Origin of the sequence: Flintibacter hominis, assembly GCF_014287965.1 — a bacterium.
GTDB classification, from domain to species: Bacteria; Bacillota; Clostridia; order Oscillospirales; family Oscillospiraceae; genus Lawsonibacter; species Lawsonibacter aceti.
In genome coordinates this window covers 282,813-338,254 of record NZ_JACOPO010000003.1, presented here as the reverse complement: position 1 = coordinate 338,254, position 55,442 = coordinate 282,813, and the positions used below count along the sequence as shown (strand labels likewise).

Here is a 55,442-nt window from a genome sequence, read left to right as displayed (position 1 = left end):
AATACTGTGTGACCGCCGATTTGGATGAGAGAGGGGAGGGAACTAATGTCGCGGCCTTCCTCTTGAATCTGGGTGATCTGTAGCGAGAGGAGAAGGATGAAGGGCAGCTTGACGATCTCGTTTGGCTGAATATCCACCGGAAAACCGGGGATAGACAGCCAGTTTACATTTCCCATTCCATGGTCTGTCCCGAGGGGAGTGAGGAGCAGGAGGATAAACAGGACATTGAAGGCCAACAGCAGCCGCCAGTTTTTTTCGGTGAACAGCCGGAAATCCACAAGGGTTAGCAGCATATAGGCCACCACGCCCAGAAAAATAGCAGCTGTCTGCACCAGCATGAACCGTATAAACCGGTCATTGTCCAGATATTGAGTAGCTGAGTAGATCAGCAGCAGACCGTATCCGCTGGCTAAAAGGGCGAAAAACAGGAGCATCCGGTCTCCCTTTTTAAAAAATTCTCGAATAGGGGAAAAGAGAAGGGACAATGCCTCACCTCCTGCCAAATAATGTGACAATATATTCTAGCACATTTTAGTGGAAACGCAAACCATATCATGGTATAATCTTTTTTGTATGTGAAAATTTTTTGTGAACAGGGAGAGGTAAGCAATGGCAGAGCAGTTCGTGTCCAATTCAGAGGAGGAAACCGAGGCCCTGGGCCGTCGGCTGGGCGAGATACTGGACCAGAGCACTGTGGTGGCGTTTACCGGTGACCTGGGCGCGGGAAAGACCGCGTTTACAAGAGGGCTGGCCAAAGGACTTGACATTCCGGACCGAGTGACCAGTCCTACCTTTACCATCGTAAACGAGTACGAGGGGGGGCGCCTTCCGTTGTTTCATTTTGATATGTACCGGTTGTCCTCTGCCGACGAGCTGTTCGACATCGGTTGGGAGGACTACCTGGCCCGAGGCGGCGTGTGTGCCGTGGAGTGGAGCGAGAATGTAAGAGAGGCTCTGGATCGTCACACCATCTGGGTCGAGATCCGCCGGGGAGAGAGCCAGGACCAGCGTGTCATCCAGATCAAGGGGGTGGACCTTTGAATATCTTAGCGTTGGAATCCTCTGCCACGGCCTGTTCGGTGGCCCTGTGCAGAGATGGTGAGCTGGTGGCCCAGTCCTTCCAGAATAGCGGCCTCACCCACAGCAGGACGCTGCTGCCAATGGTACACGATCTGCTGAAGAACTGTGGAGAGAGTTTGGACAAGGTTGATGTGATTGCCGTAGCGGCCGGGCCTGGTTCATTCACGGGGCTTCGCATTGGGGTGGCTACGGCCAAAGGACTAGCCTGGGGCGAGGACAAGGACTGCGCTCCCTGCTCTACCCTGGAGTCTATGGCCTGGCCGCTGGCCCATATGGAGGGCGAGCTTATCGTCTGTGCCATGGATGCCCGGCGTGATCAGGTATACAACGCCCTATTTTTGGCGGAGGGAGACAAGCTGAGGCGGCTGTCTCCGGACCGGGCCATCTCCTTGGAGGAACTGGGAGAAGAACTGAAAAATTACAACAATTCGAAAATTGTCGTTGGAGATGGAGCCAAACTGTGCTATAATATCTTGACGGAAGCTGGTCTGACATTAAAATTGGCACCCCGGTATCTGAGAATGCAGTGCGCCTGGGGTGTGGCACGAGCGGCGGAGGAGTTAGCGGCTCAGGGCGCCCTGGTCAAGGGGCGGGAACTAGAGCCGGTATACCACCGACTTTCCCAAGCGGAACGGGAGCGTTTAGAGCGGGAACGTCAGACCAAAAAATAAAATGAAGGGGATCCTGCCAATGTTTAATGAGAAAGTACATATTCTAGACCACCCTCTGCTGCAGCACAAGGTAGCTATTCTCCGGGACGAAAATACCGGCGTTAAGGAGTTCAGAGAGATCGTATCCGAGATCGCGGCTCTGGAATGCTACGAGGCCACAAGAGACCTGCCCCTGGAGGACGTGGAGATCAAGACGCCCATCGCTACCGGCACCTTTAAGCAACTGGCCGGGAAGAAGCTGGCCATCGTGCCTATTCTGCGGGCCGGTCTTGGAATGGTGGATGGTATCCTGGATTTGATCCCCTCCGCCAAGGTGGGCCACATCGGCCTGTACCGTGACCCTGAAACCCATCAGCCTGTGGAGTATTACTGCAAGATGCCCTCTGACATCGCGGAGCGTGACGTGATCATTCTCGACCCCATGCTGGCTACCGGCGGCTCTGCCTCTGCGGCGATCACATTTATCAAGGGATACGGCTGTAAGCATATCAAGCTAATGAACATTATCGCGGCGCCCGAGGGTATTGCGGTCATTCAGAAGGATCACCCTGACGTGGAAATCTATGTGGCCGCGGTAGACGAGAAGCTAAATGACCACGCCTATATCGTGCCAGGACTGGGCGACGCCGGCGACCGTATTTTTGGAACAAAATAAAGATAGTCCGTTAGATTCAGAATGAATTGGGATAACGGATATTTAACGGCTGATAAACAAGGCTTGACCTTGCTAAATTGCCGGAAACAGTAAGATCAACAAAGGACGCAAGCGGTGTTTCCGTTTGCGTCCTTTTGTCCCTCTATAAAGACAGATGGAAAAGAAACTTTGGAGAGAGAAGCGCAATATATGATCCTTTTCGCCAAGAGATACCACGCTTTTTTCAAGGCCTGTCTTGTGTATTTGGTCCAGGTGTGCTAAAATAATCCATTAGTGTATAAAATGTCATAAGTATGTCTACTGACCAAATGAGGTGTTTGATATGAAGATCGTGGTACTGGCCGGCGGCCTGAGTCCGGAGCGGAACGTATCCCTGTCCTCCGGTTCCAAGGTGTGCCAGGCCCTGCGGGACCGGGGACATCAGGTGGCCCTGGTGGACCTGTTTTTTGGGCTGGAGGATTGGAGCGGCAGTGAAGAAGAGCTGTACTCAGCCCCGATCCCGGAGAAATTCAAGAGGGTAGCTCGGCAGGCCCCTGACCTGAACCAGGTGCGGGCCAGCAGAAAGGATCAGGGCCCCTCCGCGATTGGCCGAGGTGTGCTGGAGCTATGCGCCCATGCGGATGTGGTCTATCTGGCCCTCCACGGGACCTGTGGCGAGGATGGTCGGATCCAGGCCGCTCTGGATCTGCTGGGAGTCCCCTATACCGGCTCCGGCTGTCTGGGCTCGGCTATTGCGATGGATAAGGATCTGACCAAGCGGCTGGTAGCCGATAGGGTAACCACGCCCAGTTGGAGGACCGTCACGGTCACGAAAGAGAATATTGGGGCACTGGTTGAGGAGACTTGCCTGCCTGTGGTGGTCAAACCCATCGCCAGCGGTTCCTCCATTGGCGTCTATATTGCCCATGACAGGGAAGAACTGGAGAAGGCGCTGTATGACAGCCTGAAACTGGGCGGCCGAACAGTTTTGGAACAGTACATTCAAGGCCGTGAGATCCAGGTGGCAGTATTGGATGGAAAGGCCCTGCCCTCCATTGAGATCATTCCCAAAGAAGGCTTTTACGACTATGAGAACAAATACCAGCCTGGTGCGGCAGAGGAGATCTGCCCCGCCCATATTCCAGAGGAGTGGGAGAAAAAAGTAGGAGAGGCGGCCCTGGCTGTGTTCCAGACTATCGGGCTGGCGGTATATGCTAGAGCCGATTTTATTGTCACGGAGGACGGTACTCCCTATTTTCTGGAGATCAATACACTTCCTGGCATGACGCCAACCAGTCTGGTCCCCCAGGAGGCGGCCGCTGTGGGGATCGATTATCCCTCATTGTGTGAGATCATTATCCAGAGATCTCTGGAAGCCAGAAAGGAAGGAATGTGATGGAAACCATCACTTTGGGCCAGCTGCTGGAGGCAGTGGGTGGAACGTTGCTGGGTGAATTTCAGGACCGGGAGGCCCTGATCCAACGTGTAGATACAGACAGCCGGAATATCCATGAGGGAGCCCTGTTTATCCCGCTGATTGGCGAGCGATTTGATGGGCACGCCTACATTAATGCCGCGCTGGAGGGAGGGGCAGTGGGCTGTATTACAGCCCGGGAACGAGAGAATTATCTGCCTGGAAAGTTCTATGTCAAGGTTTCCAATACCCAGAAGGCCCTGCGTGATCTGGCGGCATGGTACAAGGGAAGATTTGATATCCCATTTGTAGCCATTACCGGCAGTGTTGGCAAGACAACCGCAAAGGATATGGTGGCCGCTGTATTGGGTACAAAGTATAAGGTGCTGAAGACTGAAGGGAACTTCAACAACAATGTGGGACTGCCCCTTACCCTGTTGCGGCTCACCGGGGAGCATCAGATTTGTGTCCTGGAAATGGGCATGGACAAGGCCGGGGAGATTGACTATTTGGCAGAGATTGTCAAGCCGGACGTGGGAATCATCACCAATATCGGAGATGCCCACATTGAGCGCCTGGGCAGCCGGGAAAATATTTTTAAGGCAAAGTGTGAGCTTCTGCCCCATGTAAAGGGAAATGGTCTGCTGGTATTGAACGGAGATGATGAGCTGTTGTCCACTCTCCGGGGGCACACTACTGTGCCGGCGGTCTTTTACGGCAAAGAGGAGGGACTGGAATATCAGGCCCATATCACAGGAGGCGACAGCGTCAGCCATATTCTCTGTCGGCTGACCACGCCGGCTATGGACCGGGAAGTCCGCATCCCAGCACTGGGAGAACATATGATTTATCCCACGCTGGCCGCCACCGCTGTGGCAGAGCGATTTGGGCTGACTGCCGACGAGATCGAGCAGGGGCTGACCCAGTTTGTACCGACCCGCATGCGGATGAATGTCCTGCGCCGGGGAGAAGGAATTACCATTTTGGACGACACCTATAATGCCAATCCCCAGTCCATGCGGGCGGCTGTCAGCGTGCTGGCGGACAGTCTGGGGGAGTGGAAGGTGGCTGTGCTGGGTGATATGCTGGAGCTGGGCCCCTTTTCCCCCGCCCTCCACAGCGGCGTAGGCGAGTGTCTGGGCCGGGCTGGGATCCAATGCCTTGTGGCGGTGGGAGAGGAATCGGAGCATATCGCCCAGGGCGCCAGGGACTCTGGAGTTCCTCTGGTGTATCACTGCGCGGACAAAGAGGCGGCGAAAGTGGTGCTAGAGGAGCTGATCCGTCCCAACAGCACCTTCCTGGTCAAAGCGTCCAGGGGGATGAAGCTGGAGGACCTGACAGCCTTCCTGTTGGAGCATACCAAAGAAGCGTAGCATAGAGTTCTACCAAACCGAATCGGTCTGGTGGAGCGGAAATAGATAAACTAAGAGGATGTTATGATCGACATTTCGGTATCTAACCTGGTCAAGGAGTTTGAGGTTGGAAAGAAAATTTTAGATGGGCTCACCTTTCAGGTGGACTCAGGAGAGCGGGTAGGCCTGCTGGGCCCAAATGGGTGCGGCAAGACTACCCTGCTCCGCATCCTGACAGGCGTGGTAGACTGCGACGAGGGAGAGGTGGTCACTGCCCCTGGGAAGCGGATAGGGCTCATCTCCCAAATTCCGGTCTATCCAGTGGGATACCGGGTGGAGGATGTGCTAGACACCGCGTTTCAATCTCTGCGCGACATGGAGGAGGAGATGGCTTCCATCGCCCAAAGAATGGCGGCCGGAGACCATGATCCTGCCCTGCTGGCCCGCTATGACAGGTTGAGCGCCTCGTTTCAGACAGGCGGCGGCTATGAGATGGATACCGCAAAAAATAAGGTGTGTAACGGCCTATCTATTCCACGGGCGATGCGGGAGCAGCCCTTTGACAAGCTGTCTGGAGGGGAAAAGACCAGGGTAAACCTGGCCAGACTGATTCTGGAGGATACAGACATCCTCCTGTTGGATGAGCCCACCAACCACCTTGACCTACGGGCCACCGAGTGGTTGGAGGAGTACCTGGAAAAATTCAAGGGTACGGTCCTGGCTGTATCTCATGACCGCTATTTTCTGGATTCCGTGGTGGACCGGGTCATCGAGATCAAAGAGGGAAAGGCGGAGTTTTATTCTGGAAACTATTCCTTCTACGCGGTGGAAAAGGAGCGGCGCTATGAGGAGCAGCTCAGGCAGTATGAGAAGGAGCAGGCCAAAATCGAGCAGTTGGAGAAGGCTGCCCAGCAGTTGCGTATCTGGGCCTATTCGGGCAACGACAAGATATTCAAACGGGCCCAGTCCATGGAGAAGCGCATCGAGCGGATGCGTACCACCGACCGCCCCAAGAAGGAGCGGAAAATGGAGGTCCGCTTTGGGGAACGGGAGTTTCGAGGGGATGAGGTGCTGTCCATCAAAGGGCTGGAAAAGTCCTTTGGGGAGCGAAGGCTGTTTTCTGATGTAAATCTGGAAGTGGAGGGCGGCGAGCGCGTTGCTCTGCTGGGGGACAATGGAACCGGAAAATCTACCCTCATTAAAATTTTAATGGGGGAGGAGACGCCCGACGGCGGAAAGTTCCGCCTGGGCCCCACGGTACGGATTGGCTACCTTCCCCAGATCATCCATTTCAGCCACCCGGAGCGCAACCTGGTGGATACCATGATTTACGATTTGGACTGTACTGCTCAGACCGCCCGGAATCGATTGGCCGCCTTCAAATTCCGAGGGGAGGACGTGTTCAAGCCCGTGTCCGCCCTGTCCGGCGGGGAACAGTCACGGCTGCGGCTGTGCATGCTGATGGACTCCAAGATTAATCTGCTGATCCTGGACGAGCCCACCAACCATCTGGATATCCAGAGCCGGGAGTGGATCGAGGAGGCGGTGGAGGAATACGAGGGAAATCTTCTTTTTGTGTCCCACGACCGCTATTTTATCGACCGATTTGCCACCCGTATCTGGATGCTGGAGGGCGGCCGCATTACCGATTTTAAGGGCAGCTATCAGGAATTCCAGGCCGTCAGGCAGCGGCAGAAGCAGTCTGGTCAGGCAGCCCCGCACCATGCTCCAGTTCCAGAGGAGGGGGCAAAAGAGGAGAAACCCAAGCGGACAGGGGGCACCAAGGAACTGGAAAAGCAGGTCAACGCCGCGGAGCGTGCCGTAGCCAAGGCTGAGGAGAGGATGTACGACCTGTCCATTCAGATCGAGGAGGCCGCCGCCGACTATTTGAAGCTCCAGGAGCTGTATGAACAGCGGGAGGCCTTGGAAGAGGAGATCTTGAAGCTATACGGGACCTGGGAAGGTCTGTCCGCACAGCTGGAGGAGGCCAGGGGATGAGGGCGAGAAGGTCCAAAATAGAGGTAGCCAGTTACAAGGGCAAGCGTTTTGGTCCTGCCCTCAAAGTGATATTGGCTCTGATGCTGGCCGGAGCGCTCACCTTTGCCGCTCTGTTGGGGGCGGTTCTCTCCGGGGCCTATGACCACATCAGCGGCGAACCACAGGTGATGATCGTCCTGGGCTGCCAGGTGAAGGAGGACGGGCCCTCCATTCTTCTCCGAGATCGGTTGGATGAGGCCCTGAACTATTTGGAGGACCACCCCGATCTGACGGTGGTAGTTTCCGGCGGCCAGGGTCCAGACGAGCCTACAAGCGAGGCCCAGGCGATGGCGGACTATCTGATCGCCAATGGAGTGGACGGGGAAAAGGTTCTGTTGGAAACGGCTTCTCATAATACGGCCCAAAACTTTGCTTATTCCAAAAAGCAAATGGATGAGGCCCAGATAGATTACTCTGACGGGATTTTGGTCGTATCCAATGGGTTCCACCTGACACGGGCCAGAATGCTGGCCCAGCGAGCGGGTTTTGGGGAGGTATATACTTTGGCCGCGCCTACCAGCCATCTGCCTTCTAGGCTGCATATGTATATCCGGGAGCCTCTGGCCCTTGTAAAGTCTTTTGTGTTTGACCGATAAGGAGTGACCTCATGCTGGACAAGCTTACCGCCATTGAGGCGAAATACAGCCAGATCGAGGCGCGGCTGGCCGCGCCGGAAACCTATGACGATCCGGCCCAGGTGGCGAAACTGAATAAGGAGCAGTCGGAGCTCCAGCCTCTGGTGGAGACCTTCCGTACCTATCGGCGGACCCTAGAGGCCCGGGACCAGGCTCGAGAACTGATGTCGGATTCTGAGATGAAGGAACTGGCCCAGGAGGAATATTCTCAGGCGATGGAGGACATCCCAAAGCTGGAAAGGGAGCTGCAGATATTGCTCCTCCCAAAGGATCCCAACGATGACAAAAACGTTATTGTGGAAATACGGGCCGGGGTAGGCGGAGAGGAGGCCGCCCTCTTTGCCCACTCCCTCTATCGGATGTACTCCATGTATGCCGAGAGCCAGCGATGGCACTGTGAGGTGGACTCGGCCAGTGAGACAGAGCTTGGAGGCATAAAGGAAATAACCTTTACGATTGAGGGGACAGGCGCTTTTTCCCGCCTGAAGTTCGAGAGTGGCGTTCACCGGGTCCAGCGGGTGCCCGAGACCGAGTCTGGAGGACGGGTCCATACCTCCACGGTGACAGTAGCGGTCCTGCCGGAGATGGAAAGTGCGGATGTTCGACTGAATCCGGCGGACATCGAAATGCAGGTTTTCCGCTCCTCCGGGGCCGGGGGCCAGCATGTGAACAAGACCTCCTCCGCTGTCCGCCTGATTCACAAGCCGACGGGGACCGTGGTGGAGTGTCAGCAGGAGCGCAGCCAGTTCCAAAATCGGGACAAGGCCATGCGTATCCTGGCTTCCCGACTGTATGAGGCCGAGCAAGAGAAGATATCCTCCGAATATACGGCACAGCGGCGCAGCCAGGTGGGCTCCGGCATGCGGAACGAGCGCATCCGTACCTACAATTTTCCCCAGGGCCGTGTTACGGACCACCGCATTGGGCTGACCCTCTATAAGATAGACAGCGTGATGGACGGCGGCCTGGACGAGCTGATCGATGCGCTGGCCGCCGCGGACCAGGCAGAAAAATTGAAACAACAAGAGTAGAAAGCAGGAGAGAGGACTATGGAACTGTATATTCACTATACCAGCCTTCCCCAGGATAAGGAGCTGCCCGATGTGGTGGAGGAACTAAACGAGGTGCTAGAGGAGGGCGGCGTCGTGTGCGGAGGGGAAGACGGCCGCATCGATCTGGAACTGGAGGATGAGAGGCACAACCCTAAATATGCCCAGATGGCGGTGAAGGCCTATCTCCAGCGGGCCGCGTTTGATAAAAATACCACCGTGGAGATCGGCGGCATGGAAATCGGCATTTACGAATGAGGAGCGAGCCATGTTTCACAATGTGATCTTTGATCTGGATGGTACGTTGCTGGATACTATTGACGACCTGGCTGACGCGGGCAACTACGTCTGCCGCCTCCATGGCTGGCCCACCTATACAGTGGAGGAGTACAAGCGGTTCGTGGGAAACGGGATGGCCAAACTGGTGTTCCGTTTTGTTCCGGAGGAGTGGCGCACGCCGGAGGGGGTGGCGGCTATCCTGGAGGAGTTTATGCCCTACTACGATGCCCATAAGGAGGACAAGACCGCGCCCTATACCGGACTTCCAGAGGTGGTCCGGAAGCTGAAGGAGGCGGGCGTTTCTATGTCCGTACTGACCAACAAGGCGGACGAACTGGCAGGACCTGTGGTGGAAAGCTACTATCCGGGTGTCTTTTCTATCGTCCAGGGAGCCATTCCCGGTTATGAGCCCAAGCCGGACCCTGCCCTGCTCCAAAGGCTTATGGAGCGGATGGGAGCAGAGAGGGGAAATACCCTGTTCGTTGGGGACAGCAACGTGGATATCCGTACCGCGAAAAACGGTGGCCTGACCAGTTGTGGTGTCCTGTGGGGATTCCGTGGACGGGAGGAGCTGGAGAAAGAAGGAGCAGATCAGTTGGTTGAGGAACCTCAGGAGTTACTGGAAGTGATTCTCGGCCATGGATAAAACGATTTTGGAGACAGAGCGGCTCCTCCTCCGGGAGATGGGGGACAAAGACTTCCCGGCGCTGTGCCGGATGCTCCAGGACCCAGCGGTGATGTATGCCTACGAGCACGCCTTTTCAGATGAGGAGGCCTGGGAGTGGTTGCGCCGCCAGCAAGAGCGTTATGCTAGAGATGGGATTGGCCTGTGGGCGGCGGTGGAAAAGTCCAGTGGTAAAATGGTGGGCCAGTGTGGCCTGACTTGGCAGGACCGAGGCCAGGGAGACTTGGTAATGGAGGTTGGCTATCTATTGGAAAAAGCCGTCTGGCACAGGGGATATGCCACGGAGGCGGCCCAGGCGTGCCGGAACTATGCCTTCCAGAAGTTGGGCCAGAGAGAGGTTTTTTCCATCATCCGGGACAATAACTTGCCTTCTCAGGAGGTAGCCAGACGAAATGGTATGGAGATCCGGGGACAGTTTATCAAGCATTACTACGGAATAGACATGCCGCATCTGATCTTTTCGGTCAGACGGAAGGCTGAGGATGAGGAGTTTTTGCATTGAACACCCAACTTTTAAACGAGAAGGATATCCAACAGGCCGCCGCTATCCTTCGGGATGGGGGATTGGTTGGGATTCCCACAGAGACCGTATATGGCCTGGGCGCCAATGGACTGAATCCCCAGGCAGTGGCCCGTATTTTTCAGGCCAAGGGGCGGCCCCAGGATAATCCTCTGATTTTACATATTCCATCGATAGACCATCTGGACCGGTATTGCAAGGGGATTCCCCTTACAGCCTATCGGTTAGCAGAACGTTTCTGGCCAGGCCCGCTGACCATGATTCTCGCCCGGCGGGATGTAGTGCCGGATGTGGTCACCGCCGGCCTGGACACGGTGGGAATGCGTTGCCCCGCTCACGCTCTATGCCGGGCTATCCTCAGAGATGCGGATGTCCCCGTGGCCGCACCCTCAGGGAATACCTCTGGGCGGCCCAGTCCCACCTCCGCCGCCCATATGTGGGAGGATATGGATGGAAAGATTGATGCCATTGTAGACGGCGGTCCCTGTGCTGTGGGGGTGGAGTCCACCATTGTGGACTTGTCCTGTGACTCGCCCCGGCTGCTGCGGCCGGGGGGCGTCACCCTGGAGCAACTTGAGGCTGTCCTGGGGGATGTGGAAGTAGACCCTGCGGTGACCCGCTTGATGGGGGCGGGGGAGAAACCCCGCGCCCCCGGCATGAAGTACCGCCACTACGCCCCTAAGGCACCAGTGACGGTAGTGGCGGGGGAGCCGTCCAAAAGTGCTGGGTACATACTGGACCATGCCGCCCCGGAAGACGGGATTATCTGTTTTGACGAGTTTGTGCCCCTGTTCACGAAACGGCACGAGATGAGGCCTGTCATGAACCTGGGCCCCTCTGCGGATAAGGCGGAGCAGGCCCGGCACATCTTCGACGCCCTGCGTTCCTTTGACCATACAGCGGTGAAGGCCATCTGGGCCCAATGCCCTGACGCTGCGGGCATCGGACTGGCTATCGCCAACCGTCTGAACAAGGCGGCCGGCTTCCATATCATTGAAGTGTAAGAGAAAGGTAACTTTATTTTATGCAATCTCAAATCATCAACAAAATTCCCATACTACGGAGCCTTGAGAGTCACATTACCAGCGGCCCCGCAGCCATGGATGTGATTGCGTCCCTGCGCTATGAAACGGGGGCCAGCGCTGTTGTGTTATACAAGGACTGTCTGGACGAGTCCTTCTTCCGCCTGTCCTCCAAGCTGGCTGGGGAGGTCTTACAGAAATTTGTCAATTACAAAATGCGTCTGGCCATTGTAGGCGATTTCTCCCATTACACCAGCAAGCCGTTGCGGGATTTCATTTGTGAAAGCAACAAGGGCAGTCAGGTAGGCTTCTGGCCTACTGAGGAGGAGGCCCTGGCATGGTTAAACAGATGACCGTTCTAGGCATCACCGGCCCCACTGGAGCGGGTAAGACAACCCTTCTGAAAGAGGTGGAGAAGCTAGGCGGTGCGGTCATTGACTGCGATGCCGTGTACCACGATCTGCTGGAAAGGGATGGTGCCTTACAGCATAGCTTGGAGAAAACCTTTGGGCCGCTCCGGGATGAGCGTGGAGCAATCGACCGAAAGAAGCTGGGTACCATCGTCTTTGGCGACCCGGAGAAGCTGCGACAGCTCAATATCATTGCTCAAACCGCCACAGTTAGGCGCACCCAGGAATTGCTGGAGGGATACCGCGGCAAGGGGATAGCTCTGGCCGCCATCGATGCCATCGCCCTGCTGGAGAGTCCGCTGGCCAAGCTCTGTGACGTTACCCTGGCGGTGGTCGCACCTGCGGAGATACGGGTAAAACGGATTATGGATCGGGAGGGCATCACGGAGGAGTACGCCTGGTTACGGGTAAAGGCCCAGAAGAGTGACGAATATTTTGTGAAAGGGTGCGACCGCACCTTGGTGAACGACTGTGACCAGGTGGAGGAATTTGCCCTCCAGGCCAAGGCGTTGGTAGAATCGATTTTACAGGAACACATACAATAGAGGTACAAAGGAGGTTTTCCCAATGGATGAAAAAAAAGAACTGACACGGGGCGAGCAGCTGCGCCGGGCCCTGACCTATCAGAAGAAAAACGGCTATGACCGGTTACAGACCGGTGAGCTGGAGGCCATAGAGGCTTACTGTTCCGGATACAAGCAGTTTCTGGACGGAGGCAAGACCGAGCGGGAGTGTGTGGACCGTACCATTGCACTGGCGGAGACCGCCGGCTTCCGTCCCTATGTCCGTGGCATGGAGCTCAAGCCTGGGGACAAGGTGTACCAGTCCAACCGGGGCAAGGCTGTTATGCTGGCCGTTATCGGCCGAAAAGATCTGGACCAGGGCGTCAACATCGGTGCGGCTCATATCGACTCCCCCCGGCTGGATCTGAAGCAGAACCCTGTGTATGAGGCGGAGGAGCTGGCCTTTTTCAAGACCCACTACTACGGCGGCATCCGCAAGTACCAGTGGGTGACCATTCCTCTGGAGCTCCATGGGGTGGTGGCCTTGAAGGGCGGTAATGTGGTCCGGGTATCCGTAGGAAACGGAGAGGGCGACCCCCTGTTTACCATTGATGACCTGCTTCCCCACTTGGGGGCAGAGCAATCTAAAAAGCCCCTGGGGGAGGCCATTCCCGGTGAGAGCCTGAATATTCTGATAGGCAGCCGCCCCCTGGCTGATGACGAGGGCAGTGACCGGGTGAAGGTGGCTGTGCTGGAGCTGCTCAACCGGAAGTACGGCATCGTTGAGGAGGATTTTATTTCCGCCGAACTGTGCGCTGTCCCTGCCTTCCGGGCCTCTGATATCGGCTTTGACCGCTCCATGATCGGAGCCTACGGCCACGACGACCGGGTGTGCGCCTATGCGGCCCTGGCCGCCCTGCTCCAGTTGGATACCCCGGAGCGTACAGCGGTCTGTATGCTGGCTGACAAGGAAGAAATAGGCTCTGAAGGAGTTACGGGCATGAAGTCTGCCTCCTTTGACACCTTTATGGCGGACCTGTGCGCCGCCCAGGGGGTGCTGCCCAGAGCCTGCTATGAAAAATCCTTCTGCCTGTCCGCCGATGTGACGGCGGCCTATGACCCCAACTTTGCCGATGTATATGAAAAGCGCAACAGCGCCTTTGTGAACTACGGTATGGGGCTCTGCAAGTATACCGGAGCCCGAGGCAAGTCCGGCGCCTCTGACGCCTCCGCCGAGCTGGTGGCTTATGTCCGAAAGGTGTTGGACGGCGCCGGTGTGGCTTGGCAGATGGCCGAGCTGGGCAAGGTGGATGCCGGCGGCGGTGGGACCGTGGCCGCCTATATGGCCGAGCGGAACATCGACACCCTAGATGCCGGGGTTCCTGTCTTGTCCATGCACTCTCCCTTTGAAACGGTTGGCAAGCTGGACTGTTATATGACCTATAAGGGCATGAAGGCCGTCTTCGAGGCCTGTTAGCCCCAAAAGCAGATGAAAAAGACAGGGACCGCCAGAGGGCGGTCCCTGTCCTGTCCTAAGGAGGTATCTATGAAATTGGATGAAAAAGCCTGGATGGCCCAATTTTGCCAAGCGGTGAAAGACGAGTTTGGAGGCCGGATCGTCTGTATCGGACTGCAAGGCAGCCGTGGGCGAGGTGAGGAGAGGGAAGACAGCGATATCGACATGGTAGTCGTACTGGACCGGGTGGAGCTGGAGGACTTGGACAGGTATCGCCGGGTAGTGGCTAACCTGCCCTGCCGGGAGCTGCTTTGTGGCTTCGTATCTGGAAAGGAAGAGCTGCTGGCCTGGGAACCGGGCGACCTGTTCCAGTTTTATCACGACACAGCCCCTGTTGTGGGAGATTTGGAATTTTTACGGGGGACATTCGCCAGAGAGGACACCAGTCGGGCAGTCCATACTGGCCTGTGCAATTTATACCACGGCTGTGTCCATAATTATCTTCACGAGCGAGATGAGGCGCTGCTGGCCGCGCTTTATAAATCCGCCGCTTTCACCCTTCAGGCGATATATTGGCTGAAAACCGGGGTGTACGTCAAAAAACATCGAGAGCTGTGGCTGGAGCTAACTGGAGAGGAGCGGTCGGTGCTGGAGCGGGTTCTGGCGTTCCGGGCCGGAGAGGGGCCTGATCTGGAAAAAGACAGCGCCCTCCTGCTTCAATGGGCGGGAGCAACATTGCGAGAGGGCGTGAAGCAGTACTAGACAGCCCTAAAAATGGACCTGCTCATTACGAGTGAACTGTGTTGCCTTCGTGCCTGGGTTGTTTTGCCTGGTCTGGCAGTTATCAAAAAGGACAAGTCTCCTATTCCGGAAGGGAGATAGCAAGGTTAAGTGAGCTGCCTGAAGCGGCAACGCTGAGGGAAACCTCCCCATTATAAAAGAGCTCTCCAAGCGCAACCGCATTTTCCATGGCAATACCAAGGGTATCATGTACGCTCTGAAACCCGGCTTCCTGGACCGCTTGGAGGTAGGCGTCAACCTCGGCCTCACCAATATCATCCAGATAGACGGCAAAGATTTGATAGCCGGCTGAGTTGCCCTCGGAGACGGCGGTCACGGTGCCAGAGGAAGGTTTGGGTATGGATTGGGTAAAGCGGTTGTCCGGCCATTGATCGGCGGGAGTCAAGGTGGGAGGGGAAGTGGCGCTGCCAACAGTCTGTTGACCACAGGCGGCCAGCAACAGGATGGCCAGCGTCGATAAGGGGACAAGTATGGCTCGTATCCAATTTCTCATTTCAATTTCCTTTCTAATTTCCAGACTCGGAAGGCCAGAATAATACAGAGGACCAGAAGCAAAGTGGGCAGCCCGATGGACAGCCAGGTGGGAAGGGGTGCGGAGGACACAAAAATAGAGGTGGGGCCATCCACCCCGCCGATGTGTCCCATGTGGGAAGTCCCTGTGGCAAAAAGCTTAGATCCCGTGAAGAATAACTCCAAGGCAAGCGCCAGTTGAGTCAGAGGGCCGACAGCGCATATTGCCGCGATGGAGGTCAGCAGCCAACGCAGCAGCTTCAGATACCGGCGGGCGGTGATCCTCTGGGACTGGTCCATAGCCTGAGAAACAACAGCCTCCGCTTCGGCAGCTGTCAAGCTGTCCCTGGGGTCTTTTTCTCCTCGTATCAGTTCCACAAGTGAGATGCCGAGGGCCTGGGCCAGAGGTTCCAGAAGCTTTACATCAGGAAACCCCTTTCCAGTCTCCCATTTGGACACGGCCTTGTCTGTGACATTGAGCCGGTCTGCCAACCCTTTCTGGGTCAGGCCCTGTTCTTTCCTCAACTGGGCCACAAAGGCCCCAAAGCGTATGTTATCCATGGGATGACCTCCTTGATCTTTCTCTATTATGAGCATTGCCGCCGCAAAAAGCAACCTACGAAAAGTAGAGAAGCGGTTTTTGACTAAGAAAGGCTCTTCCAGTACAACCTAGAAAGGAGTTTTCATAGGAGGGGTGCTTATTATGGATGAATCTCAGGAGAAAGAGGAACAGCAGACGAGCGAACCGATCATACAGCCGATCATAGATCTGGGGGCCTCCCTGATCCAGACGGACAAAGGGACCATCTACGTGCTGACTATCGTGGGACAGATCGAGGGCCACCAGATGCTGCCCCCCAGCAGCAAGAGTACGAAGTACGAGCATGTTCTCCCTCTGCTGGCCACAGTGGAGGAGAGCCCCCAGATAGATGGACTGCTCATCTTACTGAATAACGGCGGGGGAGATGTGGAGGCTGGGCTGGCCATTTCGGAACTTATCGCCTCTATGTCTAAGCCGACCGTTTCCCTTGTGCTGGGCGGGAGCCACTCAATCGGGGTTCCGCTGGCGGTTTCGGCCAAACGGTCTTTCATTGCGCCCTCGGCTGCTATGACGATCCACCCAGTTCGGCTCAACGGCTTGGTCATCGGTGTACCCCAGACGTTCTATTATTTTGAGCGCATTCAGGATCGTATCACACAATTTATAACCGCCAACAGCGGGATCAAGCGGGAGGCGCTGACCAAACTGATGCTTCAGACAGGGGAACTGGCCGCCGACGTAGGCAGTGTGATCTACGGCGAGGAGGCGGTGGAACTTGGGCTGATTGACCAGATTGGCGGGCTGTCTGACGCGCTGTCCTGCCTGCATGGGATGATAGAGGATAGAAAGCAAGCAATAGAAACAGGCGGGCGGGAGTGATCCCGCCCGTTTACATAATGCAAATGAAAAAGACTGGAATTTCCTGTCCTGTTGTGTTAATATAGTATCAGTGATTTTATTGGCTTCTTGCCATTTAGGGGGTAAATACAGTGACCTATCCTATGTCCGCTATTCTGGGGTTTGTCCAGGGTGTAGCCGAGTTCCTGCCTATCTCCAGCTCTGGGCACCTGACCTTGTTTCAGCATTTTTTTGGCCTGGCGGAGCCAGATAATTTGTTCAACGTGCTGCTCCACTTTGCCACTCTGCTGGCTGTGTGCATCTACTACTTCCAGGATGTAGTGGAAATGATCGTTGAGTTTTTTCGAGGGATCGCGGCTCTTTTTTCCCGCCATCCTTCTCATGGGAATCCACCGGAGGCGCGCCGGCTGGTCCTCCTGGTCATCGTCGGTACGCTGCCGCTCTTTGCGGTGCTGCTGATCAAAAATAAGGTGGAGGCTCTTGGATCCAATCCTTATTTTGTCAGCTGTGCTCTGCTGGTGACAGGCTGTATCCTCTTCTGTTCTGACCGAATGGCGGGCGGAAGGAAGAACGCCCGAAACGCCACCCTGAAGGACGTATTGCTGGTGGGCGTGGCCCAGGGCTTTGCCACCATCCCAGGGCTGTCCCGCTCCGGTTGTACCATCTCCGCCGGTATGGCCAGAGGATTCGACCGCAAATTTGCCGTGCGCTACTCTTTCCTTATGTCTCTGCCCGCGGTGCTGGGCGCGACGATCCTGGAGGTCAAGGACGTTCTGGAGATGGAAGGCGGTCTGCCGGAAGGGAGACTACCCATATACCTGATGGGTATGGTCATCGCCGGCGTGGTGGGCTATTTCTCCATCGGACTGGTCAACCTGTTGGCATCCAAGGGCAAGTTTGGCGCGTTTGCCTACTATTGCTGGGGCGCCGGCCTGCTCTCTCTGGTCCTATGCGCCATGGGGTGGACGCTAACGTCGGGTACGATCTGATTTTCCTGGAAAGGTAGGAACCTTTAAGAATGGCAACGACACAAAAGAGATCCGGAGGGGGACGGTCGGCCTCCTCCGGCGGAAAACGGACTACTTCAGCGGCAAGATCCAAGCCAGCGGCCAAGAGTAGCCGTGCCGACACTTCCTCCCACCGCCCGTTCCGGCGTGAGGTAGGGGCGGTGGTCTGCCTGCTCCTGGCGATCTTCTCCTCCTTTGGATACTTCAAAATGGAGGCGATTTTCATCACCTTCTTTGTGGGGCTGGTCAAGGGACTGGTAGGCTATGGCTTTTGGCTGGTCCCTCCCGCTTTGCTTTTGGGAGCCTATATCCTGGCGTTCCACCGTGGACGGCCGGTCCGTCTAAGGCTGACCTGCGCCCTCCTCCTGCCCCTGATGGTGGCGGGCGTATTCCATGGTATGCTGTCAGATCCGCTTCCTTGGAACGGTGCGCTGGTCAAGGAGTTGTGGAACAGCGGCGAGGCGATGAGATCCGGTGGTGTGCTGGCCGGTGTGCTGGCCCAGGCCTGTGTATCCCTGTTTACCAGCTTGGGCTCCACGATCATCTTTGCCATGGGAGCGATTCTGATGGGACTGGCCGCCTTTGACCGTTCTCTGGTGGATGTGGCGGACTGGGTCTTTAACCGGCCAAAATATGAATATGAGCCAGAGCCGGAGCAGCCACGCCGGAGCCGGACTGAGGAGCGCCAGGGAGAGAGGGCGGCGGAATCGCTGTCCCAGACCCGGACGCGCCGCTCTGAAATCGATATCCCTGTGGATGAGGGACCGTTGGTGGGGAAAGAACCGCCGGCCCCCCAGGAGAAGAAACGGCTGGGATTTTTTGACCGCAAGGCCCGTGTGCCTGCCCCCGACCAACTGCTGAAGGGGTCTACAGAGCAGGAGAGCGTTCCCCCGGCAGCAGAGCCCGAGGCTGTAGAGGAACAGCCGCCTGCCCCCGCGGCAGAGCGGCCCCGGCCGATCCCGGTGGTCCCGCCGGTCACTGTGGCGCCGCCGTCCGTACTAGAGGAGCGGCCTGCGGTGCCGCCCACTCCACGGAAGGACGAGCAGCCACAAAAGGTGACCCGCCAGGAGGCGGAAGAAGCGGCAGTTCAGGTGGCACAGGATATCCAGGAAACCATGGACCAGGGCAGCCCGCCTTACCAGTATCCGCCTCTATCCCTGCTCACTGAGGGGACAGGGGATATTGGTGGCGAGGCGCTGGTGGAGCTCAACGCCAACAGGCAGCGCCTCGCTGATACGATCCACTCCTTTGGAATCGACGCCAACATCGTCAACGTGACAAGGGGCCCCTCTGTGACCCGGTATGAGCTGGAACTGGACCAGGGAGTCCGGCTGAACAAGCTGACCAATCTGGCGGACGATATCGCCTTGGCGTTGGGCGCAACAGGGGTCCGCATCGCCCCAATCCCAGACCAGATATCCATGGTCGGGATTGAGGTGCCTAATAAGCTGGTTTCCCCGGTCAATATCCACTCGGTCATCGGCTCTACCGCCTTCACAAACAGCGCCTCTAAGGTATCCTTTGCCGTGGGCAAGGACATTGGAGGAAACTGTATCGTCGGAAACATCGCCAAGATGCCCCACCTGCTCATTGCGGGTACGACAGGCTCCGGTAAGTCGGTGTGTACCAATTCTCTGATCATCTCCCTGTTGTATAAGGCCACTCCAGAGGAAGTCCGTCTGATCATGGTGGATCCCAAGATGGTAGAGCTGGGCATCTACAACGGGATCCCCCATCTGTTGATTCCCGTGGTCACAGATCCCAAGAAAGCGGCGGGCGCCCTTCAATGGGCAGTCACGGAAATGATGAAGCGATACCGCTCCTTTGCCGAAGTTGGCGTGCGGGACCTGGCTTCGTACAATGCTAAGGCCGCAAAGACCGAGGGAATGGAAAAAATGCCCCAGATTGTGGTCATCATCGACGAGCTGGCCGACCTGATGCTAGTGGCGGCGAAGGAAGTGGAGGAGTCTATCTGCCGGGTGGCTCAGATGGGCCGTGCCAGCGGTATGCACCTGATTATTGCCACCCAGCGCCCCTCTGCTGACGTCATCACTGGTCTGATGAAGGCCAATATACCAAGTCGGATCGCCTTTGCCGTGGCCTCCAGCCTGGAGTCACGCATTATTTTGGACATTACTGGCGCAGAAAAGCTGGTCGGCCGGGGGGATATGCTCTATTTCCCGCTGGGCGCCGGGAAGCCAACCCGTGTACAGGGTTGCCTGATTAGCGACCAGGAGGTCGCTTCCGTAGTAGAGTTTGTCAAACGCAGCGGCTCCGCCCAGTATGATGACAACGTCATGCAGGAGATCGAGCAGCACGCCGCCGAGAAGGAGAAGGGAACAAAAGGTGTAGGCGGCTCCGCTCCGGATGAGGTCAGTGACGAGTATGACGAGCTCATCGATGCGGCGGCGGAGGTTGTGGTGGAAACAGGGATGGCCTCTGTTTCCATGCTCCAGCGCCGACTGAAGCTGGGCTATGCCCGTGCTGCCCGCCTGGTGGACCAGCTGGAGGAAAAGGGGATTGTAGGTCCCTTTGAGGGCAGCAAACCCCGCCAGGTTTTGATTACTAAGGAGCAGTGGCAGGAGCTGAAGTATCGGCAGGGGGTCGGGGCGCCTCCTCCTCAGACAGAAGCGGAAATACCAGATCGAACCGATTTAGACAGCACCCAGGTCGATCCGCCCTTTGACGTGGAGGAGTCTCTGGACCGAGCGGAAGAGGATACCCTATAACCCAGGATACGGACAGCAGACCGGATGACAGGCGGTGGACTGAATAGAGGGAGTGGGAGAGATGGAACCATCGAAAAAGCGGGCGGTCCGGCTGTTTACCCTGGTGATCGCCCTTACCGCTTTGGCCAATGGCCTGGGAAGCAGTATTTTTTCCAATTATTTTAATGAGGTCTATCATATCGATTCGATCCAGCGCGGATTCATTGAGATCCCCAGGGAGAGCCCCGGGGTACTGTGCATGGCACTGGTGGCGGCGCTGGGATCTCTGGGCAGCCTGTGGATGTCGGTAGTGGCGCAGCTGCTGCTGTTGACCGGTTTGGTTGTCATGGGTCTGTTTAGCCCCAGCTATGGGGTGATGCTGGTTTTCCTGTTTATCCATTCCTTGGGAATGCACCTGTTCATGCCTTTGAATGACGCCATCTCAATGGATCTGGCGGAAAAGGGGAAAGTGGGGACAGCCTTTGGAAAGTTCAAAGGAGTCAACACATTCTTTTCCATGGCGGCGGCGCTGATGGTCTTTTTAGGATTCCGGTCCGGCGTGTTCCACTTTGGGAAGGGCTTTATCCTGCCCTTTGCCATTGGGGCGGCGGCCACAGCGGCAGCGGTAGTATTGCTGGCCAGGATGGCAGTTAGTATACCCCGGCAGAGCGGCCATGTGAAAAGTCATAAACTTTTATTCCGGCGTGCCTATATGCCCTATTACATGGTTACTTTGGCCTACGGCTGCCAGAAGCGAATCAAAATTGTCTTTGCGCCATGGGTCATCATCAACCTGCTGGGTCAGGGGGCGGATACGGTCGCCCTGCTAACCATTGTGGTCCACTTTGTGGGGACCTGGTTTGCTCCCCTGATTGGCCGCCTGCTGGACCGGATGGGGGTGCGCAGGATGCTCTGGCTGGAGGCCGGGTATATTGTCCTGTCATTCACCGCTATGGGCCTGCTGGCGGGGCAACTGGCTGGTGGAGCTTTCTCTTCCGGCGGCTGGCAGACCTGGCTGGTGTTCGCGGCCTATATCCTCTGTGTCCTGTTTGAGCAGTTCAATATGGTCCATTCTTTTATGATGCGTTCCATGGCATTGGACCCGGGGGAGGTGACCCAGACCCTGTCTGTGGGACTCAGTGTAGACCATGTGATGGCCATTGTCGCCTCGCCCATCATGGGGCTGATCTGGGAGGGCTGGGGAGTCCAGTACGTCTTTTATCTGGCGGCGCTGTCCGCCATCCTGCAGCTGGCTGCAGCCGGTATGGTGGGAAAAACAGAGCTGTCTAGGGTATAAATATTTCATTTTTATTAAATTTGCCTTGTGCCCCTTTACAGGAGCGACTTTTTAGAGTAGACTATTATTAGGTTTTTAGACAGGAGGTGCCCAGAATGGAAGAAATGGATTTTACCAGAAAATTTAGTCTGGGGGACCAGCGGGACCTGGAGATCAAGGCCATCTTGGCCTCTGTCTATCAGGCGCTGCAGGAGAAGGGGTATAACCCCATTAACCAGATTGTGGGCTATATTTTGTCTGAGGACCCCACCTATATTACCAACCACAACAATGCCAGAGCCTTAATCCGCAAAGTGGACCGGGATGAGCTGCTCCAGACCTTGGTCAAATATTATCTGACACACTGATGACCGCACAGCGGCCCGCCGACTGGCGGGCCGCTTTTTTGATAGAAAAGGAGGGGGCATGATGAAGGACTTTTATAGAACCTATCCTCAAGTAGCGTTATGTGGCCTGAACTGCCTGCTCTGCCCTATGAACATCGGAGGCTGGTGTCCCGGATGTGGCGGGGGAGAGGGAAATCAGAGCTGTCCCCGTGCCCGGTGTGCCCGGGAGCGAAATATCGGTGATTTCTGTTACCGCTGTGAACAATACCCCTGTGAACTCTATGAGGGGATGGGGGACTATGATTCTTTTGTGCCCACACGGCGCAGGAGCGCGGACCTGGACAGAGTCCGTGAACTGGGGCCGGAAACCTATGTGCGGGAGCTGGAGGAGAAGCGGGCTATTTTGGAACTGCTAGTAGGGGAATGGAACGACGGACGGAAGAAAAGCTTTTACACCACAGCGGTCTACCTGTTGGAGCTGGATGACCTGCGCCATGCTGTCCAGCAAGTGACTTCCCTTTCCACAAAAGAGATGTCTGAAAAGGAGCGTGCGGCCTGTATGACACAGGCCCTTCAGAAAATCGCAGAGCAGCAGGGGTTAGTACTGAAGCTGAATAAAAAACAAAAGAGAAGAAGTAGAGGGAAGCATTTATGAATATTTTGGTGAGCTACTGTTTTTTAGGGGAACCCTGTCGGTATGACGGCTGCAGCCGTCTGGACCGCCAAGTCATCGAACTGCACAAAGCGGGACATACGCTGGTCCCGGTGTGTCCTGAGGTGCTAGGAGGTCTGGACACTCCCAGGGCGCCGGCCGAGGTGCAGGCGGATGGTAGGGTCATCACCGAAGATGGAGAGGATGTCACCGACGCATATCGGGCGGGGGCAGAGGCGGCCCTTAAAATCGCAAGAGAGCATAGCTGCACGGTGGCGGTGCTCAAAGCCAGATCTCCGTCCTGTGGCTGCGGCGAAATCTATGACGGCAGCTTTACCCACACCATCAAGGCCGGATGGGGCATCACGGCCCGTCTGTTGGCAGAGGCGGGCCTTCGGGTCATGGACGAGGAAAATTTGGAGAGTTGGCTATATGATCCGACGGCGTGGCCATCTGAGATGTAACTGTATCGTACATCAGAGCAAAATCCATCGAAAAGGGTCAGACGATAAAAAATTTAAGGGCCATTGACCCCGTATGAAACCCTCCGCCCCGGAGATACTGGAAACACAGTATCACTGGGGCGGGAGGTTTTTATATGCAGCACAAGGTGGAAATTTGCGGTGTTAATACATCAAAGTTAAAGGTGCTGAAAAACGAGGAGACCCGTGCGCTGCTGTTGAGAGCGAAGGAGGGAGACCAGCAGGCCAGAGAGGAACTGATATCGGGGAATTTACGTTTGGTCCTGTCTGTGATACAGCGATTTTCCAACCGGGGCGAGAATGCTGATGACCTATTTCAGGTGGGCTGCATTGGGCTGATGAAGGCTATCGATAACTTCAACACGGACCTGGATGTTAAGTTTTCCACCTATGGAGTGCCTATGATCATCGGAGAGATTCGCCGCTACTTGCGGGACAACAGCACTATGCGGGTATCCAGAGCGATGCGGGATACGGCCTACAAGGTGTTGCAGGCCAAGGAGGCCTATATCGCTCAACACCAGAAAGAGCCCACAGTGGAGGAGATCGCCAACATCCTGGACATCAAACGGGAGGAGGTGGTCTTTGCGCTGGACGCAATTTTAGAGCCTGTGTCTCTCTATGAGCCAGTGTACTCCGACAGTGGGGATACCATATGTGTGATGGACCAGGTCAGGGACAGCAAAAATACAGATGAGATGTGGTTGGAGCGCATCGCACTGAAGGAAGCGGTGTCGCACCTGTCTGAACGGGAGAAAAAGATTTTGTCTATGCGTTTTTTTCAGGGCAAGACTCAGATGGAGGTGTCCGCTGAAATCGGAATCTCGCAGGCGCAGGTATCTAGGCTGGAAAAGAATGCATTAAGGCAGATACGGAAAGAGATGTAAAGAGGCCGCCTGACAGATCCTGTCAGGCGGCCTCTTAAAAACAGTTGTGGAGAAAATACGTTTAGACAGTGGCGGGGTTGAGTACGTCGTTTTTACGCATGACCCATTCACGCCAAATAAAGATACCCAGGAACAGGGCGGCTACCAGGATGCCCAGCGGGTAGGCCAGGGTGGTGGACATATTCAGACATTCAGGAGCCTGGACAAAGTAGGTCACAGAGACAGCGGACATAAAGGTAGCGGGTAAAGCAGCCATGAAACAGGCTACAGGGGGGAAGCCGTTGCGATGCAGATAGACGGCGCCAGCCCACAGGACCATCATAGCCAGGGTCTGATTGGACCAAGAGAAGTACTTCCAGAGAGTGGCGAAGTCACCCCACTGGGTGATCAGGGCTCCTATGCCCAGCACAGGGACAGACAGGAGCAGACGGTTCTTCCAATTGCCCTGATCGATTTTGAACCAGTCGGCGATGGTCAACCGGGCGGAGCGGAAAGCGGTGTCGCCGGAAGTGATGGGACAGGCGATGACACCCAGCAGGGCCAAGACACCGCCGACAGGGCCCATCATAGAGGAACAGATGTTCTCGACAACAACGGACTGACCACCAGCCAGCGCCTCGTTCAGAGCAGCCACATTGCCATAGAAGGTGACACCAGCAGCAGCCCAGACCAGAGCGATAGCGCCCTCAGCGACCATGGCGCCGTAAAATACCTTCCGCCCCTCTTTTTCAGAGGTCATGCAGCGGGCGACCATGGGGGACTGGGTAGCGTGGAAGCCAGAGATAGCGCCGCAGGCCACAGTGACAAACATCTGGGCCCAGATAGGAGTGTTGGTGGGGTGCCCCATCCCTTCCACGCCGATATACTGCCACATTTCAGGCATCGCGGCGCGGTAAGAGGGGTCAATCAGCATTACACCCATGAGGCCAAGGGCCATGATGATGAGGCAGGCCCCGAAGATGGGGTACAACTTGCCAATGACCTTGTCAATGGGCAGGAAGGTGGCGATAAAGTAGTAAATCAGCACGACAGCCAGCCAGAAGTTGGCATCCAGTGTTTCAGGAGTCAGAATAGCCAAAAGCTGGGCGGGGTTCTTGGAGAAGTTGACGCCGACCAGGATCAGCAGGACTACCGAGAAGACACGCATGACCTGCAGCATGAATTTGCCTAAGTAGATGCCCACGATTTCAGAGATAGAGGCGCCGTCGTGGCGCTCGCTCATCATGCCGGACAGGAAGTCGTGGACACCGCCGCCCAGGATAGTACCAAAGACAATCCACAAATATACACGGGGCCCCCAGCAAGCGCCGGCCAGAGCACCAAAAATAGGGCCAAGACCTGCGATGTTCAAAAGCTGGATCAGGAACAGACGCCAAGTTTTCATTGGGGTGTAGTCCACGCCGTCCGGATGGGCGACCGCCGGGGTCTGCCGGTCATCCACACGGAACACCCGCTCAATGAGACGGCTGTACAGTGCGAATCCCACCACAAGGACTACGAGGGAGATCAGGAACGTGATCATAAATTTCTCCTCCTCTTAATTTGCTTTTCCATGACGAAAGACATGAAAAAGGCCTTTATTTTCCACTAAAGGTCTGGGAAGCAAAGGAAACTTTGAGCTATCCCTTAAAAGGCGGCTTCATTATATCACGCTTCTTGAGAAAATCAACCCCCAAATCGAAATTTTTACTAAAATTTTGTGAACGAGGATTTTGTGAAAAAAGTGGGTCAACAGCGGACTTAGCCAAGAGCCACATCCAGGATCATCATAATGAGAAACCCTGCCATGACGCCTAGAGTGCCGGTATGTCCCCCTTCGGTGAGATTAGCTTCTGGGATGAGCTCCTCCACCACGACATAGAGCATGGCGCCGGCGGCAAAGGAGAGCAGCCACGGGAGCAGAGGCTGGATCGCCCCGGCAGCCAGTACAGTGAGCAGGGCAAAGATAGGCTCCACCACGCCGGAGGCCGCCCCGATGAGAAAAGCCTTTCTACGGCCCATTCCCTCCTGATGCAGGGGCAGGGAGATAGCGGCCCCTTCCGGAAAATTTTGGATGCCAATTCCCATGGCGAGGGCGGTAGCAGCGGGTAGGAGGGAGGGATCGCCACTGTGGGCAGCCAAAGCAAAGGAGATGCCGACCGCCATCCCCTCCGGGATGTTGTGCAGTGTTACGGCCAGTACCAGGAGGGCGGTGCGGCGGCGGGAGGTTTCGCCCTCTTTGCAGTGGAAGGATTCCGGTGTGAAGTGGGGGAGCAGATAGTCCATGGACAAAAGGAAAACGATGCCAAGGACAGATCCACCAGCGGCGGGCAGCCAACCGGGCATTCCCATGGCCTCCGCCTCCTCAATGGCTGGGATGAGCAGGGACCACATGCTGGCGGCAATCATCACGCCAGCGGCAAATCCAAGTAGGACGCGCTGAAGAGAGCGAGAGGACTGCTTGCGGAACAGAAAGACCATAGCGGCGCCGGAAGCGGTCATCAGGGCAGTGAACCCAGTTCCGCCGGCAGCCCATAAAAGTGCTTGTGTCACGATGTAATTTCCCTTTCTGAAAACGGCGGCGCGATGTCCGGAGCCGGTCCGCGCCTGTGCGGGTGCTTCCAGAATAGGCTATGCGCCGGATCAGAGAGGGGTGAGCCGGGTGACTGATATTCACCCGGCGCTCTATTCAAAAGACCGCCAGAAACACCTTGGCCATCCAGTAGCCGATGGCCATACAGCCAGGAAAGGTAAGGGCCCAGGCGAGAGCGATTTTGCCGGCAACGGACCAGTCCACAACACCGCCCCCCGCTGCTCCCACACCGAGCAGAGCGGCTGTGCGGGTATGGGTAGTTGAGACGGGAAGGCCCAGCAGAGTGGCGGTCATGAGGCAGAAAATATTGCCCAAATCGGCAGACAGCCCTTCTCGCGGGCCAATCGACACCATTTCACGCCCGACTGTTTCGATGATGCGCCTGCCCCCCATAAGGGTACCGGCGGCCATAAAGCCAGCACACAAAATCATAAGCCAGATAGGGATGAGAAAGGTCTGTTCATCTCCGCGACCCTGGGCCAATGCCGTCCCCAAGAGAAATACACCGAGAAACTTTTGACCATCTTGGGCACCGTGAAGAAAGGCAGTTCCTGCGGCTCCGGGAAGCTGGGCCAAAAGAAATGTATGGTTGGAAGCCTTTACAGGTTTTAAGGCACTTTGAAACAACTGTCCAGCCCAGAATCCGGCGGCGGTGGACAGAATCAGACCGAGGAGAACCTTGGCCCAACTGTCCCAGCGGATACAGGAGAAGCCACCCTCCAGAGCCACCGCGGCGCCAGAGATACCAGCAATCAAGGCGTGGCTCTCACTGGTAGGAATGCCAAGTAGCCAGGCAGCCGCGGCCCAGAGCACGATGGCGGCCATGGCGGCACACAAAGCGGTAAGAGCCGCGCGGGAGCCGCCGCCAAAGCTGGCGATAGAATAGACGGTCTCCGCCACAGAAGTAGAGACAGCGGTGACACAAAGCACTCCCAGAAAGTTGCATACAGCCGCCAGCAGGACAGCCAAAGGGAAGGGGAGTGCTCCAGTCACCACTACCCCGGCGATGGCATTGGGTGCGTCGGTCCACCCGTTGACCAGCAGTACCGCGAGGGTGAGGAGAACAATCAGTGCCAGAGCTGGATCGCCCGTCAACTGGTCGAGGAAAGCAAAAAAAGACAGGGGCATGGGTTCACCTCCATGCCCCTGTTGTATGCTACTCCTCCTCCAGATATGACCGGGAGCCTCCAGGCGGGGGCGCATGGCCGCTGCCGCCGGCGGCCTGGGTGGAGGAGGCATGGGAGATGGAAGATTTTCCGTACTTGGCCCGAATGCTATCCATTGTTTCCTCCAGCTTTTCCAGCCGCTCTCTCTTTTTGTCCTGGCCGAAGGCCAACAGATCCAGCTGGGCCGAGACCTCCTCCTCCGGGACCAGAGAGAGTGCTGTTACAGTGAGGGCTCGGACGGGATGATCCATATTCCAGCAGCTTTTGGCCAATCCCATGGCGGCTTGACTGATTTCTCGGGCCAGATTGCTGGGGGAGTCCAGCCGCTGCTGCCGGATGATATCCCGAAAGGCAGGGTCCCGTATGGCAAGTGAAATACCATTACATTTCATGTGATACCGACGAAGGCGGGCAGCCACTTGGTCCGAAAGGCGGGTGATCCCAGCCTGTATATCTTCCTGCCCCCGCAGATCGTGAGAAAAGGTGAGACCATTGCCCACTGACTTCGGCGGGACGTACTGGGCGGCGGGTGTGACGGGGGAGCGGTCCTCCCCACTGGCAAAGTCATGGAGCTGGGCGCCATTTTTACCCAGCAGAAGAAAAAGTTGCTCCCGATCAAAGCGAGCCAGGTCGCCGATGGTGTGGATATCAAAGCGATCAAAAGTCCGGGAGGCGGCCCGCCCGACATAGAGCAGGTCGGTGACCGGCAGAGGCCATACAATCTGTTTAAAATTTTCCCGGGTGATGAGCGTGGTAGCATCTGGCTTTTTGTAATCGCTGCCTAATTTGGCAAAGACCTTGTTGAAGGACACTCCCACAGAGATGGTCAGCCCAAAGTTGCCCCGCACATGCTCTCTAAGCTGGTCCGCCAGCGCCTCCGGATCCCCGCCGAAGAGATGGAGGGTGCCAGTGACATCCAGCCAGCTCTCATCAATCCCAAAGGACTCTACCAGGTCGGTGTAGTCCTGATATACCCGGTTGATCTGCCTGGATAGCTCACGGTATCGGTCATGGTGGGCGGGAAGAAGGACCAGTTCGGGGCATTTTTTTCTGGCCTGCCAGATGGTTTCAGCGGTCTTGACGCCAAAAAGCTTGGCAGGCTCATTTTTTGCCAGGATGATGCCGTGGCGGCTGTTAGGGTCTCCGCATACCGCCACCGGCAGGTGACGCAACTCCGGATGGTCCAGCAGCTCTACCGAGGCGTAAAAGCTATTTAAATCACAGTGAAAGATGACCCGTTCCACCGGACAGCGCCTCCTTTTCATTCAATAAAAAAATTATATTCCAGGCCAAGAAAAAAGTCAAACTAATGTTCGAATTTTCTTGACAGGAAAGGGGAGAGACTGGTAGGATAAGAAAAAAGGAGGGGAGAGGACATGGAATATATACCGGCTAAACATCTGCTCCATAGAAATAGAGGTACGGAGTGGTTTGGTACCGACCATACCATGAATATTTACCGTGGATGTTGTCATGGCTGCCTCTACTGTGACAGCCGAAGCAGCTGTTATCAAAATCCAGATTTTGATACCGTGAAGGCAAAGGCTGGGGCCCTCACTATTTTGCGGGATGACCTGGCCCGAAAGACGCGTCCGGCATTTATCAATATGGGTTCCATGAGCGACCCCTATAACCCCTTCGAGGAGGAGCTGGAACTGACCCGTCATGCCCTAGAGTTGATAGACGCCTACGGATGTGGGGTGGCGGCTGCCACAAAAAGTGATCTGATCGTCCGGGATATCGACCTGTATCAGTTCATTCAGCGCCATTCCCCAGTGATCTGTAAACTGACGGTGACTACGACAGACGACGCGCTGGCAGCCAAGATCGAGCCGGGGGCTCCCTCACCCAGCCGCCGTTTGGCGGCGCTGAAGGAGCTGGCGGGAGCGGGGATCTTTTCCGGTGTCCTGCTTATGCCGGTCCTGCCCTGGCTGGAGGACAGCGTAGAAAATGTGCTGTCGGTGGCGGAGGCGGCTGCCGAGGCGGGAGCACGATTCGTCTATTCGGCCTTCGGTGTGACCATGCGGGATGGGCAGAGGGAGCATTTTCTAAACGGACTGGACCGGGCTTTTCCAGAACAGGGGCTGGGGGAGAAATACCGCCAGCGGTATGGAAACCGGTATACCTGCTCCAGTCCCAGAGCGGGGAAGTTGTGGGAACGATTTTCCAAACGCTGCGGGGAGCTGGGGCTGTTGTGTGAGATGCGCTCTATCATTTCCGCTGCCACCCGTGGATATCAGGATCGGCAGCTCACCTTTTTTGACTGATTTTTCCCCCGGTTGCCGGTTGGTTGCTGGACTTTCTCCTTCTGGTCTGCTACTATTTGACCAAGGAGGTGGGAAGAATGCCATTGGGAGAACGCCTGAAAGCACTGCGGAACCAAATCGGTTTTTCTCAGGAGATGGTGGCGGAGCGAGTGGGCGTGAGCCGCCAAGCGGTGACCAAATGGGAGTCAGGGCAGACGATACCCACCGGTGAGAATCTGGCCGCGTTGGCGGAGCTGTACGCCATCTCACTGGACGAACTGATGGAGGACCGCTCCGGCTGGGTAAAAGATGGGGAGGACAACCCTATCCTGCGGGAAAACAGAACTGTGATAGCTATTTCTGCCCAACTGGGCGCACTCTATGCCTGTGTCTGGACATTACAGGATATGCCGCATGGAGAGCAGCTTGGGGGCGGCTACCTTTTGCCCCTGTTCGGAAATATCGTGATGTTGGCACTGTGCTCTATGTGGATGGTGTGGAACCTGTCCTTTGAACTGGATTTGGACCGGCGGCGGAACAATTTGAAAATTGAGTTGCGCTATATGCTGGCACAGCTCCTTTTGACCGTCTTAAGCTTCTATTTTCATCTGGGCTTGGCCGGATTCCTGCTGTCTATAGCCATTCTGCTTTTTTATCTGCGTGTGATAAATCCCCGATATATGGGGAGAAAGCTGTGGTGGAAGAAACCAAAAAGAGCGGTCTGTAAGATGAAAAAGGGCTCAAGGGATGGCTCTTAATTGAGGTCCATCCCTTGAGCTTTTTTTGTTTTACCAACCAGGAACAAGCCAGCGCACAGGGCGGTAAAGGGAGCGACTGTTACCAGACCGAAGGAGCCGATGACGGTATGGATCATCTCGGCGGCTACATACTTATAGTTCAAAATATTGGAGATTGGAGTGCCCTGGGCCATAAATACCATCAGCAGTGCCACATAGCCACCGGAGTAGGCGAACAGCAAAGTGGTGGTCATGGTCCCCATGGCCGCTCTGCCTACGTTCATCCCGGATTTGGCCGCCTCCCACCAACTAAGGTCAGGTCGTTTCTCCACGACTTCGTGGACTGCGGAGGTGATATCTACGCTCAAATCCATGATTGCTCCGGAGGCCCCGATAAAAATAGAGGCCATAAAGATTCGGGTCAGATCCAGATGCTGATAGCCGGCATAGAGCAAACTTTCCGAGTAGGACATGACCGCCCCGTGGACCTGAAATAGGTCAGTGAACAGGATGCCCATGATACAGGTGACCAGAACACCCAGAGCGGAACCGGATGAGGCGGCCCAGCATCTCCGGTCGAAACCATAGACCAGGGCGATGATAAGCAGAGTGAGGGCCAGTGTTATGGCAAGGCCGACCCAGATAGGATCCCAGCCTTTGAGATAGAGCGGGACCATCACCTTCCATATCATCAAGACAGTAAGGAGAAAGGAAAGCACAGCCCTTAGACCAGTCTTTCCTGCAAAGAGGACCAGCAGGAGGACAAATAGTCCGCCCATCAATAATTCCCAGGGCATCCGGTAGTGATCGATCATGGATACACTGAGGATCTGCTCCCCTTGGAAATTGATACGGACCAGAGCCTTATCGCCGACAGAAAAGATCTTATCCTGTTCCAGAGAGCCGTTCAGGGTGTTTTTTCCCTCTACCGTCTGCCCCTTGAACTGTCCTCCTAGTATCTCAAGCTGGCAGCTCTGCTCGCCGGACCGGACGAGCCCGGTGTCAATGACGGTTGACTCATCGGTAGACAGTACCAGAGCCGGTTGAATATCAGATTCCTGAAAAACGATGTTATCCTCATATCCCGTGGGCAGGGCGAGCAGGACAACGGTGAGAAGAAGGCATACCCATACAGGGGCATGGTAACGAAGAAAATCAGCTTTCATTTGCTTTAACATATAGTGTTGCTCCTTGAAGAGAGAAAGTACCCGTAGCTGGAGGGGGGCGGAGGAGGAGAAAGATGAAAACAAATTCGCCCGGTGAAAGGCGGATATCCGAAAGATGCGGGGGTACCACCAGATGAAAATGCAGGGGTAAGCCCGCTCCAGCCGGATCTACTGGAGCGGGCAGTTGATATCGTGTTCTCAAGAGAGGGTTACCGAACCGCCAGCATCTGGGCCAGCTTATCGTAGATTGCAGTGTTGTCGTAGTAGCCCTTGAAGAGTTCAGCGTTGACGCCATCCGCAAATACCGCCACGGGGAGTCCAGTGTGGCTGTACGAGGTAAAGGAAACGCCTGATTTGTTGTTGAGGATGTGGGTGATGGTGACGGACAAGGGTTCATAGGTGCCGTAGGCCACATATTCCTCCTGGTCGGCAATGCCGGTATCCTTCTCGTTGACAGATTTCTCATAGGCGGTCTTCAGCAGGCCCAGCTCATAGTCGGTGAGCACCAGACGGTCGCCCGCCTCACCGTTGACTTTCAGGCCAAAAAGCGTTTCAATGTCCTTCAGAACAGTTTCAAAGGGAGTCTTATTCGCTTTGTAAGCGGCCACATAATCGCTGTCATACTTGGCATAGGAAATAGTTTGGCTGTTGAGCTGGCTGAGATAGGTGTCGTAATCAGTCCCGGCGAATCCAATGGACAAGCCGCCGGTCTCATGGTCTCCTGTGACCAGAATCAAAGTTTCTTCGGCGTGGTCCTTGGCGAAGTCGATGGCTACCTGTACCGCGTCGGCCAGGGCCAGGGTGTCATGAATCGAGGCGGCGGCATCGTTGGCATGGCAGGCCCAGTCGATCTTGCCCCCTTCGCACATCATGAAAAAGCCTTTGTCGTTGTCCAGTACCTGGATACCCTTTTTTACATAGTCTGCCAGGGACCACATATCGTCAGTCCTGTCCAGCTCATAGGCCATGGCGTCAGAGTCGGCCAGATGCTCATCCACGATGATAACGGGGCCGGAAGTGACCTGCTCCGCTTCCGCCTGAGTTTTTACCACAGTATAACCTGCCTCTTTGGCCAAATCATACAGGTTGTCCTTATCACCGTCTGCTCCGTCTGGCTTCAACAGGGCGCCGCCGGCAAAGTAATCAAATCCTGAGTCTATCAGCTCCAGACCGATTTCATAATAGCTGTTGCGGCTGGCCTGATGGGCATAGAAGGCGGCTGGGGTGGCGTGATTCAGATTGACAGAAGAAATGACGCCCACCTTCATACCAAGCTGCTCATGGACCTTTTCCGAAATAGTCTCATAAGAGATGGTAGCAGTTTCATCCACATTGATAGACCCAGAATAGGTCTTATGGCCGGTAGCAATGGATGTGGCTGTGGAGGCAGAATCAGGGGCGAAGGAGTTAGAGTCATAGGTCACAGCAGAGCCAGCTACGTCAAAGCCCATAAAATTCAGAGCGACAGGACCGTCCAGAATCGCGCCCTGGTTGTCATCCAGACTGGGCTCGGCCAGCAGGTAATCAGGATCGGCCATGGAGCCTAGATAGTCGGATGCGGCCTGGAACTGTGGATAGCTCATTCCATCACCAATAAACAGAAAGACATATTTCGGAGATTTTACAGCAGTGGTCGACATGGGAGCGACCTGCGTGACCCCACTGGTTTGTACTGGGCTGCCTGCGGCATCCCTTGAAGATGTGCCGGAGCAGCCAGCCAAAGACAAAGCTGCCATGGCCAGCGCCAACGCGGCGGAAAAAAATCGTTTCATACTGTTTTCCTCCTGACTGTTTACACTTATTCTTGACATTGGGGACAGGTCTATTCTAAGGTCCGCCTGTTAAAACGGCTACAGCCTTTGGGTGAAAGATAGGTAAAAGATAGCTATGAAAAAACAGCGCGCTGCCAAGAAGCAGCGCGCTGTTGCTGTATCTTACATCATAACGCTCCCTTTGAGGAATGGGAAACGGAAAGGAGGGATCATCTTTTCTTCTTGGCCTTTCCGGAGAGATCATCCATATCTACCCGCCACACGGACGTGACAGAGAGGCTGTGCTGGATAGCGGCATTGAAAAGGCCCTCTGTCATATACTGTGGGGTGAGCTTCTGGCAGAGAGCCCGCAAGCCGTCGATCTTTTCCTGATCGTCCTCCACCAAAACTACAGTCCCGGTAACGATGGCGGACTGAAAATAGGTGGTATAGTTATTGGGCGCCTCAAAATTGGGGGCGTCCTGGGCTACAAAGGTAATACATATGCGGGGACATCGTTTCAACAGCTCCACCTTGCGCCCCTCACGGGCACAGTGAAAATAGAGGCTGTTACCCACACGGACAAAGGAGAGGGGAAGACAGTAGGGAGTATCCTCCCCGGTTGTCAGAGCGGCTACCCCGTGGGTGCAGCGGTCAATAACGGACAGACAAAAGTCCCGGTCCTGTGCGCGGTCTGCTCTTCTCATGATGACATTTTCTCCTTTACGAGTTTTGTGATCCATTCCGCTGGGTCAACAGTTGAATGATCTGCCGATAAAAGTCTGTGGGCTCATCCTGAAAGCACTGGGCCATGGTGTCCGCCTGTTTCCGTTCTGGGACCAGCAGCTCCAGATGGAGAAGCGGTGTGGTTTCATCATTGAAGTCAAGCTTGAGCGTACAGGTCCCGTCTTGATTCTCCGACACCTGGGAGCGGACCTGGGCTTCTCGGCGGAGAGCTTCGTTGACCTTGACCAGATTCTCGTCACAATGCATTCGGACCGAGTAGGGGAGGCTGCTCTCACAGATCTGACTGTTTCGCACCCCCTTTTCGGTGATAGAATAGCGGTCGCCTTCTTTGGACAACTGGCCGGTCTCCACCATATGTTCCACAGCCTTGGTCAGAGAAAAGTAGTCCACGCCCGCGTCGCACAGGGCCAGCTCCAGAAGCTGAAGAAAGGTAATGGGCCCGGCAGTCCGGGCCATGATATACAGAACTAAGAACTTCAGATCCAGCTCATTTTGAATAAAGCCGATGGGGGCCATGGTGTCCACTCCTTTTGCAAGAGGCATTAAGGTACACTCCATTATACCCGATTCAGAGGAAAGCCGCAAGAGTGGGATAGAAAAGAGATGGAGCCGCACAAAATACGGAGCGCCTCATAAGATGGAATGTAAGCGAAACCCAAAGGGGCGGCTTTGACCGTCCTTACCATCCAAATCTAGGAGGGAACCATATGCCAGAAAAGGTCGTGCCCGGCCCCGTCTGCGAAGACCGCAGTATCCGGGAGGCCGTGTGCATACACACGAAAAAAATCTTTGACTCCTGCAAAGACAAAGATTGTATTGAAGACATCCGCGTCTATCCTACCAGAAGTTCTCAGGCGGTCATCGACCGGGCCCAGTCGGTAAAAGCGGGGACTGCTGAACTACTGTATGCGTACATCGATGTGGAGCCCATCAATTTCAACCGGGGCTTCTATACGGTAGATGTGCGGTACTTCTACCGCATCACTGCTGACGCCTTCGTGGGAGCCGCCCGCCCGGTGGAAGTGACCGGGCTGGCCATCTTTGACAAGCGGGTTGTCCTCTTCGGAAGTGAGGGAAGCTCCAAGATATTCTCGACTGGAGTAGTAGGAGAAGGGCCAGAAATCCAAAACCTGCCTCAAACTAATCTGCCCAGCGCGGTAGTAGAGGCGGTAGACCCCATTATCCTAAACCTGAAGTTGATGGACGCCTGTAACTGCCACTGCTGCGACAATAGTTATCTGGATATCCCACCCGCTATTACCGCTGTCTTCCAAGAGGATCTGATCGTAGACGGCGATATACACAGAATGTTCGTAACACTGGGCCAGTTCTCCATCATCCGCTTGGAGCGGGATACCCAACTTCTGATTCCAGTCTATGACTACTGCCTGCCGGAGAAGGAGTGCACCTGTGGCTGCGGCTGCGAGTGCCAGGAGGACCCCTGCGAGATGTTCCGTAAGGTTCAGTTCCCCTTCAACGAATTTTTCCCACCCAACAGCATCCAGAGCAAGGGGAATACCACCTATCAAGAGGTACGCTCCGGCTGTTGTAGCTAAAGCGGCAGGGTGCCGATAAAAAGGGCCGCCGCCACTCCAAACAGGAGGGCGGCGGCTCTTCCGCCTTTTTATTCTCACATCAGAGGAGCAAAGATACGCAGGATGCTGCGGTAGAGCTGGAGCAGGATGTTCAAATGTTTGAACCTTCGTGGAGTAATTGGCTCTGAACAGGTCAACGTCCGTTCAAAGTCCGCGCGGATATCTCGGATACAGGGCGCTTCGCACAACCAGACACCGTCCTCAAAGTGAAGAAACAGGCTGCGATAGTCCAGATTGACGGTGCCAACGGTAGCAAAACGGTCGTCTACCACAAAGTTTTTGGCGTGGATAAAGCCGGGGGTATACTCATAAATCTCTACTCCCGCATCCAGCAGAGGGGGATAGTGGGCTCGGGTCACCTCAAAAACGTAGCGTTTGTCCGGGATATGGGGCGTGATGATTTTTACGTTTACCCCTGACTTGGCGGCGTTGCACAGGGCGGTGTTGGTCGCCACATCTACCACCAGATAGGGGGTGGTGATATAGATGTAGTTTTTGGCCTTGGAGATCATATTGAGATAGACGGCCTGTCCCACCGCCTCACGGTCCAGAGGGGTATCCGTGTAGGGCTGTACATAGCCGGTCCAGGGCCGGACAGGAGAGGCCGGGGGACGAAACCGGTCAAAATTTTCATCCCAGCCACAGCAGTAATCCCATAGGGTCAAAAACATGACGGCCATAGACCAGACCGCGTCTCCCTCCAATAGGATCGCGCTGTCCTTCCAGTGCCCGAATCGCTTACGAATGTTGATATACTCATCAGCCAGATTGAGTCCACCGGTGAAGCCAACCTTCCCATCAATTACCATCAGCTTCCGATGGTCCCGGTTGTTCAGACGGAGGGACATCACCGGCAGGAAGCGATTAAATACCCGGCACTGGATTCCCTTCTTCATTAACACCTGGTCATAGTCCCGGGGAAGGGTGAACATACAGCCCATATCATCATACATCACACGCACTTCAACGCCCTGGGCCGCTTTTCGTTCCAGGATGGCCAGGATGCTGTCCCAAAAAATACCGGGCTGTATAATGAAGTATTCCAGAAAAATATAGTGCTCCGCCTTTTCCAACTCCTCCAGCATACGCGGAAAGGCCTGGTCCCCCAGAGGGAAGTATTCTGTTTCTGTATTCGTGTAGGAGGGACAGGCGGCGTATTGCTCCATATAGTGGGCCTGGCTGGCGGCGTCGCCGCCAAGGGAGATAAGGTCGTCGGACTTAAAGTCATCTTGTAGGGCAAGGGCGGATTTTTTCAAGATTCCCTGCATCCGCTTTTGCGTCCGGCGGGGGATGGTGCCTCCCCCCACCAGCAGGTAAAAGATACCGCCAAACACAGGAAAGGGCAGAATCAGGATCAGCCAGGCAATTTTGTAGCCAGGCTCCATCCTGCTGCAGATGATAGCTAAGGCGGCTAGGATGCTGATCACGATACAGCACCAATAGAAGGACTCTGTATATTCGGAGAAAACGACTACCATAATGACTAGCGTGGCAAACTGGGCCAGCAGGGCCAGACAGACAAAAACAGAGCGGTGAAACAGAATATAGAGCAGCTTTTTCACTTGACAGCCTTACCTCCTTTACGGCTAAAAATCAGTTTACAGGAAATATCTCACAGTGGAGAGTTCCATCCTTGATCTCAATAAACCCATAGCTGGAACGACTGGAACCCGGATTCATGACCCAAAGCCCGTCCTCCAGCTGATGGCACAGGGAGCGGTGGGTATGCCCAAAAAGAAGCACATCGACTTGAGCTGCTTTGGCGTCGGAAATTGCGTGGCTATATCCACTTTTTACACCCCACAGGTGGCCGTGGGAGAGAAGAAACTGTTTGCCGGCCAGAGTGATCTGGCGTTTCAGAGGCTCGGTAGTCCAGCCATCACAGTTACCGGGCACACGACAGATCGGGAGGCGCGGATAGATATCCGCCAGCATTTCAGCGTCCTGGAGCAGATCTCCCAGGTGAATGACCTGGTCTGGGAGATGTCTGTCAATGGCTGAATACATCCCGGACATGGACCGGTGGGAGTCGGAAAACACGAGAATTTTCAAATTTGTCACCTTACCATTCTAGCCGCATATACTGGAATGAAATCAAATCGGGAGTGAGCGATTGTGAATTTAAAACAGGGTCAAGACAATCTGAAAAAAGGGACTACTGCCGCTGATCTGGTGAAAAACCGTGAAGTGATCTCCAAACTGGCTAAATCCAGCGATGCCCAAAAGCTGATGTCGATTTTGAACCAGCAGGGAGGGGTGAAGGAGGCGGCCAAAGCGGCCGCTGACGGGGACCCCAGCGCCTTGATGTCTATGATGGACCGGCTGATGAGGAGCCAGGAGGGGGCGGAACTGGTAGATAGAATCGGACGCAAGGCAAAAGAGGCGGGGCTGGAATAGGAGAAACCACAGCCGGGTAGAAAGGTGGCGAGACCGTGGCCGAATTTGAGGAAAAATTGAACTCGATCCTGGGGAATGAAAAGGCCATGGGGCAGATCATGGCTCTAGCCCGGTCGTTATCAGGGGAGAACGGGCCCCAGGGGGATGGGACACAGAGCGCGGAAGAGGTCCCCGCCCAGTCTCCGGAACAGAGCGGCCCGTCCGATGGATCCTGGGACCTGTCCTCGCTGCTGGGGCAGATAGACCCGCGGATGCTCCAGATAGGGGTGCAGGTGCTGCGGGAGTATCAGAGTACCGATGATAGAAACGCGGCTCTGCTATCCGCGCTGCGCCCATTTTTACGAGAAGAACGGCGGGCCCGGCTGGACCGAGCCCAGCAGATAGCACGCATGACCCGCCTGATCCGGGTGGCCCTGACCGCTATGGGCAGGAAGGAGGAGGAGGGGAGTGTATAACCGCTACATATCAGAGGACACACCTTATGTCCCTATCCAGGAGGCCGAGCACCCCCAAGGAGGGGGCAGATCCAACAGCGGAACAAAGGGCCATGGTCCGGCCTCCACAGGGGGCTTCAGGTTTTCCTCTCTATTTTCCGGAAAGGAGGGGCTGGGCGCTCTATTGGGCGGAAAAGAGGGGGCGGGAAGCCTCTTTTCATCTGGAGACGGCAGCGGGGGGCTATCCGGGCTATTGAAAGCCCTGAAGTTAGAAGACATCGACCCGGGGGATATCCTTCTGCTGCTTATCATCCTGTTTCTTTTGGTGGAAGGAGACGATCTGGAACTGGTGATAGCCCTGGGGCTGGTCCTGCTCATGGGACTTGGAGATCGGGAAGGTGAAGATTGAGGTATCAGGATGGGACGGCCTCCGGCCGTCCCATATTTTACCTGGTATATAATATGTCACCATTGGGCAGAGCGAAGGAGGCCTCCGCTGGACAGGGAGATATAACAGTACCGTAGGAGGTCATCTGATAGACGAGCGCCCCCTCCTTTTCCAGCTCCGCGCAAATCAAAAGGCCGCTCTCCACGCTGACCCAGTATCTCTCCTGATAGGCAGGGTCTTCACGGGCCACTTCTACATAGACACAAGGAACTCCCTCACGAAGCTCATAGCCGGCGTGGGTGATCTCATCAGGATCTAATTCGGTCACGACCTCATAGGTCGGGATCCGCTGTGTCAAATCATGGGACAGGCTGTCCGCGGGAGTGGACTCCCAGCGGGAGGAGCCCTCATACCAGTAATAAAGAGTGCCATCCCCCACCAGATCGTGCCTGACCGCGCCGGAGGGAAGCACCTGTCTGCTGTGGGACCAGCCGCCGTCTACCCAAGTCTGTACCGGAATAGAGGAGGAACCACCGTCCCAGAAGGTCGTGATGGTGAGTTCTCGGTAATAGCTGTCTTTGCGGGACAGAGTCCGAATCACGCTGCCAACAGTCTGAGGTGTGACCTCCACCGCCTGGTATTGTTCTAGACCAGTTTGAGGACCGCTGACATCGCCAGTCTGTCCGTCGCCGTTCACATTGGGCAGGACGACCGACGGAGTATTGAGGGCAAAAAGATTGCGCCCAAAACTGGTGAACATAGCAGCTACGATGAGGACGATCACAGTGATTGCGATTAAAAGACGATTTTTAGGTTCCACGTCCTCACCTCCAAGATTTTTTGGGATTAATAGAGCAGATGAGTCAAAACAGACTCAAATCAAAAATTCGTCCGGAGGCTCCTTGCGCTGGCCGAAGTGCCACTGGATAGCGTCCACAATCCGGCGGCAGGCCTGGCCATCTCCATAGGGATTGACGGCATGGGCCATCGCGGCGTAGGCGTCTGGGTTTTCCAGAAGTTCCTCGGCCATCGCTGTGATGCGGCTGTAATCCACGCCGGCCAGTCTAGCCGTGCCCGCCTTAACGGCTTCAGGTCGCTCGGTCTCCCGGCGGAGGACAAGAACGGGCTTACCAAGAGCGGGAGCCTCCTCCTGAAGACCGCCGGAGTCAGTCATGACCATATAACACCGGGCCATCAGATTGTGCATCTCCTCCACATTTAAGGGGGGGATCAGGTGGGCGTTTTCAACACCGTCTAGATGCCGATGGGCGCACTCCTGGACCACAGGGGAGAGGTGGACAGGGTAGACCAGAGATACCTCGGGATGAGTCCGGGCAATATAGGCCAGAGCAGCCATGATATCCTCCATGGGCTGACCATAGTTTTCCCTCCGATGGCAGGTAACTAATACAACTTTTCGTTTTTCATACTCCAACTGGTCAAGGAGCCTTTCTGTAAAGGAAAAATCCTTTCTCACTGTAGTTTGAAGGGCATCAATGACCGTGTTACCTGTGAGAAAAATCCCGTTCGTAATATTTTCACGGGTTAGGTTGTCCCGGTTTGACACAGTGGGGCAAAAGTGCAGATCGGCGATAGATCCCACCATTTTTCGGTTCATTTCTTCTGGAAAGGGAGACCACTTGTCATAGGTTCGAAGGCCGGCCTCCACGTGGCCTACTGGTATCTTGTGATAGAACGCGGCCAGAGCCCCCGCAAAGGTAGTGGAAGTATCCCCGTGGACCAGTACAAGGTCAGGCTTCGCCTCCTCCAGCACCTGCTCCATGCCCAGCAGGCATTTAGAGGTGATAGTGGATAAGGTCTGTCGGGGCTCCATGATATTCAGGTCGTAGTCAGGTTTTAACCGAAAAATATCCAGTACAGAGTCCAACATCTCCCGGTGTTGAGCTGTGACACAGCACAGAGCGTCTATGCCGGGGCGCTTCGATAGCTCCAGGGCCAGAGGGGCCATTTTGATGGCCTCCGGCCGGGTGCCGAAGATCGTCATAACTTTCAGGTCGCTCATTTTTCAGACTGGTCCTCCTCACCAAAGAAGTTGTCGTTGCCAGAAATCTGTGTCTTGTGATGCCTTCCTGGGTCCTGAGGCGTATGCCTCCCGTCATTGTGTGTCAGAAACAGGCCGGCAGCCAGACCGCCGGCCGCGCAAAGCGCGACCAGAAACAGCATGGCTTTGAATACCCCACTGGTGGTCAGCACTACGGCGGACAGGCCTAGGATCGCACTGATGATATAGAGCACAGCGACTGCCTGCTTTTGGGAAAAGCCCATGTCGATCAGCCGATGGTGGATGTGCCCACGGTCTGGAGTCATAGGGGACTGCCCCTTGGATACCCGACGGAGGATTGCGAAACAGGTGTCAAAAATGGGCAGACCAAGCATGAGGAATGGGACCGCAAAGGAGATGATCATGTGGAACTTGAACAGCCCCTGAATGGACACAGAGGCCAGGATAAAGCCCAAAAAGGTTGACCCGGTGTCCCCCATAAAGATTTTGGCGGGATTCAGGTTATAGGGCAGGAAGCCGATGCAGGCGCCGGCCAGGGCGGCCATCAGAAGGGCCACATCCGGCTCAGATACAGTCAAAGCGATGACCAGCAGAGTCATGGAGCTGATGGTGGAAACTCCGCAAGCCAGTCCGTCCAGACCGTCAATCAGATTGACGGCGTTTGTGATGCCCACGATCCACAATACAGAGATGGGGATAGACAGCCATCCCAGCTCCCAGTAAGGCTCGCTGCTGAAAATATTAGGGTTCGAGAGAAACTCGATCTTATTCCCCGCCCACACGGCGACAAGGGCAGCGGCGATCTGTACCAAGAATTTAGGTTTGGCGGGGAGGGCATAGATGTCGTCAAAAATTCCTAGTATGACGATGATGACACCGCCTAAAAGCATTCCACGCAGCTGCTCCGTCAGCGGGACAAATAGGAGGACGCTGAGCATGAAGCCAAAAAAGATGGCCAGTCCACCCATACGGGGGATCGGGTGGTCATGCATCCTCCGCCCGTCCTTTGGGATATCCACCGCGCCGACACGAAAGGCCAGCGATTTCACAACAGGAGTGGCAATCAGAGATACCACCGCAGCGGTTAGCAGGGCGGCCAAAGCCATCCCCACCACAGAAAGTTGAATCGGCATATCAAATCCTCTTTTGCGTTTTTCTGACCAGCTTTGCCCTTCGGGCCAAGCCGCAGAGGCGGATGAAGTGGCAAAATAGAGTCAGCGGGCCACAAAGCCTACCTTTTTATAGACCTTACGAAGCGTCTTGTTCGCTACATAGGATGCCTTCTGGGCCCCTTCGGTGTAGACCTTCTCCAGATAAGCCTTATCCGCCAAAATGTGGGTAGCCTCCTCCCGGATGGGGCGCAGGCACTCCACGACTGCCTCGCCCACAGCGGGCTTGAATTTGCCATAGCCTAGGCCGTCAAACTCGGCCTCAATCTCCTCAAAGGTCTTACCAGTGACGGCGGAATAAATGTTCATCAGGTTGGCCACTCCTGGCTTGTGCTCCGGGTCGAAATGGACGCATCGCTCCGTGTCGCTGTCGGTGATAGCCCGCTTGAACTTTCTGGCGATGTCCTCCGGCTTCTCCATCAGGAAGACACAGCCCTCTGGGATGGACTTAGACATCTTGGAATCAGGAGTAGTCAGTCCCATAATACGGGCACCGGCCTTCGGGATATAGGGCTCCGGCATTTTGAATACATCACCGTAAATCCCGTTGAAACGCTGGACAATGTTCCGGGTCAGCTCCACGTGCTGCTTCTGATCCTCTCCAACGGGGACAAAGTCGGGCTGGTAGAGGAGAATATCGGCCGCCATGAGAGCGGGATAGGTGAACAAACCGCCGTTGATGTTGTCCTTATGCTTGGCGGATTTGTCCTTGAACTGAGTCATCCGGGACAGCTCGCCAAACATAGTGTAGCAGTTGAGTACCCAGCCCAGCTCCGCGTGGGCAGGGACATGAGACTGGATGAAGAGAGTGTTTTTTTCAGGATCCAGGCCGCAGGCGATGTACTGGGCCAGCTGCTCCAGCGTGCGGCGCCGCAGGGCGGCGGGATCCTGCCGGACTGTGATGGTGTGCATATCTGCCATAAAATAGTAGCAGTCGAACTCCTCGGCCCGGGCGGCCCAATTTTTGATGGCACCCAGGTAGTTACCCAGGTGCAGATCTCCGCTGGGCTGGATGCCGGAGAGCATTACTTTTTTTTCGTCCATCTGGTGTTGCTCCTTTATTTTAGGGCACAGAGGATAAGCGCCCATATAATATCATTTTATTTTAACACTTTATAAAAAGAATGGCAATAAAAGATTGAACGAAGAGGGATGATTTCCTTGTAGATGTTTTATTTCTGTGATAGACTTTTTCTGGAAAGAAAAATATTGGAATCGTTTTCTTCTGATACCGGCACATCCCATTTTTTCACTATGATTCAGCAAGGGGGGAGAGGAGTGTCGTGGTTTGTTTATATCCTCCGCTGTGGAGATGGGACACTGTATACTGGGATCACCGACGACGTAGACCGCCGCCTAGCCGCTCACCGGGCGGGCAGAGGGGCCAAATATACCAGGGGGAGAGGCCCGCTAGAGCTATGCTACACAGAGGCGCAGCCAGACAAGCCTGCCGCCCTGCGCCGGGAGCTGGCGCTCAAAAAGCTTCGCCGGGAACAGAAAGAGAAATTAATCCAAACATGGCACAGGAGCGCCAGATAACTGGCGCTCCTGTGTGACTTATGCCTTGGGCTGGGTGATAATAGCGGTGAGGCCATCGGCTCCGCCGATGACGCCGATCTGCTCACTGTCCAAAGGGCTGAAAGATGAGTCCGCGGGCTGGGGGGTAGTGTCGGTGGGGCTATCAGCTTCGCCGATGACGTCCAAAATGGCCAGGGAATAGCCGTCCAGAATACTGCTTTGGCTCCCTTCGGCGGCCACCGCGTGGTCAATGGTGACCAGGTCCCCAACATTCAAGGTGACTACCTCACGGTTCTGAGCGGCGGAGATGGAGTAAAACACGTCCTCTCCCTCCAGACGGACGAAATAGTAGGTGTTGCCCTCCAGCACAGCACTCCGAATTTCTGCCACAATGCCGCTGACCTGCGTCTGGGGAAGCTCTTCCGCCTGTGTTACTCCCTTTTCGGTGAGCTGACGGATATAGGCCTGCTCACAGGCGGTGACTGAGTTTCCAGTCGCCACGATATCATATCGGGCCACATTGACCATAGCGTAACTCTTTACCAAACTGGCTGCATCCTTAAGGGGGATGAAATAGGTGGGCTCTCCAGCGATGTTCAGCAGCAGGGGGAAGGTAGCCTCATATCCCAAGTCCTGGACCACGCCCTGTGCAGAAGCCATGGCGGCATACTCTGTAGCGCCGGGAGCATCATAAAATTTGGTCTCCTTGGTCCTCTGGTTACTGAGCAGGAAGCCTAGGTTGGACTGGTCAGCGTTTGCGGAAGTAATACCAGTATACACATACACGTCATCGTTGAGAGCGATATAGTTATACCCCTCGGTGGTGACAGTCACACCCCGCTGGCCCAGAATGGAATTGATGAAGCCGTTGACCAGGGTTCCATGGTAATCGTACTGCTCCATGATCAGGGCGGGGGTATACACATTGTCTACCCAGGTTGGGACTTCGCTGATGTCGTAATAGACGCTCTCCCCGGTAATGGCGTCGCACAGTACGGCCCCCTGGATATCCCGGCCACCGAACAGACCGATGGTCTTGACCACTCGGGGAGCGATCCACCAGGGGTGTCCATCCTCGTCAATCTCAAATTGGGGGGTGTCAAAGAGAAAAGTGGGGTACTGGAAACGGAGATGGCGCATGATGTTCCGGTTCAGGGGCTCGGAGAAGGAGTACTTCATGCCCTCAGTCAAGCGAGTAACTGTGGCCTCCTGGGTGACCATATCTACCAACACATAGGCGGGCAGGCCCTCGCTCCGGTTGGTGAACCACTTGATGAGATCAGCGTAGGCGATAGGAGCCACCCGGACAGGCCGCCCCTGGTAGTTGATCTGGGTGGAGTCATTGGAGTATTCAAACTGACTGACCATATCGCTGAGTGTACCCATCTGACGGTCGCCCAGATACTCGGCGGACTCCCGATCTAGAGTGGGGATCTTATCAAAAGAGATTTGGCTGATGTCTTCCGTGAACTTACCATCCTCTACTGTGAGCAGATCCCGGTAAGAGGACGCGCGGAAGATGGGCAGGGAAATAATCTGCCCCACCAGCGCGACCGCCAATACCACCACGAACAGGATGCCGACCGGAAGACAGCGGCTCTTGACAAACCGGACCCACTCCTTCAGCTTTTCAGCCGGGGTGCGTACCACGTTGTCTCTGGGGGCACCGGACAGCAAAAACACACAGATCACATAGACGACACATAGAAGGGCGAGGAAGGTGTAAAAATCACTGGACTGGGGATTGATGGCAGGCAGACTGACATAAAAGTAGAGGAAGCCAACCACCGCTGTGATGACCAGACTGAGAAGGGTGCGCCCAAAGCCTGTTTTGAGGAAAGGGGACCCAGACCGTTCTTTTTTCAAATTAATTCTCCTTTTATCATAGTTCTGAGGGTGCTGAAAAAATATCATAATATATCATAGACGATTTTTTAAAAAAAAGCAATCAAGAGCGCATTAAAATTGGATAAAAACGGAACCGCTGGAAGAAATGAGAAAATAAAAAAACAGGGTTGACTTTTACGCAACGTCAACTGATACAATGCAGAGCAAGGAGGGAAAGCGATGGAATATTCGATTCAGGAAATGTCGAAGCTGGCTGGCGTGACCACCCGCGCGCTGCGCTGGTACGACAAGATCGGCCTGCTGAAGCCGAGCCGTACCGCTGAGAGCGGATACCGTTATTATGGCCCGGCTGAGGTGGACCGACTCCAGGATATCCTGTATTACCGTGCCCTCGGGGTGGAGCTGGCGCGGATACGGGAAAGTCTGGACGACCCCTCCTTCGACCGATTGTCTGCCCTGCGGAGTCATCTGTCCACGTTGATGGAAGAAAGGGCCAGAATCGAAAAGCTGATAGGTTCTGTAAAGGAAACTATCCTGTCATTGGAAAGGAATGATGTTATGATGGATGAACAGAAATTTCAGGCTTTTAAGCGGCGTGCCGTAGAGGAAAATGAGAAAAGATATGGGGCGGAGATCCGCCAAACATACGGTGACCAGGAGATGGACCAGGCCAATGCGTCTGTGATGGGGCTGACACAAGAGCAGTATCGTCAGTGGGAGTCTCTCGGTCAGGAGATACGCTCCAAACTTCGGCAGGCTGTAGAAATGGGTGACGCCCCATCGGGAGAGAAAGGGGAGGAGCTGGCGGCTCTCCATCGTCGCTGGCTTACGATCTCCGGAAATCAGTATGATGTGGACAGGCATAAGGGACTGGCCGAATTATATGTGGCAGATGAGCGGTTTACCGCTTACTATGACAGAGAGACAGATGGATGTGCACAGTTCCTGCGAGATGCCATCCTGCATTGGGCAGGTAAGCTGTAAGGAGAAGGAGGCGGGCGCCCGATCTGTTCGGGGCCCGCCTCCTTAAAAAATCCTTGACAAAAGCAGGTTACAGTTGTAGACTTATAAAGGGTTACAAGTGTAGACTGCTTTAGGAGGTAGGTACCATGCAGGACATAGCGGCCAAAATATCAGATTCAGAGCTGGAAGTGTTAGAGGTGCTCTGGGAGGCAGAGGAGGCCCTGCCCATCGCGCCCATACGAAAGCGGCTGGAGGAGCGCCGTGGCTGGGACAGCTCTACAATCAAGACTCTTTTGCGCCGCCTGTGCGAGAAAGGGGCGGTAGAGGCCAGAAGGAGAGAGTCCTTTTATTATCGCCCTGTCTTGAACAGGGAGGATTATCAGCGATGGTCTACCCGCTCTCTGATTCAGAGGGTTTACCGGGGAAGTGCCAAAGATTTGGTGGCCAGCCTGGTGCGGGGAGATCAGCTGACCGATCAGGACTTAGATGAGCTGAGGGCTCTGCTGGACCGGGAGGGGAGCCATGGCTGATCACTTGCTGCTGCTGATGTCGCTGGCCCTTTCAGGAAGCCTGATGGCTGTGACAGTGGCATTTTTCCGCACCCTGTTAAAGAAACGAACCCCGAGAACCTTTTGGTATTATCTTTGGCTATTGGCACTGCTCCGGTTCCTGTGCCCTCTGGGTACCCAGCAGAGCCTGAGTGACCGGCTGATGGAGCGGCCGGCGGAGCTTTGGGTGACGGTTTCTGAAGCAGGGGAGGGGCGGCCTGTTCCAGAAAAGGAAGGGGCCATCACGATTGCTGGAGAGGGAGATAAATCGGAAACGAAATTTTGGCCTTATGTACTAGCTGCCCTTTGGGGCTTAGGCGCTATCACCGCGCTGGCGGCCCGCTATTTTGGCTGCCGCCGCCTCCGGCAAGAGCTGGACAGAACGGCTTACCCAGCAGACGAATGGGAACAGGCGGTCTATCGGCAGTTGGCTGGCAGGCGAAAGGACGTCCCACTCCTCTTGCGGACAGGGGGAGTCGAAAGCCCTGTGCTGATCGGCCTATTCCGCCCCATCATTTACATTCCAGAGGAGAAGCTGGAACGAGGTGCCTTGCTCTATGCCCTCTCCCATGAGCTGGTCCACTGGCGGCGCCGGGACCTGGCCTATAAACATCTGGTGGTATTGGTGACCTCGCTGTACTGGTTTGATCCAGTTGTCTGGCTGATGGCAAGGGCCATAGACAGGGATAGTGAGCTGTCTTGTGACCAGGAGGTGGTCAAAAATATGTCCCTGCACCAGCGGACAGACTATGGAAGGACGCTATTGTGGGCGGCGGAGCGCCAGGGCAGGGGAGTGCGTCCTCTCTCTGCACCCTTTGGAAGTCAAAAAAGCTGTTTGAGAGAAAGGATTGAGGCGATTATGAAGGTAAGAAAAACATCAAAGCTGACAAAAGCGGCCCTTTGGGTGGTGACAGCCGCCGCGGCGATCTCTTTCGTGGTGGTAGGGGCCTACGCGGGCGGAGAGCGTACCTCCTCCGCGGCGGAACCGACTGTAGTACAGGGGCCTGTGCCGTCGGAGGAGATGTCCGTCCCTGCCGAGTTGTCCTGGCCCTTTGATGGGGGGAAAGAGGTCAAGATCAGTGCCCTGTTTGAAGGCAGAGTCCACCCGATTACCGGGAAGCGATCGGAGCATACGGGGATCGACTTCGTTTTGGAGAAGGAGACCCCCGTGCTGGCTGCCGCCCAGGGCACAGTGACCGAAGTGGGCTATAACACGGAGTACGGCAATTATGTGGAGCTCTCCCACGGCGGAGGTCTAAGCACCAAATACGCCCATCTTGTGTCTGGCGATTTCTGCCAGGAGGGCGATCAGGTCACAGCTGGTCAACAAATCGGGGCGGTGGGAAAAACAGGAAAAAGCACCGGATACCACCTCCATTTTGAAACGATGCTGGATGGAGTTTGGGTAGACCCTATGGACTATTTCCCAGAGGCGAGGGTGACCAACGGGGCGGCATAGGAAAGAAAATTGAAAGCTGAACCATCTGCGGGGCCGTTTTTCGGCCCCGTATTTTTAAAAATGAAACAAAATAGAGAAAACCCTTGAAAAGGGCTGGAATAGCGGCTATGATAAAAAAGTTGTGTGTTTTATTATTGAGGAGGAGAAAAGATGACTGATTTAAAACCCCAGCTTTTTCGATGTCTAAAGGGCTATTCCAAAGATCGGTTTTTGAAAGACCTGACCGCAGGAGTGATCGTCGCCATTATTGCCCTGCCGCTCTCCATTGCTTTGGCTCTGGCCTCTGGTGTATCTCCGGAACAAGGCCTCTATACAGCTATTGTGGCTGGATTCTTGATCTCTGCCTTAGGCGGGAGTAAAGTGCAGATCGCAGGTCCCACCGCGGCCTTTGCCACCATTGTAGCAGGTATCGTGGCCCGCAGCGGAATGGCTGGACTGGCTACGGCTACTTTGCTGGCCGGCGTCATGCTGGTACTGATGGGGATTCTTCATATGGGCAGTATGATTAAGTTTATTCCTTATACTATTACAATCGGATTTACTGCCGGTATCGCAGTCACAATCGTCATTGGCCAGCTAAAGGATTTCTTTGGGTTGACCTTTCAGCAGGCCCCTGTGGAAACGATGGAAAAGCTGGAAGAAGTGGTTCGAACCTTCCATACCGTCAACCCGGCTGCCATGGCGGTTGGGATACTGTCCCTGTCGATCCTGCTCCTCTGGCCTAGGGTTTCGAAAAGGATACCTGCCTCACTGATTGCGGTACTGTTGACGGCGGCGGTGGTTGGACTGCTGGATCTGCCGGTCAATACGATTGGCGATCTCTATGTCATTTCCAGTGCGCTGCCTGCGTTCCAAATGCCCGATTTGTCCTATGAGACAGTGTCCGCGGTCCTGCCGGACGCCTTCACCATCGCTGTGCTGGCGGCCATCGAATCTCTGCTGTCCGCAGTTGTGGCAGATGAGATGATCGGCTCACGGCACAATTCCAATATGGAACTGGTGGCCCAGGGGGTAGGAAATAGCGCCTCGGCCCTGTTCGGAGGAATTCCGGCGACCGGTGCCATCGCGCGTACCGCCGCCAACATCAAAAACGGCGGCACATCCCCTGTGGCCGGCATGGTACACGCTCTGGTGCTGCTTCTGGTTCTGGTCCTTCTGATGCCTTATGCGGCACTGATCCCGATGCCCTGCATAGCGGCCATCCTATTCCAGGTGGCCTACAATATGAGTGGCTGGCGTACTGTACTGAAGGTAGCAAAGACTTCACCCAAAAGTGACATCGCGGTTTTGGTCCTCACTTTCATCCTCACAGTAGCCTTTGATCTGGTGGTGGCCATTGGGGTGGGGTTGTCCCTGGCCTGCCTGCTGTTTATGAAGCGTATGGCCGACGTAGCGGTTGTCAAGGAGTGGGAGTATGTGGAGGACATGGGAGATGAACAGGGCCGCCTGAAGCCTGTACCGGCCTATGTCATGGTATATGAGATCAGCGGTCCCATGTTTTTCGGCGCCGCCGATAAGATTCCGCATATGGAGCGGGACAATGGATGTCGGGTTCTGATTTTGCGGATGCGGTCAGTCCCCGCTATGGATATCACAGCTTTGAATGGTCTGCGCCGCCTTTATGACGAGTGTGTAAGAAAAAATATTAATGTAGTATTTTCCCATGTGAACGAACAGCCCATGTCAGTCTTTCGAAAATCTGGTATGTATGATTTGGTAGGAGCGGAAAATTTCCAGCCGAATATCGATGTAGCGCTGGAACGAGCTATCTCAATAGGGGGTATGCCTGTATGAGAAAGGTTATCCTCTATATTGCCGTGAGCTTAGACGGTTTCATCGCAGACCGCCAGGGAGGGGTGGACTGGCTGGAACGGGCATCCAATGGTGAGGAGGACAGCGGCTATGACGAGTTTATCCAAAAGGTCGATACTGTTCTCATGGGATATAAGACCTACCATCAGGTGACCACACAGCTCTCTCCAGATCAGTGGCCCTATCAGGGGTTGACGACCTATGTATTGACCCACCGCCATCTGGACGATCAAAAAGGCATCCATTTTTTTAACGGGCCGTTGGATCAGCTGTTAGACTGTTTGAAGGAAGAAAAAGGGAAGAATATCTGGTTGTGCGGAGGGGCAGAGCTGGTCCGCCAGGCGGCAGAGGCCGACCAAATCGACCAGATTCGTTTGACCATCCTGCCTGTCCTGCTGGGGGGCGGAATCCGCTTGTTCGGAGAGCGGGAGGAGAGTACCTTCCTGCATCTGACTGACTGTTGCAGGCGGGGAGAAATGGTAGAATGTATCTATGACAGAAGGTAAACAGAACAGGACAGGGAGGGAAAACTGATGGTTTTCCCTCCCTGTCAAATTTGACAGGTTTTTTTCAGGGCTTCTATATCCCATACGAAGATGGTGCTGTAGCCCAGTTCAATGATGCCCTGCCGAGCCAACTGGTTCAGAACGCGGCTCACGGTCACTCGGCTGGCAGATACAGAGGAGGCGATGTCCTCCTGTGTACAGCGGACCGGGCCGCCGGTGGGGGAGAGTGACAGCAGATATCGGGCGATCCGCCATTGGGCCGGGCGGAAGGCCATCTGGTCCAGTTGAGTAGAGAGCAGACGCACAGTTCTGGCAAGATATTTCATCATAGCCAGGGCCAGTTCTGGGTCCTTTTCAATCTCCTCGGTGACCAGCTCCCGGTCAATCGCCACGATCTCACAGCTTGTGAGGGCCACAGCAGAGGATACTCGCGGCAGCTCGTCAAAAAAGGAGGCCTCTCCAAATAGGCTGCCAGGGCCGTAGACATTGAGCGCCCGCTCCGCGCCGTCCTCTGACTGGATGAAGCTGCGCACTTGCCCCTCCTTCAGATAGTAGAAGCAGGTGGCCTCGGTCCCCTGAAGATAGATCAGATAGCCCGGTGAGCACCGGATTGGGGGACGCCCCTGGGCAAAAGGCGCCCAGATGTGAGCGGGAAAGTCCAAATCAAAGGCATTCATATAGCGTATCGCTCCTGATCATCAACTGATATCGAGACAGATTAGAGTTCGTCCTGATAGGGAGGGGAGAAGAGGTCACATTCCAACCAGTTTCCTGACAGTGTTTGCCGTTCGGATGGTCAGTTTTCTACTAATAGCGGCGCTGGCGGTCTTGGGCCACCAATTTGTTTTCTGATAGTCCTTCCGGCTGAATGACCAGAAGATAGCTTCTTTATAGTTCTGAATCTGTTCCAGTCCTTCTCTGGGCATCCCAATCTCGTCCAATACCTGGGAAAAGACAGCCGGCGGCATAATAAAGATCAGGTTATCGTATATCCCTTCTCGTCCGGCGCCCCACCAAGCGGGGGCGTTTTGCAGGATATCCTCCAGATCCTGCCTTAAGATGACAAAGACCGGTATGTCAAAACCAAATTTGACTTTTATCATGCTCTCAATCTGACTGGCTAATTCCTCTCTGCCGTTCTGGTCGCTAGAAAAGAGGACATTTCCACTATTTAGGTATGTTTTGACCGCTCCAAAGCCCAGATTTTCAAAATCTGTTTTTAGTTCCGCCATGGGAATTTTATTTTTGCCGCTGAGATTGACGCCCCTTAAAAAAGCGATGTACAGATTCATTGAATCAAGCTCCTATCTGATTGCCTATATTTTTATCTGAGTGTTTCTGACCGGATCATTTCACATTGACAGTGAAAGAAATGGAGGATCTCATTTTTAGAGAACGGCCAGCAAGGTTCTTCACCATACTCATCTTGGAAAAAATCGATTATTTCTTCGCTGGTCATTGGAGATAGGCTCGCCTTATAGCCGCGCCAAAACTCAAGTTGGATTTCCTGCCAATCCTTATAATTCTTCTTGCTTATAAGGATACAATCTTCCAAGTAGATCAGTGTTGCCCTATTTTTGCCCATCCTGCTCACTCCTGAAAATGGCATTTGTCATTTTGGGCTGCCAACGGCTCCCGTCTAAAAGAGGAAAATCAATTTTTGATTTAATTGTAACATAGTTTACATTCTTTTTCAAATCTGTTTGCTACCATATCGTTAACAACGGCAAGGAGGTAAATTTTATGGGAATGACCATGACACAGAAGATACTGGCCAAACACGCCGGACTGGAACAGGTGGAAGTAGGGCAGCTCATTGAGGCCAAGCTGGATATGGTGCTGGGGAATGACATCACCACTCCTGTGGCTATTACCGAGTTTGAAAAGGCCGGATTTACCCAGGTCTTTAACAAAGATAAGATCACCATTGTCCTGGACCACTACACCCCCTGCAAGGACATCAAGTCGGCCCAGCTGTGCAAGCAGGCCAGAGAATTTGCGCATAAGCACCAGATCACAAACTTTTTCGATGTGGGCCAGATGGGCGTGGAGCATGCTCTGCTCCCAGAAAAAGGCCTGTGTGCCCCCGGTGAGATCATCGTAGGGGCCGACTCCCACACCTGTACATACGGAGCTCTGGGAGCCTTCTCCACCGGCATCGGCTCCACCGACATGGCTGCCGCCATGGCCACGGGACTGCTGTGGTTCAAGGTGCCCTCCGCCATCAAGGTCACATTGAAGGGCAAGCTGCAGCCCCATGTGTCCGGCAAGGATGTCATCCTCCATCTTATCGGGACCATCGGAGTGGATGGAGCTCTGTATCAGTCCCTAGAGTTCACGGGCGAGGGAGTATCTTCCCTGACCATGGACGACCGTTTCACCATTTCCAACATGGCCATTGAGGCAGGGGGCAAGAACGGTATTTTCCCAGTAGACGAGAGGACCATGGAGTATATTAATGGCCGTGTGAACCGCCCCTGTGAGGCATTTTGCGCCGACTCCGACGCCGTATACGAGCGCGAGGTGGTCATTGACCTCGACCAGTTGGAGCCTACTGTGGCTATGCCGCATCTGCCGGAAAATACCAAGGTGGTCAGCGAGGTGGCTGGGCTGCCCATTGACCAGGTGGTCATTGGCTCCTGCACCAACGGACGTATCCAGGATCTGCGCATCGTCGCCGCTATCATGAAGGGGAAAAAGGTGGCCGCAAATGTCCGGTGTGTTGTTATCCCCGCCACACAGGAGATCATCCTTCAGGCCATGAAGGAGGGACTCATTGAAACCTTTATCCAGGCCGGGGCAGCTGTATCCACCCCAACCTGCGGCCCCTGTCTTGGTGGTCATATGGGCGTCATGGCGGAGGGAGAGCGTACCGTTTCCACCACCAACCGCAACTTCGTGGGCCGCATGGGCCATGTGACCAGCGAGGTCATCCTGGCCTCTCCCGCTGTGGCCGCCGCCTCCGCCATCGCCGGGTGTGTAGCCGATCCACGCAAGTAAAAAGCAAAGCCTTTTATTGAGGTTTGCATTAAAATTTAGAAGTTAGGGATCACCAGGGAGCACACAGCTTGGTAAAACCTGCCTTGAGCTTCTGGAGCGAAAGGACACCATGTGTTTCTCATTCTTAACTCCCAACGACAACGACTCCTTTGACTTTGAACAGAAAGGAACAACTCCTATGAAAGTATATAAATACGGCGCCAACGTGGACACTGACGTGATCATCCCCGCCCGGCATTTGAACGACCCCAGCCCCGCCGCTCTGGCCTCCCATTGTATGGAGGACATCGACGCTGGATTCGCGTCCTCTGTCCAGCCCGGCGACATTATCGTAGCCGGTCCCAACTTCGGCTGCGGCTCCAGCCGGGAGCACGCCCCTCTGGCCATCAAATCCTGCAAAGTAAAATGTGTCATCGCTCCCTCCTTTGCCCGTATCTTCTACCGCAACGCCATCAACATCGGGCTGCCTATCGTGGAGTGCGCCCAGGCGGCGGAGGAGATCCAGGCCGGGGACCAGGTGGACGTGGACTTTGCCACCGGAGTCATCACCGATCAGACCACCGGCAAGACTTATCAGGCCGCCCCCTTCCCGGAGTTTATTGAAGGGATCATCCGGAGCGGCGGACTGCTCAACTCACTGAAGGAGCGGGGGGTAGCGAAATGAACTTTAAGATCGCCCTGATCCGGGGCGACGGCATCGGCCCAGAGGTGGTTGGCGAGGCCGTCAAAGTCATGGAAGCCGTAGGCAAGAAATTTGGCCACAGCTTCTCCTTTGAGGATGTGCTGATGGGTGGCTGCGCCATCGACGCGGTGGGCAAGAGCTACCCCGAAGGCACCGCCGAGAAGTGCAAGGCCTGTGACGCTGTGCTGTTAGGCGCGGTGGGCGGCCCCAAGTGGGGCCACGCCTCCGACCCGGAGAAGCGGCCGGAGACCGCCCTGCTGTCCATCCGCAAAGACCTGGGGCTGTATGCCAACCTACGCCCCGCCGCCCTGCGCCCCGCCTTGGCGGACGCCTGCCCCCTGAAGAAAGAGACGGCGGAAAAGGGCATCGATCTGATGATGGTGCGGGAATTGACAGGCGGCATCTATTTTGGCAAGCGGGAGCGGTATCAAACTGAGGACAGGGGTGAGGAGGCATCTGACCGGATGGCTTACTCCCAGATGGAGATCGAGCGTATCGGACGCCGGGCTTTTGAGCTGGCCCGCCTGCGCCGCCACAAGGTATCCAGTGTAGATAAGGCCAATGTGTTGGAGACCTCCCGCCTGTGGCGGTCTATCATGCACCGTCTTTCAGAGGAGTACTCTGATGTAGAATATGAGGATGTACTGGTAGACAATGCCGCCATGCAGTTGGTGAAGGACCCCAGCCAGTTTGACGTGGTGGTCACAGAAAATATGTTTGGTGACATCCTTTCCGACGAGGCATCTATGGTCACCGGCTCCATCGGACTGCTGCCTTCTGCATCCATCGGTGATACTGCCCCCGGCCTATATGAGCCGATTCATGGCTCTGCCCCGGATATCGCCGGTCAAGATAAGGCTAATCCAATCGCAACGATCCTTTCTGTGGGGATGATGTTC

The 55,442-nt window shown here is 55.2% G+C and carries 59 protein-coding genes (2 of these 59 cut by a window edge); 39 read left to right on the top strand and 20 right to left on the bottom strand.

Annotation, left to right across the window (positions count from 1 at the left end):
- Positions 1–485: the 5' portion of an FtsW/RodA/SpoVE family cell cycle protein gene (locus tag H8S11_RS06920; RefSeq protein ID WP_147571903.1), read on the bottom strand. It extends 706 nt beyond the left edge of the window; the window shows 485 of its 1,191 coding nt (coding positions 1–485); it begins with the start codon at positions 483–485; its stop codon lies beyond the left edge, outside the window.
- A gap of 124 nt (positions 486–609) precedes the next feature.
- Here H8S11_RS06920 and tsaE point away from each other — a divergent pair, with 124 nt between their 5' ends.
- The 16 genes from tsaE (at position 610) to H8S11_RS06840 (ending at position 14,509) form a co-directional block, all read left to right on the top strand.
- The gene (gene tsaE, locus H8S11_RS06915; RefSeq protein ID WP_186852626.1) at positions 610–1,041 is read left to right on the top strand and encodes a tRNA (adenosine(37)-N6)-threonylcarbamoyltransferase complex ATPase subunit type 1 TsaE; all 432 of its coding nucleotides are present in this window, start codon (positions 610–612) and stop codon (positions 1,039–1,041) included.
- Positions 1,038–1,751 carry a tRNA (adenosine(37)-N6)-threonylcarbamoyltransferase complex dimerization subunit type 1 TsaB gene (gene tsaB, locus H8S11_RS06910; RefSeq protein ID WP_147571901.1) on the top strand — a complete coding sequence of 238 codons (714 nt, stop codon included), beginning with the start codon at positions 1,038–1,040 and terminating at the stop codon, positions 1,749–1,751. Before tsaE ends, tsaB begins: the two co-directional genes overlap by 4 nt.
- Before the next feature lie 19 nt (positions 1,752–1,770).
- Positions 1,771–2,406: a uracil phosphoribosyltransferase gene (gene upp, locus H8S11_RS06905; protein ID WP_186852625.1), complete on the top strand. Its 636-nt coding sequence runs from the start codon at positions 1,771–1,773 to the stop codon at positions 2,404–2,406.
- A 322-nt stretch (positions 2,407–2,728) separates the two neighbouring features.
- On the top strand, positions 2,729–3,781 hold the full coding sequence (locus tag H8S11_RS06900) for a D-alanine--D-alanine ligase (protein WP_147571899.1): 1,053 nt from the start codon (positions 2,729–2,731) through the stop codon (positions 3,779–3,781).
- Positions 3,781–5,172: a UDP-N-acetylmuramoyl-tripeptide--D-alanyl-D-alanine ligase gene (locus H8S11_RS06895; RefSeq protein ID WP_186852624.1), complete on the top strand. Its 1,392-nt coding sequence runs from the start codon at positions 3,781–3,783 to the stop codon at positions 5,170–5,172. Before H8S11_RS06900 ends, H8S11_RS06895 begins: the two co-directional genes overlap by 1 nt.
- 63 nt (positions 5,173–5,235) lie before the next feature.
- Entirely contained in the window at positions 5,236–7,149 is a 1,914-nt protein-coding gene (gene abc-f / locus H8S11_RS06890) for a ribosomal protection-like ABC-F family protein (RefSeq protein WP_186852623.1), read from the top strand.
- A complete protein-coding gene (locus H8S11_RS06885) occupies positions 7,146–7,784 on the top strand; it encodes a YdcF family protein (protein WP_147571896.1) in 639 nt (212 codons plus the stop codon). The genes abc-f and H8S11_RS06885 overlap by 4 nt, the downstream gene beginning before the upstream one ends.
- Before the next feature lie 11 nt (positions 7,785–7,795).
- Entirely contained in the window at positions 7,796–8,854 is a 1,059-nt protein-coding gene (gene prfA, locus H8S11_RS06880) for a peptide chain release factor 1 (RefSeq protein ID WP_147571895.1), read from the top strand.
- Positions 8,855–8,872: 18 nt separating this feature from the next.
- Positions 8,873–9,130: a hypothetical protein gene (locus H8S11_RS06875; RefSeq protein ID WP_147571894.1), complete on the top strand. Its 258-nt coding sequence runs from the start codon at positions 8,873–8,875 to the stop codon at positions 9,128–9,130.
- Between the two features lie 10 nt (positions 9,131–9,140).
- The gene (locus H8S11_RS06870) at positions 9,141–9,797 is read left to right on the top strand and encodes an HAD family hydrolase (protein WP_186852622.1); all 657 of its coding nucleotides are present in this window, start codon (positions 9,141–9,143) and stop codon (positions 9,795–9,797) included.
- Positions 9,790–10,338 carry a GNAT family N-acetyltransferase gene (locus H8S11_RS06865; protein WP_186852621.1) on the top strand — a complete coding sequence of 183 codons (549 nt, stop codon included), beginning with the start codon at positions 9,790–9,792 and terminating at the stop codon, positions 10,336–10,338. Before H8S11_RS06870 ends, H8S11_RS06865 begins: the two co-directional genes overlap by 8 nt.
- Entirely contained in the window at positions 10,335–11,360 is a 1,026-nt protein-coding gene (locus H8S11_RS06860) for an L-threonylcarbamoyladenylate synthase (RefSeq protein WP_186852620.1), read from the top strand. Before H8S11_RS06865 ends, H8S11_RS06860 begins: the two co-directional genes overlap by 4 nt.
- Before the next feature lie 95 nt (positions 11,361–11,455).
- Positions 11,456–11,731, top strand: coding sequence for a DUF4180 domain-containing protein (locus tag H8S11_RS06855; protein ID WP_243200961.1), 276 nt, complete (start codon positions 11,456–11,458; stop codon positions 11,729–11,731).
- Positions 11,716–12,333, top strand: coding sequence for a dephospho-CoA kinase (gene coaE, locus H8S11_RS06850; protein ID WP_186852618.1), 618 nt, complete (start codon positions 11,716–11,718; stop codon positions 12,331–12,333). The genes H8S11_RS06855 and coaE overlap by 16 nt, the downstream gene beginning before the upstream one ends.
- Before the next feature lie 22 nt (positions 12,334–12,355).
- Entirely contained in the window at positions 12,356–13,768 is a 1,413-nt protein-coding gene (locus H8S11_RS06845; protein ID WP_186852617.1) for an aminopeptidase, read from the top strand.
- Positions 13,769–13,837: 69 nt separating this feature from the next.
- Positions 13,838–14,509 (top strand): nucleotidyltransferase domain-containing protein, encoded by a 672-nt coding sequence (locus H8S11_RS06840; protein ID WP_186852616.1) that lies wholly within the window; start codon positions 13,838–13,840, stop codon positions 14,507–14,509.
- Positions 14,510–14,609: 100 nt separating this feature from the next.
- Here the strand turns inward: H8S11_RS06840 and H8S11_RS06835 are convergent, their stop codons facing one another.
- A complete protein-coding gene (locus H8S11_RS06835; protein WP_186852615.1) occupies positions 14,610–15,041 on the bottom strand; it encodes a hypothetical protein in 432 nt (143 codons plus the stop codon).
- A complete protein-coding gene (locus H8S11_RS06830; protein ID WP_186852614.1) occupies positions 15,038–15,619 on the bottom strand; it encodes a helix-turn-helix domain-containing protein in 582 nt (193 codons plus the stop codon). Before H8S11_RS06830 ends, H8S11_RS06835 begins: the two co-directional genes overlap by 4 nt.
- Positions 15,620–15,761: 142 nt before the next feature.
- Here H8S11_RS06830 and H8S11_RS06825 point away from each other — a divergent pair, with 142 nt between their 5' ends.
- From H8S11_RS06825 to sigG, 8 genes are all read left to right on the top strand, one after another.
- On the top strand, positions 15,762–16,478 hold the full coding sequence (locus H8S11_RS06825) for a ClpP family protease (RefSeq protein ID WP_186852613.1): 717 nt from the start codon (positions 15,762–15,764) through the stop codon (positions 16,476–16,478).
- A 110-nt stretch (positions 16,479–16,588) separates the two neighbouring features.
- Complete coding sequence (locus H8S11_RS06820; RefSeq protein WP_240287599.1) at positions 16,589–17,446, top strand: undecaprenyl-diphosphate phosphatase; 858 nt, start codon at positions 16,589–16,591, stop codon at positions 17,444–17,446.
- 29 nt (positions 17,447–17,475) lie between these two features.
- Positions 17,476–20,193, top strand: coding sequence for an FtsK/SpoIIIE family DNA translocase (locus H8S11_RS06815; RefSeq protein ID WP_186852612.1), 2,718 nt, complete (start codon positions 17,476–17,478; stop codon positions 20,191–20,193).
- Between the two features lie 61 nt (positions 20,194–20,254).
- A complete protein-coding gene (locus tag H8S11_RS06810) occupies positions 20,255–21,469 on the top strand; it encodes an MFS transporter (RefSeq protein ID WP_186852611.1) in 1,215 nt (404 codons plus the stop codon).
- Between the two features lie 95 nt (positions 21,470–21,564).
- Positions 21,565–21,816 (top strand): IreB family regulatory phosphoprotein, encoded by a 252-nt coding sequence (locus H8S11_RS06805; protein WP_147571881.1) that lies wholly within the window; start codon positions 21,565–21,567, stop codon positions 21,814–21,816.
- Between the two features lie 61 nt (positions 21,817–21,877).
- Positions 21,878–22,450 (top strand): DUF3795 domain-containing protein, encoded by a 573-nt coding sequence (locus H8S11_RS06800; RefSeq protein WP_147571880.1) that lies wholly within the window; start codon positions 21,878–21,880, stop codon positions 22,448–22,450.
- Positions 22,447–22,911 (top strand): 2-thiouracil desulfurase family protein, encoded by a 465-nt coding sequence (locus tag H8S11_RS06795; protein ID WP_186852610.1) that lies wholly within the window; start codon positions 22,447–22,449, stop codon positions 22,909–22,911. The genes H8S11_RS06800 and H8S11_RS06795 overlap by 4 nt, the downstream gene beginning before the upstream one ends.
- 134 nt (positions 22,912–23,045) lie before the next feature.
- On the top strand, positions 23,046–23,816 hold the full coding sequence (gene sigG, locus H8S11_RS06790; protein WP_147571878.1) for an RNA polymerase sporulation sigma factor SigG: 771 nt from the start codon (positions 23,046–23,048) through the stop codon (positions 23,814–23,816).
- Between the two features lie 61 nt (positions 23,817–23,877).
- Here the strand turns inward: sigG and H8S11_RS06785 are convergent, their stop codons facing one another.
- The 4 genes from H8S11_RS06785 to dinB all read right to left on the bottom strand — a co-directional run bounded on the left by H8S11_RS06785 (position 23,878) and on the right by dinB (position 28,798).
- Positions 23,878–25,338 carry a carbon starvation CstA family protein gene (locus H8S11_RS06785; protein WP_147571877.1) on the bottom strand — a complete coding sequence of 487 codons (1,461 nt, stop codon included), beginning with the start codon at positions 25,336–25,338 and terminating at the stop codon, positions 23,878–23,880.
- A gap of 218 nt (positions 25,339–25,556) precedes the next feature.
- The gene (locus H8S11_RS06780) at positions 25,557–26,297 is read right to left on the bottom strand and encodes a ZIP family metal transporter (RefSeq protein WP_186852660.1); all 741 of its coding nucleotides are present in this window, start codon (positions 26,295–26,297) and stop codon (positions 25,557–25,559) included.
- Between the two features lie 187 nt (positions 26,298–26,484).
- Positions 26,485–27,516, bottom strand: a complete 1,032-nt coding sequence (locus H8S11_RS06775) for an inorganic phosphate transporter (RefSeq protein ID WP_147571876.1) — start codon at positions 27,514–27,516, stop codon at positions 26,485–26,487.
- Positions 27,517–27,544: 28 nt separating this feature from the next.
- Positions 27,545–28,798 (bottom strand): DNA polymerase IV, encoded by a 1,254-nt coding sequence (dinB, locus tag H8S11_RS06770; protein ID WP_147571875.1) that lies wholly within the window; start codon positions 28,796–28,798, stop codon positions 27,545–27,547.
- Between the two features lie 132 nt (positions 28,799–28,930).
- Between dinB and H8S11_RS06765 the strand changes: the two genes are divergently transcribed.
- Entirely contained in the window at positions 28,931–29,821 is an 891-nt protein-coding gene (locus tag H8S11_RS06765) for an SPL family radical SAM protein (RefSeq protein ID WP_147571874.1), read from the top strand.
- A gap of 77 nt (positions 29,822–29,898) precedes the next feature.
- Positions 29,899–30,558 carry a helix-turn-helix domain-containing protein gene (locus tag H8S11_RS06760; protein WP_147571873.1) on the top strand — a complete coding sequence of 220 codons (660 nt, stop codon included), beginning with the start codon at positions 29,899–29,901 and terminating at the stop codon, positions 30,556–30,558.
- On the opposite strand, the gene H8S11_RS06755 is transcribed toward H8S11_RS06760, so the two are convergent.
- The 4 genes from H8S11_RS06755 to H8S11_RS06740 all read right to left on the bottom strand — a co-directional run bounded on the left by H8S11_RS06755 (position 30,555) and on the right by H8S11_RS06740 (position 34,744).
- Positions 30,555–31,715: a YibE/F family protein gene (locus H8S11_RS06755; RefSeq protein WP_243200960.1), complete on the bottom strand. Its 1,161-nt coding sequence runs from the start codon at positions 31,713–31,715 to the stop codon at positions 30,555–30,557. The genes H8S11_RS06760 and H8S11_RS06755 overlap by 4 nt on opposite strands.
- A gap of 197 nt (positions 31,716–31,912) precedes the next feature.
- Complete coding sequence (locus H8S11_RS06750; protein ID WP_186852609.1) at positions 31,913–33,475, bottom strand: alkaline phosphatase; 1,563 nt, start codon at positions 33,473–33,475, stop codon at positions 31,913–31,915.
- A gap of 209 nt (positions 33,476–33,684) precedes the next feature.
- Entirely contained in the window at positions 33,685–34,161 is a 477-nt protein-coding gene (locus H8S11_RS06745; RefSeq protein ID WP_186852608.1) for a pyridoxamine 5'-phosphate oxidase family protein, read from the bottom strand.
- Positions 34,162–34,177: 16 nt separating this feature from the next.
- A complete protein-coding gene (locus H8S11_RS06740; RefSeq protein ID WP_186852607.1) occupies positions 34,178–34,744 on the bottom strand; it encodes a DUF4364 family protein in 567 nt (188 codons plus the stop codon).
- A gap of 164 nt (positions 34,745–34,908) precedes the next feature.
- Here H8S11_RS06740 and H8S11_RS06735 point away from each other — a divergent pair, with 164 nt between their 5' ends.
- Positions 34,909–35,757 carry a hypothetical protein gene (locus H8S11_RS06735; RefSeq protein ID WP_186852606.1) on the top strand — a complete coding sequence of 283 codons (849 nt, stop codon included), beginning with the start codon at positions 34,909–34,911 and terminating at the stop codon, positions 35,755–35,757.
- A gap of 74 nt (positions 35,758–35,831) precedes the next feature.
- On the opposite strand, the gene cls is transcribed toward H8S11_RS06735, so the two are convergent.
- Positions 35,832–37,358: a cardiolipin synthase gene (gene cls / locus H8S11_RS06730; RefSeq protein WP_240287619.1), complete on the bottom strand. Its 1,527-nt coding sequence runs from the start codon at positions 37,356–37,358 to the stop codon at positions 35,832–35,834.
- A gap of 31 nt (positions 37,359–37,389) precedes the next feature.
- On the bottom strand, positions 37,390–37,803 hold the full coding sequence (locus H8S11_RS14220; protein WP_366460873.1) for a metallophosphoesterase family protein: 414 nt from the start codon (positions 37,801–37,803) through the stop codon (positions 37,390–37,392).
- 108 nt (positions 37,804–37,911) lie between these two features.
- Here H8S11_RS14220 and H8S11_RS06720 point away from each other — a divergent pair, with 108 nt between their 5' ends.
- The 3 genes from H8S11_RS06720 to H8S11_RS06710 are packed head-to-tail and all read left to right on the top strand — an operon-like array spanning position 37,912 to position 39,036.
- Positions 37,912–38,193, top strand: a complete 282-nt coding sequence (locus H8S11_RS06720; protein WP_240287623.1) for a hypothetical protein — start codon at positions 37,912–37,914, stop codon at positions 38,191–38,193.
- A gap of 35 nt (positions 38,194–38,228) precedes the next feature.
- Complete coding sequence (locus tag H8S11_RS06715; protein WP_147571824.1) at positions 38,229–38,648, top strand: hypothetical protein; 420 nt, start codon at positions 38,229–38,231, stop codon at positions 38,646–38,648.
- A complete protein-coding gene (locus H8S11_RS06710) occupies positions 38,641–39,036 on the top strand; it encodes a hypothetical protein (RefSeq protein WP_147571823.1) in 396 nt (131 codons plus the stop codon). The genes H8S11_RS06715 and H8S11_RS06710 overlap by 8 nt, the downstream gene beginning before the upstream one ends.
- 37 nt (positions 39,037–39,073) lie before the next feature.
- Here H8S11_RS06710 and H8S11_RS06705 read toward each other — a convergent pair whose 3' ends face one another.
- The 4 genes from H8S11_RS06705 to trpS all read right to left on the bottom strand — a co-directional run bounded on the left by H8S11_RS06705 (position 39,074) and on the right by trpS (position 43,251).
- The gene (locus tag H8S11_RS06705; protein ID WP_147571822.1) at positions 39,074–39,835 is read right to left on the bottom strand and encodes a hypothetical protein; all 762 of its coding nucleotides are present in this window, start codon (positions 39,833–39,835) and stop codon (positions 39,074–39,076) included.
- Between the two features lie 54 nt (positions 39,836–39,889).
- Positions 39,890–41,038, bottom strand: coding sequence for a non-hydrolyzing UDP-N-acetylglucosamine 2-epimerase (wecB, locus tag H8S11_RS06700; RefSeq protein ID WP_147571821.1), 1,149 nt, complete (start codon positions 41,036–41,038; stop codon positions 39,890–39,892).
- Entirely contained in the window at positions 41,035–42,171 is a 1,137-nt protein-coding gene (locus H8S11_RS06695) for an MraY family glycosyltransferase (RefSeq protein ID WP_147571820.1), read from the bottom strand. The genes wecB and H8S11_RS06695 overlap by 4 nt, the downstream gene beginning before the upstream one ends.
- A gap of 81 nt (positions 42,172–42,252) precedes the next feature.
- Entirely contained in the window at positions 42,253–43,251 is a 999-nt protein-coding gene (gene trpS, locus H8S11_RS06690; protein ID WP_147571819.1) for a tryptophan--tRNA ligase, read from the bottom strand.
- 234 nt (positions 43,252–43,485) lie between these two features.
- Between trpS and H8S11_RS06685 the strand changes: the two genes are divergently transcribed.
- Entirely contained in the window at positions 43,486–43,746 is a 261-nt protein-coding gene (locus H8S11_RS06685; RefSeq protein ID WP_147571818.1) for a GIY-YIG nuclease family protein, read from the top strand.
- Between the two features lie 18 nt (positions 43,747–43,764).
- Here the strand turns inward: H8S11_RS06685 and H8S11_RS06680 are convergent, their stop codons facing one another.
- Positions 43,765–45,591, bottom strand: a complete 1,827-nt coding sequence (locus tag H8S11_RS06680; RefSeq protein ID WP_240287628.1) for a CvpA family protein — start codon at positions 45,589–45,591, stop codon at positions 43,765–43,767.
- 201 nt (positions 45,592–45,792) lie between these two features.
- Here H8S11_RS06680 and H8S11_RS06675 point away from each other — a divergent pair, with 201 nt between their 5' ends.
- The 5 genes from H8S11_RS06675 (at position 45,793) to H8S11_RS06655 (ending at position 50,861) form a co-directional block, all read left to right on the top strand.
- Positions 45,793–46,557 carry a MerR family transcriptional regulator gene (locus H8S11_RS06675; RefSeq protein ID WP_186852605.1) on the top strand — a complete coding sequence of 255 codons (765 nt, stop codon included), beginning with the start codon at positions 45,793–45,795 and terminating at the stop codon, positions 46,555–46,557.
- A gap of 125 nt (positions 46,558–46,682) precedes the next feature.
- Complete coding sequence (locus tag H8S11_RS06670) at positions 46,683–47,066, top strand: BlaI/MecI/CopY family transcriptional regulator (protein WP_147571816.1); 384 nt, start codon at positions 46,683–46,685, stop codon at positions 47,064–47,066.
- Positions 47,059–48,543: a M23/M56 family metallopeptidase gene (locus H8S11_RS06665; RefSeq protein ID WP_186852604.1), complete on the top strand. Its 1,485-nt coding sequence runs from the start codon at positions 47,059–47,061 to the stop codon at positions 48,541–48,543. Before H8S11_RS06670 ends, H8S11_RS06665 begins: the two co-directional genes overlap by 8 nt.
- 150 nt (positions 48,544–48,693) lie before the next feature.
- Positions 48,694–50,337, top strand: a complete 1,644-nt coding sequence (locus H8S11_RS06660) for a SulP family inorganic anion transporter (protein WP_186852603.1) — start codon at positions 48,694–48,696, stop codon at positions 50,335–50,337.
- Complete coding sequence (locus H8S11_RS06655; protein ID WP_186852602.1) at positions 50,334–50,861, top strand: dihydrofolate reductase family protein; 528 nt, start codon at positions 50,334–50,336, stop codon at positions 50,859–50,861. Before H8S11_RS06660 ends, H8S11_RS06655 begins: the two co-directional genes overlap by 4 nt.
- Positions 50,862–50,905: 44 nt before the next feature.
- On the opposite strand, the gene H8S11_RS06650 is transcribed toward H8S11_RS06655, so the two are convergent.
- Positions 50,906–51,538 carry a Crp/Fnr family transcriptional regulator gene (locus H8S11_RS06650; RefSeq protein ID WP_147571812.1) on the bottom strand — a complete coding sequence of 211 codons (633 nt, stop codon included), beginning with the start codon at positions 51,536–51,538 and terminating at the stop codon, positions 50,906–50,908.
- 75 nt (positions 51,539–51,613) lie between these two features.
- The gene (locus tag H8S11_RS06645; protein WP_186852601.1) at positions 51,614–52,153 is read right to left on the bottom strand and encodes a DUF1697 domain-containing protein; all 540 of its coding nucleotides are present in this window, start codon (positions 52,151–52,153) and stop codon (positions 51,614–51,616) included.
- A gap of 451 nt (positions 52,154–52,604) precedes the next feature.
- Here H8S11_RS06645 and leuC point away from each other — a divergent pair, with 451 nt between their 5' ends.
- From leuC to leuB, 3 genes are all read left to right on the top strand, one after another.
- Positions 52,605–53,861, top strand: coding sequence for a 3-isopropylmalate dehydratase large subunit (gene leuC / locus H8S11_RS06640; RefSeq protein WP_186852600.1), 1,257 nt, complete (start codon positions 52,605–52,607; stop codon positions 53,859–53,861).
- Between the two features lie 178 nt (positions 53,862–54,039).
- Positions 54,040–54,525 (top strand): 3-isopropylmalate dehydratase small subunit, encoded by a 486-nt coding sequence (locus tag H8S11_RS06635; RefSeq protein WP_147571809.1) that lies wholly within the window; start codon positions 54,040–54,042, stop codon positions 54,523–54,525.
- Positions 54,522–55,442: the 5' portion of a 3-isopropylmalate dehydrogenase gene (gene leuB, locus H8S11_RS06630; protein ID WP_147571808.1), read on the top strand. 156 nt of this gene lie beyond the right edge of the window; 921 of the gene's 1,077 nt are visible here — the first part of the coding sequence; its start codon is at positions 54,522–54,524; its stop codon lies beyond the right edge, outside the window. The genes H8S11_RS06635 and leuB overlap by 4 nt, the downstream gene beginning before the upstream one ends.

What these genes read in the sequence shown, in the direction of transcription:
- tsaE (WP_186852626.1), top strand. Translation starts at nt 610, where the DNA reads ATGGCAGAGCAGTTCGTGTCCAATTCAGAGGAGGAAACCGAGGCCCTG.
- upp (WP_186852625.1), top strand. Translation starts at nt 1,771, where the DNA reads ATGTTTAATGAGAAAGTACATATTCTAGACCACCCTCTGCTGCAGCAC.
- H8S11_RS06900 (WP_147571899.1), top strand. Translation starts at nt 2,729, where the DNA reads ATGAAGATCGTGGTACTGGCCGGCGGCCTGAGTCCGGAGCGGAACGTA.
- H8S11_RS06895 (WP_186852624.1), top strand. Translation starts at nt 3,781, where the DNA reads ATGGAAACCATCACTTTGGGCCAGCTGCTGGAGGCAGTGGGTGGAACG.
- abc-f (WP_186852623.1), top strand. Translation starts at nt 5,236, where the DNA reads ATGATCGACATTTCGGTATCTAACCTGGTCAAGGAGTTTGAGGTTGGA.
- H8S11_RS06885 (WP_147571896.1), top strand. Translation starts at nt 7,146, where the DNA reads ATGAGGGCGAGAAGGTCCAAAATAGAGGTAGCCAGTTACAAGGGCAAG.
- prfA (WP_147571895.1), top strand. Translation starts at nt 7,796, where the DNA reads ATGCTGGACAAGCTTACCGCCATTGAGGCGAAATACAGCCAGATCGAG.
- H8S11_RS06875 (WP_147571894.1), top strand. Translation starts at nt 8,873, where the DNA reads ATGGAACTGTATATTCACTATACCAGCCTTCCCCAGGATAAGGAGCTG.
- H8S11_RS06870 (WP_186852622.1), top strand. Translation starts at nt 9,141, where the DNA reads ATGTTTCACAATGTGATCTTTGATCTGGATGGTACGTTGCTGGATACT.
- H8S11_RS06865 (WP_186852621.1), top strand. Translation starts at nt 9,790, where the DNA reads ATGGATAAAACGATTTTGGAGACAGAGCGGCTCCTCCTCCGGGAGATG.
- H8S11_RS06855 (WP_243200961.1), top strand. Translation starts at nt 11,456, where the DNA reads ATGGATGTGATTGCGTCCCTGCGCTATGAAACGGGGGCCAGCGCTGTT.
- coaE (WP_186852618.1), top strand. Translation starts at nt 11,716, where the DNA reads ATGGTTAAACAGATGACCGTTCTAGGCATCACCGGCCCCACTGGAGCG.
- H8S11_RS06845 (WP_186852617.1), top strand. Translation starts at nt 12,356, where the DNA reads ATGGATGAAAAAAAAGAACTGACACGGGGCGAGCAGCTGCGCCGGGCC.
- H8S11_RS06840 (WP_186852616.1), top strand. Translation starts at nt 13,838, where the DNA reads ATGAAATTGGATGAAAAAGCCTGGATGGCCCAATTTTGCCAAGCGGTG.
- H8S11_RS06835 (WP_186852615.1), bottom strand. Translation starts at nt 15,041, where the DNA reads ATGAGAAATTGGATACGAGCCATACTTGTCCCCTTATCGACGCTGGCC.
- H8S11_RS06830 (WP_186852614.1), bottom strand. Translation starts at nt 15,619, where the DNA reads ATGGATAACATACGCTTTGGGGCCTTTGTGGCCCAGTTGAGGAAAGAA.
- H8S11_RS06825 (WP_186852613.1), top strand. Translation starts at nt 15,762, where the DNA reads ATGGATGAATCTCAGGAGAAAGAGGAACAGCAGACGAGCGAACCGATC.
- H8S11_RS06815 (WP_186852612.1), top strand. Translation starts at nt 17,476, where the DNA reads ATGGCAACGACACAAAAGAGATCCGGAGGGGGACGGTCGGCCTCCTCC.
- H8S11_RS06810 (WP_186852611.1), top strand. Translation starts at nt 20,255, where the DNA reads ATGGAACCATCGAAAAAGCGGGCGGTCCGGCTGTTTACCCTGGTGATC.
- H8S11_RS06805 (WP_147571881.1), top strand. Translation starts at nt 21,565, where the DNA reads ATGGAAGAAATGGATTTTACCAGAAAATTTAGTCTGGGGGACCAGCGG.
- H8S11_RS06800 (WP_147571880.1), top strand. Translation starts at nt 21,878, where the DNA reads ATGAAGGACTTTTATAGAACCTATCCTCAAGTAGCGTTATGTGGCCTG.
- H8S11_RS06795 (WP_186852610.1), top strand. Translation starts at nt 22,447, where the DNA reads ATGAATATTTTGGTGAGCTACTGTTTTTTAGGGGAACCCTGTCGGTAT.
- sigG (WP_147571878.1), top strand. Translation starts at nt 23,046, where the DNA reads ATGCAGCACAAGGTGGAAATTTGCGGTGTTAATACATCAAAGTTAAAG.
- H8S11_RS06785 (WP_147571877.1), bottom strand. Translation starts at nt 25,338, where the DNA reads ATGATCACGTTCCTGATCTCCCTCGTAGTCCTTGTGGTGGGATTCGCA.
- H8S11_RS06780 (WP_186852660.1), bottom strand. Translation starts at nt 26,297, where the DNA reads ATGACCGCTTCCGGCGCCGCTATGGTCTTTCTGTTCCGCAAGCAGTCC.
- H8S11_RS06775 (WP_147571876.1), bottom strand. Translation starts at nt 27,516, where the DNA reads ATGCCCCTGTCTTTTTTTGCTTTCCTCGACCAGTTGACGGGCGATCCA.
- H8S11_RS06765 (WP_147571874.1), top strand. Translation starts at nt 28,931, where the DNA reads ATGGAATATATACCGGCTAAACATCTGCTCCATAGAAATAGAGGTACG.
- H8S11_RS06760 (WP_147571873.1), top strand. Translation starts at nt 29,899, where the DNA reads ATGCCATTGGGAGAACGCCTGAAAGCACTGCGGAACCAAATCGGTTTT.
- H8S11_RS06755 (WP_243200960.1), bottom strand. Translation starts at nt 31,715, where the DNA reads ATGTTAAAGCAAATGAAAGCTGATTTTCTTCGTTACCATGCCCCTGTA.
- H8S11_RS06750 (WP_186852609.1), bottom strand. Translation starts at nt 33,475, where the DNA reads ATGAAACGATTTTTTTCCGCCGCGTTGGCGCTGGCCATGGCAGCTTTG.
- H8S11_RS06745 (WP_186852608.1), bottom strand. Translation starts at nt 34,161, where the DNA reads ATGAGAAGAGCAGACCGCGCACAGGACCGGGACTTTTGTCTGTCCGTT.
- H8S11_RS06740 (WP_186852607.1), bottom strand. Translation starts at nt 34,744, where the DNA reads ATGCCTCTTGCAAAAGGAGTGGACACCATGGCCCCCATCGGCTTTATT.
- H8S11_RS06735 (WP_186852606.1), top strand. Translation starts at nt 34,909, where the DNA reads ATGCCAGAAAAGGTCGTGCCCGGCCCCGTCTGCGAAGACCGCAGTATC.
- H8S11_RS14220 (WP_366460873.1), bottom strand. Translation starts at nt 37,803, where the DNA reads ATGTATTCAGCCATTGACAGACATCTCCCAGACCAGGTCATTCACCTG.
- wecB (WP_147571821.1), bottom strand. Translation starts at nt 41,038, where the DNA reads ATGAGCGACCTGAAAGTTATGACGATCTTCGGCACCCGGCCGGAGGCC.
- H8S11_RS06695 (WP_147571820.1), bottom strand. Translation starts at nt 42,171, where the DNA reads ATGCCGATTCAACTTTCTGTGGTGGGGATGGCTTTGGCCGCCCTGCTA.
- trpS (WP_147571819.1), bottom strand. Translation starts at nt 43,251, where the DNA reads ATGGACGAAAAAAAAGTAATGCTCTCCGGCATCCAGCCCAGCGGAGAT.
- H8S11_RS06675 (WP_186852605.1), top strand. Translation starts at nt 45,793, where the DNA reads ATGGAATATTCGATTCAGGAAATGTCGAAGCTGGCTGGCGTGACCACC.
- H8S11_RS06670 (WP_147571816.1), top strand. Translation starts at nt 46,683, where the DNA reads ATGCAGGACATAGCGGCCAAAATATCAGATTCAGAGCTGGAAGTGTTA.
- H8S11_RS06665 (WP_186852604.1), top strand. Translation starts at nt 47,059, where the DNA reads ATGGCTGATCACTTGCTGCTGCTGATGTCGCTGGCCCTTTCAGGAAGC.
- H8S11_RS06660 (WP_186852603.1), top strand. Translation starts at nt 48,694, where the DNA reads ATGACTGATTTAAAACCCCAGCTTTTTCGATGTCTAAAGGGCTATTCC.
- H8S11_RS06655 (WP_186852602.1), top strand. Translation starts at nt 50,334, where the DNA reads ATGAGAAAGGTTATCCTCTATATTGCCGTGAGCTTAGACGGTTTCATC.
- H8S11_RS06650 (WP_147571812.1), bottom strand. Translation starts at nt 51,538, where the DNA reads ATGAATGCCTTTGATTTGGACTTTCCCGCTCACATCTGGGCGCCTTTT.
- H8S11_RS06645 (WP_186852601.1), bottom strand. Translation starts at nt 52,153, where the DNA reads ATGAATCTGTACATCGCTTTTTTAAGGGGCGTCAATCTCAGCGGCAAA.
- leuC (WP_186852600.1), top strand. Translation starts at nt 52,605, where the DNA reads ATGGGAATGACCATGACACAGAAGATACTGGCCAAACACGCCGGACTG.
- H8S11_RS06635 (WP_147571809.1), top strand. Translation starts at nt 54,040, where the DNA reads ATGAAAGTATATAAATACGGCGCCAACGTGGACACTGACGTGATCATC.